The organism is Cupriavidus necator (assembly GCF_013141915.1).
Lineage (GTDB): Bacteria > Pseudomonadota > Gammaproteobacteria > Burkholderiales > Burkholderiaceae > Cupriavidus > Cupriavidus necator_B.
Window position 1 is genome coordinate 1 of record NZ_SROX01000011.1, and the last position, 55785, is coordinate 55785.

Below are 55785 nucleotides of genomic sequence, written 5' to 3' on the forward strand. Positions count from 1 at the left end.
TTGAGATAATGCTGGCTCACCGGTCAAATCCACGGTGAGCCTTTATCTGCCCTGAACACAAAAACGCTGACAGGCCCGGCTTTGAAGCGCGTGGTTCCGCCCCCCCACACCACGTCACCACCAGCGCCAACCCAAAAAAAACGGGACACATAGGCCCCGTTCAAACCCTCGCCGGTCCAGTACCAACGGTTGCCAACCACTCAACCCTCCGGACCGTCGATCACCGATGCTCGGATCTCGCGGGCCGACCCACCAAGAGCCGGCCCCAATGCTTTTCAACTCAAACCACGATCAATTCGTCGTCTTGGCCCCGCCTTCGAACCACTGCCCCAGCAGCGCGCGTTCGTCGTCGGTGATCTGCGTCACATTGCCCAGCGGCATCGCCTTCTGCTGCACGGCCTGCTGATAGATCAGTTGCGCGTGGGACTTGATGTCCTCGGCGGTATCGAGCTTGATGCCCTTGGCCGCGGTCGGCATCATCTTCGGCTGCTCGGCGTGGCATTGCACGCAGCGTGCGTTCATCACTTCCTGCACCTTGGCAAAGCTCACGCTGGTCGCGGCAGCGGCGTCGGCGCCTTCTGCCTTGGCCACCGCCGGGCGCGGCTGCGGGGCGATCATCACCGCCACCACGGCCAGCGCGGCAACGCCGGCGGCCGGCCACAGCACGTTGATCTTGCCCTTGTGCTTCAGGATGAAGAACTGGCGGATCAGCACGCCCGACAGCATGATCAGGATCAGCACTACCCAGTTGTACTTGTGGGCGTACGTCATGCTGTAGTGGTTCGACAGCATCGCGAACAGCACCGGCAGCGTGAAGTAGGTGTTGTGCACGCTGCGCTGCTTGCCGCGCTTGCCGTGGATCGGGTCCACCGGCTGGCCGGCCTTCAGTGCCGCGACCACCTTGCGCTGCCCGGGGATGATCCATGCCAGCACGTTGGCGCTCATGATCGTCGCGATCATCGCGCCGGTCAGCAGGAACGCCGCGCGGCCCGAGAAGATATGGCAGGCAACGTAGGCCGCCGCGGCGATGTAGATCGCCACCAGGATGCCGACCAGGCGGTCGTTCTTATTGAACAGGCGGCAGATGCTGTCATAGACGATCCAGCCGATCAGCAGGTACGACACCGCGAAGCCGACCGCCGCGCCAGGCGACATGTCGAACACGTTCTTGTCGATCAGGAACGTGCTGGCGTTGAACAGGTACAGCACCACCAGCAGCGCGAAGCCGCTCATCCAGGTCGAATACGACTCCCAGTAGAACCAGTGCAGGTTTTCCGGCAGCGACTTGGGCGCGGTCAGGTACTTCTGCGGGTTGTAGAAGCCGCCGCCGTGCACCGCCCACAATTCGCCGTCGACACCCTTGTCCTTCAGGTCGGGCGCGCTGGGCTTGGTCAGGCTGTTGTCCAGCCACACGAAATAGAACGAAGAGCCGATCCATGCGATGGCGGTGATGACGTGCACCCACCGCAGCAGCATATTGGCCCAGTCGAGGATATAGCCTTCCATGTCTTGTCTCCTGTTTCCCTATGCCACCGCTTCAGCTGCCGCGGTAGGTCGAGTACGACCAGGGCGAAACCAGGAGGGGCACGTGATAGTGCGCGTTGACATCGGCAATGCCGAAGCGCAGCGGCACCACGTCCAGGAAGGCCGGCTCGGGCAGCTTCACGCCCTGCGCGCGGAAGTAATCGCCGGCGGCGAACTCCAGCTCGTACACGCCCGCGGCAAGGTCGGCGCCTTCCAGCAGCGGCTGGTCGCAGCGGCCGTCGTGGTTGGTAACCACGGTCTTGAGGGTTTCGCGACGATTGTCGACAATTTTATGGAGAGTAATCGACATGCCCTGCCCGGGCGTGCCGGCGGCGGTGTCGAGAACATGGGTGGTCAAGCGTCCCATCGTATTGGTCCTTTTGCGATTGGGTTGTGAGGGGCGCCGCTGCCTTCACTAGCACCATGTGTGGGATGGTGCCCGCTCGGTACGTCTGGTAACGCATCCCGGCGCTGGGTGGGTGCGTGGCGACAATGCGCCTGCACTTCCCCGTTGGCAATTCAGGGATTTCCCTGAGTTGTCGAAAACCTGAGTCGGTTTTGTTGACAATATTGAGGCCGTAACCAAATAATTGTCAACAATTTTTGGATCACCGTACCCTGATACCCAGGATTCACGGTGCCCTGCCTGACCTGCTGGTGCCACGATGTCCAAGAGCCTGAAGCTGATTGCCGCCAACGCCGAGACCAAGGCCGACGCGGAACCGACCGAGATCCCGGGCAAGCCCGCCAAGCCCGCGCGCAAGGGCTCGGTCGAAGAGCGCATGTACCACGAGATCTACGACGCGATCATGGAGCACCGGCTGCCGCCGCGCACCAAGCTGACCGAGCATTCGCTTTGCGAGATCTATGCCACCGCGCGTCACACCGTGCGCAAGGTGCTGTCGCACCTGGCCGCGGACGGCATGGTCGACCTCGAGCCGAACCGTGGCGCCTTTATCGCCAGCCCGTCCACCGACGAAGCGCACGACATGTTCGAGCTGCGCCAGATGCTGGAGCGCGCGGTGCTGGAAAAGCTGGCCGGCATGCCTGACGTCAAGGCTGTGATCGCGCCGCTGCGCCAGATGGTGGCGAGCGAGCGCCAGGCCTTCCTGACGCACGATCGCCCCAAATGGATCCGCCTGTCCGCCGAATTCCACACCGCGCTGGCGGAACTGTCGGGCAATGCGCTGCTGGTCAACATGATGCGCCGGCTGGTGTCGCGCACCACGCTGATGATCGCCAGCGTGGAAGCGCCGGGCAACAACGCCTGCTCGTTCGACGAGCATGAAGAGATCCTCGATGCCCTGGAACAGGGCAATGCCGCGCTGGCCCAGTCGCGCATGGCGCACCACCTCGGCGCCTGCGCCGACCGCGTGCAGCCGGACGAACCGGGCAACTTCGATCTTCGCAGCGTACTAGGCCGCTCCACCTAGCACGGTGTTCCCGCCCTGCCCCCCATGCAAGGCCAGACCTGGCGGCAAAACAGCACCCGGCAGACAAACGAGAGTGCTGAGACCACAGGCGGATAACGGTCCGGAGCCCCACCGGGATCCAGGACCGCGGCCAGGACAGCGGCGTTCCCATCAAACCAAAGGAGAGGAGACGCACCAATGAATTCCGCAAGCACCACGGTCCCGACGGACCTCACCAACGAGCGGTTGCCTTCCGGGCGCCTGCTCGCGCTCGGGTTGCAGCACGTTCTGGTGATGTACGCCGGCACGGTCGCCGTGCCCCTGATCGTGGGTGGAGCGCTCAAGCTGCCCAAGGACCAGCTGGCATTCCTGATCAACGCCGACCTGTTCGCCGCCGGCCTGGCCACGCTGATCCAGGCCATCGGCTTCTGGAAGTTCGGCATCCGCCTGCCGGTGATGATGGGCGTGACGTTCGCCTCGGTGGCGCCAATGATCGCCATCGGCACCGATCCCAATGTCGGCCTGCTCGGTATCTACGGCGCGGTGATTGCGTCAGGGATCTTCGGCATCCTGATCTCGCCGATGATGGGCCGCATGCTCGGCTTGTTCCCGCCGGTGGTGACCGGCACCGTGATCACGCTGATCGGTGTGTCGCTGATGCGCGTGGCCATCAACTGGTCGGCCGGCGGCCAGCCCACCACGCGCGCTGTCATCGACGGCGTCGCCAAGGAAGTGCCCAACCTCGCCTATGGCGACCTGGCCAACCTTGGCATCGCGGGCCTGACGCTGGTCATCATCCTGCTGCTGACCAAGTACGGCCGCGGCCTGGTGGCCAACTGCGCGGTGCTGCTGGGCATTATCGCCGGCACGCTGGTGGCGATGGCAATGGGCAAGGTCTCGTTCGAAGGCCTCGATGAAGCCAGCTTCGTCGCGGTCATCACGCCGCTGCACTTCGGCATGCCGACCTTCGAAGTGACCGCGATCCTGTCGATGTGCATCGTCATGCTGATCACGCTGGTGGAGTCGACCGGCATGTTCCTGGCGCTCTCGGACATCACCGGCAAGAAGCTGAGCAACGAGGACCTGACCCGCGGCCTGCGTGCCGACGGGCTGGGCACGGTGATCGGCGGCATCTTCAACACCTTCCCCTACACCTCCTTCTCGCAGAACGTGGGCCTGGTGACGGTGACCGGCGTGCGTTCGCGCTATGTGGCGGCGGCCGGCGGCATCATCCTGATCGCCTTCGGCCTGTTCCCAAAGATGGCCCACGTGGTGGCCTCGGTGCCGCAGTTCGTGCTGGGCGGCGCCGGCATCGTGATGTTCGGCATGGTGGCCGCCACCGGCATCCGCATCCTGGGCTCGTGCGATTTCAACCGCAACCGCCACAACCTGTTCATCGTCGCCATCTCGATCGGCTTCGGCATGATCCCGACGCTGGCGCCGACGTTCTTCCAGTACCTGCCCAAGTGGACCAGCCCGTTCACCCACAGCGGCATCGTGCTCGGCACGATCGTGGCCGTGGCGCTGAACCTGTTCTACAACGGCATCCAGTCGCGCGAAGAGGCCATGCGCACCGCCGCGGCCAACTCGCACGGCACCGAGTAATCGAAGTACCGGCAATGCAGGGCCGGCCTGGAAGGATCCGGCCCTGAAGCAGACCGGCGCTGCCGCCGGCACGACTGGCATGCTCATTGCATGACGTTCGGCGCCTGCGGCGGGACGGCGGTGCCGGGTGGTTTTCCTGAAGCAAGCAACGACACATGACCAACGATAACTATCCACGCGATCTGATCGGTTACGGCGCCCGCCCGCCGCACGCCCGCTGGCCGGGCGGTGCGCGCGTGGCGCTGCAGTTCGTCCTCAACTATGAGGAAGGCGGCGAGAACTGCGTGCTGCACGGCGACGCTGCCTCCGAGCAGTTCCTCTCCGAGATCGTCGGCGCCGCGGCCTACCCCGACCGCCACATGAGCATGGAGGGCATCTACGAATACGGCTCGCGCGCCGGCGTCTGGCGCCTCCTGCGCGAGTTCGAGAAGCGCGGCCTGCCGCTGACCATCTTCGGCGTGTCGATGGCGCTGCAGCGCCATCCGGAACTGACGCGCGCCTTCGTCGAGCTCGGCCACGAGATCGCCTGCCACGGCTGGCGCTGGATCCACTACCAGAACATCGACGAAGCCACCGAGCGCGAGCACATGCGCATCGGCATGCAGATCATCCAGGAGCTCACCGGCGAGCTGCCGCTGGGCTGGTACACCGGCCGCGACAGCCCCAACACGCGCCGCCTGGTGGTCGAGCACGGCGGCTTGCTGTATGACTCCGACTACTACGGCGACGACCTGCCGTTCTGGACCGAGGTCGAAGTCACCGGCGGCGAGAAGAAGCCGCACCTGGTGGTGCCGTACACGCTCGACTCCAACGACATGCGCTTTGCCACGCCGCAGGGCTTCAATACCGGCGAACAGTTCTTCCAGTACCTGAAGGATGCGTTCGACGTCTTGTACGACGAAGGCGACCCGGCCGGCCAGGACAGCCCCAAGATGCTGTCGGTCGGCATGCACTGCCGCCTGCTGGGCCGGCCCGGCCGCTTCCGCGCGCTGCAGCGCTTTCTCGACTACGTGCAGGGCCACGACAAGGTGTGGATCTGCCGCCGTGTCGACATCGCCCGGCACTGGGCCGCCACCCACCCCTACACTCCCCGGAAGCAAGCATGAGCCAGACCTACACCCTTGCCCAACTCAACACCATGCCGGTCGCGGAATTCGTGCAGGTGCTGGGCGGCATCTACGAACATTCGCCGTGGTTTGCCGAGACCGCCGCCACGCAACGGCCCTTTGCCGACGCCGCCGCGCTGGCACAGGCGCTGCGCCAGGCCGTCGACGAAGCCGGCGAAGCGGCCCAGCTCAAGCTGGTGCGCGCCCACCCGGAGCTGGCCGGCAAGGCCGCGGTGCGCGGCGAGCTGACCGCCGAATCCACGCGCGAACAGAGCGGTGCGGGCCTGAACCTGTGCACACCCGAGGAATTCGACCGCCTGCAGTCGCTCAACGCGGCGTACAACCAGAAGTTCGGCTTTCCGTTCATCCTGGCGGTGCGTGGCTACGACCGCCACGGCATCATCGCGGAGTTCGCGCGCCGCCTGGAAAACACGCCGCAGCAAGAGTTGCAAACTTGCATCAGCCAGATCCACCGCATTGCGCAGTTCCGTCTTGACGACTTAGTATCCGCCTGAGAAAAAAAAGCGCCACCTGTATAACAAAAAACGCTGTACCCCGATGCCGCCGGTCCCCCTGCATCACCACACCGAGCCCAGGCCAGGCGGCACGAATAAAAGCACAAAGACATTAAAAGAACCCGACAGGGACCCAGTACACAACGTTCCAAGCAGGATCAAAACCACGGAGGTCTAACAATGCAGAAGCAGTACAAGCCGGCCCTGAAGCTGGCGGCGGTAGCAGCTACCCTTTTTTCCGGCGTGGCCATGGCCCAGTCCAGCGTCACGCTGTACGGCCAGGCTGACATGTTCGTCGGCGGCGTGAAGGCCCCGGGCTCGGGCGAGCGCGCATGGGGGGCCAATTCGGGCGGCATGCAGACGTCTTACTGGGGCATCAAGGGCACTGAAGACCTGGGCGGCGGCACCAAGGCCATCTTCGACCTGAACGGCTTCTTCCGCACCGACAGCGGCAGCAGCGGCCGCTTCAACGGCGACTCGATGTTCAGCCGCAACGCCTATGTCGGACTGCAGAACGACAAGGCCGGCACCATCAAGCTGGGCCGCAACACCACGCCGTACTTTATCTCGACCATCCTGTTCAACCCGCTGGTCGACTCGTACGTGTTCTCGCCGACCATCTTCCACACCTATTTCGGCGCGAGCAGCGGTGCCGTCGTCGATCCGGGCATCATCGGCGATTCGGGCTGGAACAACTCCGTGGTGTACAGCACGCCGAACTTCGGCGGCCTGACCGCCAACTTCATCTACGGCTTCGGCGAACAGCCGGGTGCCGCGGGCAAGCAGAAGTTCGGCGGCAACGTCCTGTACTTCAACGGTCCGTTCGCCGCGACCGTGGCCTACCAGCAGGTCCGCTTCAACAACGTCCCGACCGACCTGTCGGCAATCGGCCTGTCGCGACAGGACGCGGCCCAGATCGGCCTGTCCTATGACCTGAAGGTGGTCAAGCTGTTCGCGCAGGGCCAGTACATCAAGACCCGCGCCACCACCGCACCGTCCGGCGACATCAAGCACGTCGACGGGCAGTTCGGCGCATCGGTGCCGATCGGCGCGGGCAACCTGCTGGCGTCGTATGCCTACGGCAAGGTCGACAACTCGCTGGGCGACTTCAAGCGCAATACCTTTGCCGTCGCCTACGACTACAACCTGTCCAAGCGCACCGACGTGTACGCCGCCTACTACTACGACAAGATCACCGGCATCGAGCACGGCGACACCTTCGGCGTGGGCGTGCGCCACAAGTTCTGATGCGCTGAGCGCGTCACGGTAGTCCTGCAGCCCGCCATTCCGGCGGGCTTTTTTGTTGCCCGCCAGGCGCGCGGTGCGGCCCCGAGCCGCCCGCGCGATGCTGCGCTGCGCCACGCCAGCGGCCGGCCCCGGACGGATTGAAAATTGGCGCTCCATAGGTGGATTCAATTGGAATGGCCCCGGCGCGCTTCCTAGATTGGTTTTCCAGGCCTCAAAAACCAATGACAGCGAGGTGATCCATGCGGCGATACGCGAAGACCCGGTCTGAACTGATGGCCATCCTGAACCAGTGCCTCGACAACAACCCCGAGTGCGGCGAATGCGAGTTGCACGCGGTGCGAATGCACCAGCCTGACCATACCGGATGCAACTGGAGCGCCGAGGTCGATTTCCCGCAAGAGTCCGTCGATAACCTGGGCCACCAGCTGGCCGCGGCCAAATCGATCATCGTGGTCATGCGCGAGCAGTACAACGTGCTGCAATAGGCACCAGGCCAAACCGCCCTGGCCGCGTCGATGCGGCAGAGCAGCAAGCCAACAAAAAGCCGGGTCATCGACCCGGCTTTTTGCATGGCGCACGGCTGGCAGCGGTTCAACGCACCGCGTTGCTCTCGGCCACGGCGACCGCCGTCATATTGACGATGCGGCGCGTGGTGGCCTGCGGGTTCAGGATGTGCACCGGCTTGGCCGCGCCCAGCAGGATCGGGCCCACCGTCACGCCCTGACCGCCGGTGATCTTGAGCAGGTTGAAGGCAATGTTGGCGGCGTCAAGCGTCGGCATCACGAGCAGGTTGGCGCTGCCGGCCAGCTTGGTCGACGGCAGGAAGTGGCGGCGCACGTCCTCGACCAGCGCGGCGTCGCCCTGCATTTCGCCCTCGACTTCCAGGTGCGGCGCCTCGCGCGCGAGGATCTGCGCGGCCTCGCGCATCTTGCGCGCCGACGGTCGCGTCGACGAGCCGAACATCGAGTGCGACATCAGTGCCACCTTCGGCTGCAGGCCAAAGCGCGCGATCTCTTCCGCGGCCAGCTGGGCAATGGCCGCCAGCTGCTCCGCGCTCGGGTCGTCGTTGACGAAGGTGTCGGTGATAAACAGCGTGTACTTTTCCAGCATCAGCGCGTTCATCGCCGCAAACACATGCGCGCCCGGCGCCAGCCCGATCACGTCGCGCACGTGCTCCAGGTGCGCCTCGAAGCGGCCCACCGTGCCGCACAGCAGCGCGTCGGCATCGCCCATATGCATCAGCATGGTGCCGATCAGCGTATTGGAGCGGCGCAGCGCCACCTTGGCCATGTCCGGGGTCACCCCGTCGCGGCCACGCAGCGCGTGGTAGGCCTCGTGGTAGGCGCGGTAGCGCGGATCGTCCTCGGGGTTGATCAGCTCGAAGTCCACGCCCGGCTTCAGGCGCAGGCCGGCCTTGTCGATGCGCATCTGGATCACGTGCGGGCGGCCGATCAGGATCGGACGGGCCAGGCCTTCGTCGACCACCGACTGCACCGCGCGCAGCACGCGCTCTTCCTCGCCCTCGGCATAGGCCACGCGCTTGGGCGCGGCCTTGGCGGCCGAGAACACCGGCTTCATGATCAGGCCGGTGTGGTAGACGTAGGTCGAGAGCTGCTGGCGATACGCTTCCAGGTCCTGGATCGGGCGCGTGGCCACGCCGGACTCTTCGGCGGCCTTGGCCACCGCCGGCGCGATCTTCTCGATCAGGCGCTGGTCGAACGGCGTCGGGATGATGTAGTCCGGGCCGAACTTCAGCTCGCGGCCACCGTAGGCGGCGGCGACGGCATCGTTGAGCTCGGCCTCAGCCAGCTCGGCGATCGCCTTCACGCAAGCCAGCTTCATCGCTTCCGTGATCTTGGTCGCGCCGCAATCGAGCGCGCCGCGGAAAATATACGGGAAGCACAGCACGTTGTTGACCTGGTTCGGGTAGTCCGAACGGCCGGTGGCGATGATGCAGTCCGGGCGCGCGGCCTTGGCCACTTCCGGGCGGATTTCCGGCTCGGGGTTGGCCAGTGCCAGGATGATCGGCTTGTCGGCCATGGTCTTGACCATCTCGGCGGTCAGCACGCCGGCGGTCGAGCAACCCAGGAACACGTCGGCGCCGTTGACGATGTCGGCCAGCGTGCGCGCCGAGGTGTCCTGCGCGTAGCGCGCCTTGTTGGCTTCCATGTTGGCGTCGCGGCCGACATAGATCACGCCCTTGGAATCGACCACCGAGATGTTCTCGCGCTTGACGCCGAGGCTGACCATGGTGTCGAGGCAGGCAATCGCCGCCGCACCGGCGCCGGACACGGCCAGCTTCACCTTGGCGACGTCCTTGCCAACGACCTTCAGGCCATTGAGCAGCGCCGCGGTCGAAATGATGGCGGTGCCGTGCTGGTCGTCATGGAAGACGGGGATGTTCATGCGCTCGCGCAGCTTCTGCTCGATGTAGAAGCACTCGGGCGCCTTGATGTCTTCCAGGTTGACGCCGCCCAGCGTGGGCTCCAGCGCGGCAACAATCTCGACGATCTGGTCGGGGTCGCGCGCGTCGAGCTCGATGTCGAACACGTCAATGCCGGCGAACTTCTTGAACAGGCAGCCCTTGCCCTCCATTACCGGCTTGCCGGCCAGCGGGCCGATGTCGCCCAGGCCCAGCACGGCGGTGCCGTTGGTGATCACGGCCACCAGGTTGGCGCGCGAGGTGTATTCGGCGGCGGTGGCGGGATCCTTGGCGATTTCCTCGCAGGCGTAGGCTACGCCCGGCGAATAGGCCAGCGACAGGTCACGCTGGTTGGACAGCGCCTTGGTCGCGGTGACCTGGATCTTGCCCTTGGTCGGGCTGCGGTGGTATTCCAGCGCGGCGAGGCGCAGCTGCGCTTCAGGACTGTTCGGGGCATGTTGCGGTGCATCACCGCTGTGCTTGCTGCTCATTGGCTCGTCCGGAAAATGGCCCGGACCGGAAGCGCCCCTCTCACGCCATGGTTCGGCCCGGCCCGCGCGACAAGCCGGCAGCGAAGGACACCTTCTGGCAGCGAAACTGACGACTCCGGCAGACTGGGCCGGAAAAATCGAGCAGTTATTCTAGCCCACGCGCCCGCGCAAAGTACCACCACAGCGCGGCCGGAGGCCGCATTTTGCGCCGATTGTTCGCGTTAAACAGCTTTTACCATTGGGTATGCAATGGTGGCGCAGAAGCATGCTCCTGCATGCGTCTGCACGCATTGCGCCGGCCGGCCCCGGGACCGCCGGTCATGGCCGCCTACTTGCCGTTCTTTTCCACCTCCAGCGTCACGCGGCGCGGACGGCCGCTGTCGGACGGGAAGTCGGTGAAGGCGCTGCGGATCAGGTAGGGCATCATGGCCGGCAGGCTGCCGTTCTCGGTCTGGTTATGCGCCGTGACCTGGTAGACCCGCTTGCCGCTGGCCGCGTCCTTGAAATACACCCGCAGGCTGGAGAATGTCACCGGCACGTCGTACACCACCGTCTGCGGCGGCCAGTAGCCCGGACCCCACGGGCCCCAGGGGCCCCACGGACGGTAGTAGCCGGGTCCCCAGTACGGGCCCCAGGGGCCGTACCACGGGTCCGGGTAGACGGTCTCGGCCACGCGCACCAGCCCCGGCGCGGCGTCATAGTCCATGCTGACCAGGTAGCGCGCCTGCCTGGCCGGCACCTGCTCGAAGCCGGCGCCAGCCAGCGCCGCCGCCAGCCACTGTTCATAAGTCTGCCGGTCCAGCTGGGCCGCCTGCTCAGCGCTGCGCTCGAAACTGTAGGTGCGCGGTGCGTCGTTTTGCCAGCCCGGCTGGCGGAACGCCGTGACATCGGTGGTCACGGTGCTGGCGCATCCCGTCAGCAGCAGCGCCGCCAGCAGCGCCAGCGCGCCCCACCTCCTGCGCAGCCCCGGCCACCCGCCCGCTGCCCCTGCATCGCCGACACCGCCTGCGCGCTGCCACATAGTGCTACCTCGCTCTTCTGTCCACGGAAACCCTGCGTGTCTCTGAGACCACGCCAGCGGTGCGAAATTCCCTGCGGCGGCTTGGTGCGGCGCCCGCCAGACCGCGCCCCGACCCCTTGGCTACAATGAGGACTTCAGCGCCATGCTTTGCTTCACGCAACTGGCCGCCCCCTTTCCTAACGGTCTTCCGAAGACAGGATCCCTCCATGCTGCGCACCGACACGCCCGTTACCGTCTATCGCAAGGACTATACCCCGCCACCCTTCGCCATCGACCACGCCGAGCTGGTGCTTGAGCTCGATCCGCAGCGCACCGTGGTCACCAGCACGCTGCGCTTCGCGCGGGTGGCCGGCGCCCCCGACGCGCCGCTGGTGCTGGCCGGCGAAGAACTCGAACTGATCGGCGTCAGCCTGGATGGCAAGCCCTTCGCCAATGGCACCGTGGATGGCGGTACGCTGACCCTCCCCGGCCTGCCGGCGCAGGGCACGCTGGAGATCACCACCGCGTGCCAGCCCGCGGCAAATACCACGTTGTCGGGCCTCTATGTGTCCAACGGCAACTTCTTCACCCAGTGCGAGGCCGAGGGCTTTCGCCGCATCACCTACTTCCTGGACCGCCCCGACGTGATGGCGACCTACCGCGTCACGCTGCGCGCCGACCGCGCCGCCTATCCGGTGCTGCTGTCCAACGGCAACCTGGTGAGCCAGCGCGAACTGCCCGATGGCCGCCACGAAGCCGTGTGGGAAGACCCCTTCCCCAAGCCGTCCTACCTGTTCGCGCTGGTCGCGGGCAAGCTGGAATGCATCGAGGAACGGATCCAGTCGGCCTCCGGCCAGGACAAGCTGCTGCAAGTATGGGTCGAGCCGCGCGACCTCGACAAGACCCGCCACGCGATGGATTCGCTGATCCATTCGATCCGCTGGGACGAGCGCCGCTTCGGGCTGGAGCTGGACCTCGAGCGCTTCATGATCGTTGCCGTGGGCGACTTCAACATGGGCGCGATGGAGAACAAGGGCCTGAACATCTTCAACACCAAGTATGTGCTGGCCAACGCGCAGACCGCCACCGATACCGACTTCGCCAATATCGAAGCGGTGGTCGGCCACGAGTACTTCCACAACTGGACCGGCAACCGCGTGACCTGCCGCGACTGGTTCCAGCTGTCGCTGAAGGAAGGCCTGACGGTGTTTCGCGACCAGGAGTTTTCGGCCGACATGATGGGCTCGGAATCGGGCCGCGCGGTCAAGCGCATCGAGGATGTGCGCGTGCTGCGCCAGGTGCAGTTCCCCGAGGACGCCGGGCCGATGGCGCATCCGGTGCGCCCCGACAGCTACGAAGAGATCAACAACTTCTACACGGTCACCGTGTACGAGAAAGGCGCCGAGGTAGTGCGCATGTACCAGACCCTGCTCGGCCGCGACGGCTTCCGCAAGGGCATGGACCTGTACTTCCAGCGCCACGACGGGCAGGCCGTGACCTGCGACGACTTCCGCGCGGCCATGGCCGATGCCAACGGCCGCGACCTGAGCCAGTTCGGCCTCTGGTACAGCCAGGCCGGCACGCCGGTGGTCACGGCCCGCACCGCGTGGAACGGCGACGACGGCAGCCTGACGCTGACGCTGTCGCAGCGCTGCCCCAAGGTCGGCATCGAGACCCGCGCCGGCACGCCCGAGAAACAGCCCTTCCATATCCCGTTCGCGCTGGGCCTGCTGGGCGCCGACGGCAAGGACCTGCCGCTGCAGCTCGAAGGCGAAAGCGCGCCCGGCGCGACCACGCGCGTGCTCGACTTCACCCAGGCCGAGCAGAGCTTCCGCTTCATCAACCTGCCGCGTGGCGCCGATGCGCCGCTGCCCTCGCTGCTGCGCAATTTCTCCGCGCCGGTGATTGTCGATGCCGAGTACACCGACGCGCAGCTGACCTTCCAGCTGGCCCACGACAGCGACGCCTTCAACCGCTGGGAAGCCGGCCAGCGCCTGGCCACGCGCGCGCTGCTGCAACTGGTGGCCGACGTACAGGCCGGGCGCGAGCTCCAGCTCGATGCGGCGCTGGTGCGCGCCATGCGCGCGGTGCTGACCGACGCCACGCTCAACCCCGCCTTCCGCGAGCAGGCGCTGGTGCTGCCCGCCGAGGCCTACCTGGCCGAGCGCATGGGGGTGGCCGATCCCGCCGCCATCCACCGCGCCCGCCAGTTCATGCGCGAAAACCTGGCGCGCGCGCTGCGGGCCGACTGGCTCGCCGCCTACGAAGCCAACGCCACGCCGGGCCCGTACTCGCCCGATGCCGCCTCGGCGGCGCAGCGCGCGCTGCGCAACCTCGCGCTCGGCTACCTCGCCGACAGCGGCGATGCCGACATGCAGGCGCTGGCGGACCAGCAATACCAGAACGCCGACAACATGACCGACCGCTTCGCCGCGCTGTCGGCGCTGGTCAACAGCTTCGCCCCCGGCCGCGAGCACGCGCTGGCGGACTTCTACGAACGCTTCGAAGACGACGCGCTGGTGATCGACAAGTGGTTCTCGCTGCAGGGCATGCAGCGTGGCAGCGTCGGCCCGCAGCCAGGCGGCCCGCACGCCGGCAAGCGCACCATCGATACCGTGCGCGCGCTGATGGAGCATCCCGCCTTCAACCTGCGCAACCCCAACCGCGCGCGCTCGCTGATCTTCAGCTTCTGCTCCGGCAATCCGGCGCAGTTCCATGCCGAGGACGGCTCGGGCTACCGCTTCTGGGCTGACCAGGTGCTGGCGCTGGACGCCATCAACCCGCAGGTGGCCGCACGCCTGGCGCGCGTGATGGACCGCTGGCAGAAGTACGAACTGGCGTTGCGCGACCGCATGCGCGCCGAGCTGGAACGCGTGGCCGCCAGCAGCACGCTGTCGCGCGACGTACGCGAGATCGTCGGCAAGGCGCTGGCCGGCTGAGCGACACCTGCGGCACACGCCGCGCCCCCGCTGCCCGGCCCGGCGTGGCCGGGCATGTAGAATTGCGGCCATCCAAGGAGAACCCACCATGACTCGCATCAGCCTGACCCGCTACCTGGTCGAGGAGCAGCGCCAGCACAACACCATCCAGCCCGAACTGCGGCTCTTGATCGAAGTGGTTGCGCGTGCCTGCAAGGCCATTTCCAACGCCGTCAGCAAGGGCGCCCTCGCCGGCGTGCTGGGCTCGGCCGGCACCGGCAACGTCCAGGGCGAAACCCAGCAGAAGCTGGACGTGATCGCCAACGAAGTGCTGCTCGACGCCAATGAATGGGGCGGCCACCTGGCCGCGATGGCATCGGAAGAAATGGAATCGTTCTACGAGATTCCCAACCGTTACCCGAAGGGCGAGTACCTGCTGATGTTCGACCCGCTCGATGGCTCGTCGAACATTGACGTCAACGTCTCCATCGGCACCATCTTCTCGGTGCTGCACATGCCCAAGCCCGGCCAGACCGTGACCGAGGCCGACTTCCTGCAGCCCGGCACGCACCAGGTCGCCGCCGGCTACGCCGTGTACGGCCCGCAGACCACGCTGGTGCTGACGGTCGGCAACGGCGTGCACATGTTCACGCTGGACCGCGAGGCCGGCAGCTTCGTGCTGACCCAGTCCAACGTCACGATTCCCGAAGACACCAAGGAATTCGCCATCAACATGTCGAACATGCGCCACTGGGCCCCGCCGGTGCGCCGCTACATCGACGAATGCCTGGCCGGCGACGAAGGCCCGCGCGGCAAGAACTTCAATATGCGCTGGGTCGCTTCGATGGTCGCCGACGTACACCGCATCCTGACCCGCGGCGGCATCTTCATGTACCCGTGGGACAAGCGCGAGCCGGAAAAACCCGGCAAGCTGCGCCTGATGTATGAAGCCAACCCGATGGCGATGCTGGTCGAGCAGGCCGGCGGCGCCGCCACCAACGGCGACCAGCGCATCCTCGACGTGCAGCCGGAAAAGCTGCACCAGCGGGTCTCGGTGATCCTGGGATCGAAGAACGAAGTGGAGCGCGTCACGCGCTACCACCAGGAAGCGCAGGCCAAGGCCTGATTCCCGGCCAGGCTTCACTCGCACGGGGCGCACTGCGCTCCGTTTTCCATGCCGGTGCCGGATGGCATGCGCGACACAAAAGGGGTTCACAAGGCCGGAAAACGCTGCTACTATTGCGGGCTGTTCCAGTTCACCGGAACATGTTGCCGAAGTAGCTCAGTCGGTAGAGCAGCTCATTCGTAATGAGAAGGTCGGGGGTTCGATTCCTCTCTTCGGCACCACCAGAATTCAGGGCCCAGCCCCGCAAACCCGGACAGCGTCACGCTCTCCGGGTTTTTTGTTGCGCGCGTTCTGGCGGCGGTGGTGGTGCAGGCGGCAATGCCACCGGCTGGCGCCCCAGCCGGTGTGCCCACCAGTAGCGGAAGGGGTGTTCGGGATCGGGATAGAGCACCGGCTGGCTGAAGCAGCCGGCACGCTTCATCAGGAGATAGGCGGCAAGCATGGCCGCCCAGAAAGCTAGCAGTTCCACGATCACGGCCCCCGCTTGTTCCGGGTGGCCGCTTTCATTATAGGTAGCCGCCTTGGGCATGGGGCCGATGACGCACCCGGGGATACCCTAGGCGCGCTGCACCCCTCAATAGACCTCCGGCACGATCATTTCCTTCGGCACCGGCTGGCGCACATAGTCCTCATGGCGTTCGCGGCCGGGCAGCACCACCGTGGGCGCCTCCACTTCGGCATACGGCACCTGGCTCAGCAAGTGATGGATGCAGTTCAGCCGCGCGCGCTTCTTGTCGTCGGCCTGCACCACCCACCAAGGCGCCTCGGCGATGTGGGTGCGCTCGAGCATGATTTCCTTGGCGCGGGTGTAGTCCTCCCAGCGGCGCTGCGATTCCAGGTCCATCGGGCTGAGCTTCCACTGCTTGAGCGGATCGTGGATGCGGCTGAGAAAGCGCAGGCGCTGCTCGTCGTGCGTGATCGAGAACCAGTACTTGATCAACTGGATGCCGGAGCGCACCAGCATCTTTTCGAATTCTGGCACCGAGCGGAAGAACTCTTCGTACTGGTCGTCGGAACAGAAGCCCATCACGCGCTCGACGCCGGCGCGGTTGTACCAGCTGCGGTCGAACAGCACGATCTCGCCGGCGGCGGGCAGTTGCGCGACGTAGCGCTGGAAATACCACTGGGTGCGTTCGCGGTCATTGGGGGCGGGCAGCGCGGCGACGCGGCAGACCCGCGGGTTCAGGCGCTGGGTGATGCGCTTGATCACGCCGCCCTTGCCGGCAGCGTCGCGCCCCTCGAACAGGATCACGACCTTGTGCCCGGTGGCCGCGACCCAGCTCTGCAGCCGCACCAGTTCGCCCTGCAGCCGGAACAGTTCGCGGAAATAGCGCCGGCGGCTGTCCTGCGCCGCCTGGTCGTCGAGTTGCACCGGATCGCCAAAGGCCTCGCTGGCCTCGCGGTCGTCCAGTTCCAGTTCGATCTCTTCGTCGTAGTAGTCGGCCACCTCGTTATGGATGCGCCGCACCAGCTCTGCTTCGCCTGGTCTCATCTGATCTGCTCTCCCTGTGGATACAACGCGGTCGCGGCGATGCTGGCATGCCTGTATTGCAGCCGCATGAAGGCGGGGCAGGCTGCCTGCCCCGCCCCGCTCCGGTTGTAGTGAGTGCGTCCAGAATACGCCGGTTACGCCGCAGGATTGATGTTGTGGTTATGGCGGAACAGGTTATCCGGGTCATAGCGCCGCTTTACCGCCACCAGCCGGTCGTAGTTGGGTCCATAGGCCGCGCCGACGCGATCGCTCTCTTCCTGCGTCAGGAAGTTGACGTAGACGCTGCCCAGCGCGTATGGCGCCGCCGCGCGAAACACCTCGCGCGCCCAGCCGATGCACCGGTCGTCGTCGGCGGGGCTGTCCCAGCGCCCATGCAGGTTCATGATGAACTTGGCATCGCGGTTGGCGTAGGCGGTGGCGTCGGGCGCGACGCGGTTGGTCTGCCCGCCCATGGCGCCGATAAAGACCTCGCATTGCGGCGACGGCAGCTTGCCAATCTGCTCGATCAGCATCGCGATCAGCCCGTCGTCCAGCCCGGCGAAGTTGTGCGACTTCCAGTAGTTGCGCGCGCCCGGCGTCAGCAACGGATCGAAGGCCTGCTGCCACGCGGCGAGCGGCATCGGCCCGATGTGCTCGCCATAGGGCGTGCCGAGCTTGCGCAAGGGCTCGACCAGTTCCGGCCCTTTGTCCGGCGGACCGATATAGCAGACCGCCAGCGCCGCAACCGGCTTGCCATGCACCTCGGGCGGAAGGAACGGCAGCGGCGGCGCCTGGCGCAGCACTACCCACACGGTCAGCTCGTCGGGCATCGATTCGAACAGTTCGCGATAGGCCGGCAGCACGGTCGCGGCCTGCTCCAGCGGATAGACGATCAAGCCGCCATAGACTTCGGGGCCGACCGGGTGCAAGCGGAACTCGAACATGGTCACCACGCCGAAGTTGCCGCCGCCCCCGCGCAGCGCCCAGAACAGGTCGGCGTTCTCGTCGCTGCTGGCGCGCACCAGCTTGCCGTCGGCGGTCACGACTTGCGCCGACACCAGGTTGTCGACGGTGGTGCCGAACTTGCGGCTGAGCCAGCCGAAACCGCCGCCGAGCGTCAGCCCGGCCACGCCGGTGGTGGAATTGATGCCGAGCGGCGTGGCCAGTCCCTGCGCCTGCGCTTCATGGTCGAAGTCGCGCAGCGTGGCGCCGGGCTCGACCCACGCGCGCTGCGCGTGGGGATCGACGCGCACCGAACGCATCGGCGACAGGTCCAGCACCATGCCGCCCTCGCAGATCGCCAGTCCGCCGATGTTGTGGCCGCCACCGCGTATCGACAGCATCACGCCGTGGTCACGCGCGAAGTTGACCGCCGCGACGACGTCGGCCGCTCCCGCGGCCTGCACGATCCACTGCGGGTGGCGGTCGATCATCGCGTTCCAGATGCGGCGGGCGTCGTCGTAGCCGCCGTCGCCCGGTTGCAGCAAGCGGCCGCGCAATTGCGCCTTGAGTGCCTCGATATGTTCCTGCGATGGCTGGGCCATGATCTGCCTCCCGATGCGGTTTGGAAAACATCGGATGGCGCGCGGCGTGAGGACGAACGAGGCTGGCCACGAGGACCGATGACTCCACCATTTAAGGCAGGCACCGGATCAATGTAAATGGGCCTCGGGGCGGGCGCGCACCACGGCCGCGGCAAGTGCCGCAAGGCGATCATGCCGCCTGCGCCACGGCGCGCCGCTATGATGAATAGACAGTCGGCACGAGGTCAGCACCCCGTGCGCGCGCGCGATGAACCCAGCCAGCCAACCTCCGCTGTTCCTGTGCGGCGACGTCATGACCGGTCGCGGCGTCGACCAGATCCTGGCGCATCCGAGCCAGCCATGGCTGCATGAATCGCATGTGCATTCCGCGATCGATTACGTGCGCCTGGCCGAACGCAAGAGCGGCCCGATCGCCCGCCCCGTCGCGCCGGCCTACCCGTGGGGCGAGGCGCTGGCGGAGCTGGATCGCCGTGCCGCGCAGCCGCGCATCGCCAACCTGGAAACCGCCATCACCACCAGCGACGATGCCTGGCCCGGCAAGGCCGTGCATTACCGCATGCACCCACGCAACATCGCTTGCCTGCAGGCCGCCGGCATCGACTGCGCGATCCTTGCCAACAACCATGTGCTGGACTGGGGTCGCGCCGGCCTGGCCGATACGCTGGACGCGCTCGACCGCGCGCATATCGCGCACGCCGGCGCCGGCGCGGACGACGCCAGCGCCGCATGCGCCGCGGTCCTGCCACGGCCGGGCGGCGGCCGGGTCGTGGTACTTGCGTTCGCCATGCCAAACGCCGGCACGCCCGCAGCGTGGCGCGCCACCGCGGGGCACCCGGGCGTGAACCTGCTGGACGACTGGTCCGCGGCGTCGCAGCGGCGCATTGCGGCGCAGGCCGGCCAGCTGCGGCGCCCCGGCGATGTCGTGGTGCTGTCGATCCACTGGGGCCCGAACTGGGGCTACGACATCGACCCCGCGCAGCGCGCCTTTGCGCACGCCCTGATCGATCACGCCGGCATCGACATCGTGCACGGGCATTCCTCGCATCATCCGCTCGGCATCGAAGTGCACGCCGGCAAGCCGATCCTGTATGGCTGCGGCGACTTCATCAACGACTATGAGGGCATTGGCGGATACGAGAGCTACCGCCCCGAGCTGGGGCTGATGGTTTTCGTCAGCTTCGACGGCGGCGGCAGCGCCGACCTGCGGCTGGTGCCCATGCGGCGCTGCCGCTTCCGGCTGGCGCACGCGCGTGAAGCGGAGATGTCATGGCTGCAGGCCATGTTTGCAACACAAGGGCGCGCGCTCGGCACCCGCGTGGCACGTACTGCAGCGCACGAATTGCGGCTATGGGCTGCATAAAAACAGGAAGGCCAGCGCGATGGCTGGCCTTCCCGGTTATTCAAGTGCCACGTGTGTCGGTTCGGTGTAATGCTTCCACAGAGTGCTGATCCGCTTCTGCATTCATTGCCCGACGCTAGCTCGGTCGCCCATCCTGCGGCACCCCAGGACATATCTGCAGCATAGTACAAATCCCCGCGGATCAAAGCGCGCGTTTCAGCTGACCGTGATGCGGTCGTCGAACAGACGGACCTGGCCGCCGGGCTTGTCTTCCATCACTTTGAGCACGCGGCTGCCCACCTGCAGCGTGACCCCGCCGTGGATGCGCCGCGCAGCGTCGATGACGGCATCCGCGGCGGGCTGCATTTGCTGCCCCAGCTCGGCCAGGCGCGCCTCCAGCTCGAACAGGTCGCGCGACAGCTTGAACAGGGTTGCGCGCGCCTTCTCGCGCAGGTCGCCCACGGCCCGCTCCGGGTTCTTGGCGAAGAAGTCCACCAGTTGCCTGACCTTGTTCTGCTCCGCCAGCATGCGCCGGCGCTCGGCTTCGAGCGCGGCGCGCTGCGCGTCGGCATAGGGGTTGAGGCCCACCTGGATGCTGGTGGCGGTTCCGGCCGGCGCGCCCAGCACCGCGGCGCGCACCGCCAGCAAGGCGCGGCTGCGGCCGCCACTGATGCTGCCCTGCACGCCGGTGCCGCCCACCACGATGCGCTGGCCCGCGGCGACATCGCTCTGGCGGATGCCGCTGTCGACAGTGACCTCGGTGCCGGCCTCGACCACCGCATTCTCGATAAAGCGCGCCTTCACCGCGCCCTGGCAGCGCACGCTGGCGCGGCTGATGCCGCCTTCGGCATGGGCGCTTTCCGACTTGCCGATAATGCCGCCCTTGACGATGACGTTGCCGCCGGCCTCGACGCTGGCGGCTTCGATGGTGCCTTCGACCACCACGTCACCACTGACCTTGACCGACATGCCGGTGCGGATGTCGCCCGCCACGCGCAGCGTGCCGTCGAAGGCCACGTTGCCGGAGTGCAGGTCCACCGATTCCACCTGCACCACGGGACTGACCGAGATGCCGTAGACGCCGACCACCGGCGAGCCGGCAATCACCGCGCGCAGCAGTCCGGGGTCGTCCGCATCCGTCGCCGCGCCGGCCAGGCCCTCGGCAAACGGGGGATCGTCGACCGGATCGGCGGCAACCGGCTTGCCGAACACATCCACCCCGGCATGGCCCGGCACCGCCGGAACGCGCCGCATCAGCGGCGTGCCCGGGCTCACCAGGAGCAGGTTGCCCAGCTCGCGCAGGTCGATCTTGCCGGCCTCGTCGTCGGCCTGTGCCGGCTTGCGGGGCTCGAGCAGGTTGACAAAGCGCGCCGCCTCGCCCTGCCTCGGCGCCACGCCCGCGGCAATGGTGCGCAGCTCGCAGCGGCCTTCGGCCAGTGCCGCGTCCAGTGCGAGCGATTGAATCGGCGCCACCACGCCGCGCTGCGCCGCCGCGCCGCGGATGTCCTCCGCGGTGACCGGCCGCCCGCCTTCGGGCGGCATCAGCGTCAGTCGCACGGCGAGACCGTCGCCGGTGATGTCGAGTTCGAAGGCGCCGTCGATCAGCGTGCCGAGGGTGGCATCGATTTCGTGTTCGGCCCGCTGGCATTGCGCCAGGAACTGTGCCACCGCGCGCGCATCCAGCCGCGCGCCGGCCCAGCCCAGCTCCTCCAGGCCCTGGCGCAGGCTGGCCTGGTCCGGCGGCAGCCGGCCTGGCTGCGGCGTGTAGCGTGCATGCACCTGCTCGCCCGGCTCGGCAAGCTCCAGGCGCAGTCCCGATTCATGCGTCATGCGTCCCCTGAATCGTCTGCGGCGACGGCTGTGGCCGGCGCTCTGCTTGTTATCGATTCATCACCAACGGCACACGCGGCGGGAACTTTAGCGCACAACAGCCGGGCCATGACGGCCCTTGGGGACTTTTCGGTAAACTGTCGCCATTCCGGGGCGCGCCGCGTCCCGCAGCCTGTGCAGTCCCCCACATGTCAAATACCCACGAAATCCGCCCCGGCCAGTCCATCGAACTGCTTAAGGAACTCCATATCCTGACGCGCGACGGCAAGATGAACCAGGACAGCCGGCGCAAGCTCAAGCAGGTCTATCACCTGTTCCAGTTCATCGAACCGCTGCTGCAGGACGTCAAGGCCGAGCGCGGCCGCGTCACGCTGGTGGACCACGGCGCCGGCAAGTCGTACCTCGGCTTCATCCTGTATGACCTGTTCTTCAAGGCCTTGAAGGACGATTCCCATATCTATGGCATCGAGACGCGCGAGGAACTGGTGAAGACCTCGCAGGCGCTGGCAGCGCGGCTGGACTTTCCCGGGATGTCGTTCCTGAACCTGTCGGTAGCGGACTCGATCACCTCGCCGCAGCTGCCGCCGACCGTCGATGTGGTCACCGCGCTGCATGCGTGCAATACCGCGACCGACGACGCCATCCGCTTCGCGCTGGCCAAGCACGCGCAGCATATCGTGCTGGTGCCCTGCTGCCAGGCCGAGGTGGCCAGCGTGCTGCGCAAGCACAAGGGGCAGTTGCTGGCGGGCAATCCGCTGACCGAGATCTGGCGCCATCCGCTGCATACGCGCGAGTTCGGCAGCCAGGTCACCAATGTGCTGCGCTGCCTGCAGCTGGAGGCGCACGGCTACCAGGTCAGCGTGACCGAGCTGGTCGGCTGGGAACACTCGATGAAGAACGAACTGATCATCGCCCAGTACAAGGACCTGCCGCGCCGCCGCCCGGCCGAGCGGCTGGAAGAGGTGCTGGCGCGGCTGGGACTGGAAGAAATGCGCGAGCGTTTCTTCACCGAGCAGGTAGCGGCCGCGTAGTTACCCGTTGCCGGGCGCATCGTCGCCCGCCATCCAGCGTCGCCAGCCGTCGTGGCCGAGGCGGCGCATGACCGCCTGGTTGCGCTCGTAGATGTCTGCCGCGTCGGGAAATGCGGCCACCGCGCGGGCGATGGAATCCTCGCGCAGCAGGTGCAGGATCGGGTAAGGCGCGCGATTGGTGTAGTTCTCGATATCGTCCGGCTCGGTCCCGGCAAACTGGTACCGCGGATGGAAGCTGGCGATCTGCAGCGTGCCCTCCAGCCGCAGGCTGGCGAGCAGGCGCTCGGCAAAGTACAGCAGGTCGTTGAAGTCGAGAAAATCGGCCACCGCGTGCGGCAGGATCAGCAGCGTGGTGTCGATCTGCGCCGGGTCGGCGTCGGCCAGCAGCCGCAGCTCGCGCTCCAGGTCGTCCATCACCTCGGGCGCCTCGGTCACGGGGCTGACCACGTAGCGGACCTGCTCCTTCACGTAAACGCTCTTGGCGAACGGGCACAGGTTGAGCCCGATCACGGCGCGCTCCAGCCACTGGCGGGTGGCGGCGATGATCGCGGCGTCGGCGGGCTGAGTTACGGAGTACGTGGCGGAAGACATGATGGCAAGGCGCGGCAAACCGTCATTCTAGCGCTGCCGCAGGCTCTATAATCCGCGGCGGAAACACCTCCGCCCTGCCGAGCCCGCCGATGCCCTCTTCCGCCACGCCTGAACCTTCCCATGCCAGCCTCGACGTTGCCGTCATCGGCGGCGGCCCGGCCGGGCTGATGGCGGCCGAAGTGCTGGCGGCGCAGGGTGCCAGCGTGGCGGTCTATGACGCGATGCCGTCGGTCGGGCGCAAGTTCCTGATGGCCGGCAAGGGCGGCATGAACCTGACCCATGCCGAGCCGGAGGCGGCCTTCCTGGGCCGCTATGGCGCACGCACCGCGCAGATCGCGCCGATGCTGGCGGATTTCGGCCCGCAGGCCCTGCGCGACTGGGTGCACGGGCTGGGCATCGAGACCTTTGTCGGCAGCTCCGGCCGCGTCTTCCCGACCGACATGAAGGCCGCGCCGATGCTGCGCGCGTGGCTGCACCGGCTGCGCGATTCCGGCGTGCAATTCCATATGCGCCATCGCTGGCTGGGCTGGGACGATGGCGCACCGCAGGCGCTGCGCTTTGCCACACCGCACGGCGACACCGTGGTGCGGGCGCGTGCCGTGGTGCTCGCACTGGGCGGCGCCAGTTGGGCGCGGCTCGGTTCGGATGGCGCCTGGGTGCCGCGGCTGGCCGGGCGCGGCGTCGAGATCGCGCCGCTGCGGCCCGCCAATTGCGGTTTCGACGTGGCATGGAGCGAAGCCTTCGCGGCGCGCTTTGCCGGCACGCCGGTCAAGCCCGTGGCGATCGCGCTGAGCGACTGCGCGGGACACGCGCACTACCGCCAGGGGGAATTCATCATCAGCGCCAGCGGCATCGAAGGCAGCCTGGTCTACGCGCTATCCGCACCGATCCGTGACCGCATCGAGGCCGACGGCGGCGCGGTGATCCACCTCGACCTGCTGCCCTCGCACAGCGCGGAACAGGTCCGCGCGCAGGTGGAGCACCCGCGCGGCTCGCGTTCGCTGTCGAGCCATCTGCAAAGCCGCCTCGGCATCACCGGCGTCAAGGCCGGGCTGCTGCGCGAATGCCTGGAGAAAGATGCAATGCAGGACCCGGGCACGCTGGCCGTGTCGCTGAAGGCGCTGCCACTACGGCTGCTGCGGCCGCGGCCGATCGACGAGGTCATCAGCAGCGCCGGGGGCGTGCGTTTCGAGGCGATGGATCAACGCTTGATGCTGCGCGCCCTGCCCGGCGTGTTCTGCGCGGGCGAGATGCTGGACTGGGAAGCGCCCACCGGCGGCTACCTGCTGACGGCATGCTTCGCCAGCGGGCGCACCGCGGCGCTGGGCGCCGCGGCGTACCTGAAGAATCAGGCTTAGGCAGTCCTGCCGCCGACGAGGCTGAGTGCCACGGCTTCGGCCACTTCGATGCCGTCGATCGCCGCGGAGTAGATGCCGCCGGCATAGCCCGCGCCTTCGCCCGCCGGGTACAGTCCCTTCACGTTGATGCTCTGGTAGTCGTCGTGGTTGCGGCGGATGCGCAGCGGCGACGAGGTGCGCGTCTCCACCCCGGTCAGCACGGCGTCATGCAGCGCGAAGCCCGGCAGCTTCTTGTCGATCTCGGGAATGCCTTCGCGGATCGCCTCGATCACGTAGTCGGGCAGCGACGTGCTCAGGTCGGTCGGCGTCACGCCCGGCTTGTAGGAGGGCTCGACCGACCCCAGCGAGGTCGACGCACGGCCGGCGATAAAGTCGCCCACCAGCTGGCCAGGGGCGTTGTAGTTGCGCCCGCCCAGCTCGAACGCGCGTTCTTCCCACCTGCGCTGGAACGCGATACCGGCCAGCGGGCCGCCGGGATAATCTTCCGGCGTAATGCCGACCACGATGCCGGCGTTGGCATTACGCTCGGCGCGCTTGTACTGGCTCATGCCGTTGGTCACCACGCGGCCCGGCTCGGATGCGGCCGCCACCACCGTGCCGCCCGGGCACATGCAGAAGCTGTACACCGAACGGCCGTTGCTGCAGTGATGCACCACCTTGTAGTCGGCCGCGCCCAGCAGCTTGTTGCCGGCGAACTTGCCGAAGCGGCTGCGGTTGATCAGCCCCTGAGGATGCTCGATGCGGAAGCCCAGCGAGAACGGCTTGGCCTCCATGAACACGCCGCGCTCGTGCAGCATCTCGAAGGTGTCGCGCGCGCTGTGGCCCACCGCCATGATGACGTGGTCGGCCTCCAGGTATTCGCCGCTGGACAGCTTCAGGCCACGCACCTTGCCGCCATCGATGTCGATATCGTCGACGCGGGTCTCGAAGCGGATCTCGCCGCCCAGATCGATGATCTCGGCGCGCATCTTCTCGACCATGCTCACCAGCCGGAAAGTGCCGATATGCGGGCGCGCCTTATACAGGATGTCTTCCGGCGCGCCGGCGCGCACGAATTCGTTCAGCACCTTGCGGCCATAGTGCTTGGGGTCCTTGATCTGGCTGTACAGCTTGCCGTCCGAGAACGTGCCCGCGCCGCCTTCGCCGAACTGCACGTTCGACTCGGGATTGAGCACGCTCTTGCGCCACAGGCCGAAGGTGTCCCGGGTGCGCTCGCGCACGGCCTTGCCGCGCTCGAGGATGATGGGGCGGAAGCCCGACTGCGCCAGGATCAGGCCGGCCAGCAGGCCGCACGGCCCCATGCCGATCACCACCGGGCGCGAATGCGCCCCGCCCTGCGGCGCGCGCGCGACGAAGTGGTACGCCATGTCGGGCGTCACGCTCCAGTTCGGCTTGCCGCCCATGCGCTGGATCGCCGCGGCCTCGTCGCGCACTTCGATATCGATGATGTAGGTCAGCTTGATATCCGAGCGCTTGCGCGCATCGTGGGCACGACGAAACACGGTATAGCCGATCAGGCCGTCTCCCTTGACGCCGATCTGCGCGGCACCGGCGCGCACGGCGGCGTCGAGGTCGCTTTCGGTATGGTCGAGCGGGAGTTTGACTTCACTTAGACGTAGCATGGGGAACCCGAGAACTGCGGCCGGGGGGTTGGGCACACCAATGTGCCAGGCCGGCCGGAGCGCAATTTTATCGTTTTTGCGGCGCGCGGTCGGGAATCGGCAGCGAGACCGGCTGGCCGGCAGCGAGCGGACCACATTGGGGCGACGCCAGCCGCGCCCGCAGACGAGCCAGCCACCCCGGCGGCACCGTGACCGATAAGGCCCCGCTCCGGCTCGCCGACACCGTCAGCCAGCCGCGCGCCGGCACAATCCAGGTGTCGCCCGCGCGCAGGCGCCGCTGCGGTAAGTAGCACTGGCCGGCTAACCATTGCATTGGCCCGGCCAGCGCCATCTCGCCCGCCGCGGCGTGCAGCACGGTTCCCGCCGCCACATGCAGCCGCAAGGCCTGGCCGGCCGCTAATGGCATCACGGTAGGGGTGTCGTTGAGATCGCTTGGCATGGCAGGACTCCGGTAGCAGACACAGGACTCCAGCCTATCGACCGGCTGCGGCGCGCGGCAGGCACACGGCCGCGCCGCCTCGACCGGAACAGCGACGACGATTCTTCGCCTGTTACGATACAGAGCCCCCGCCTCTGTATCTGTACCGATGCGGCCTGCCGCGCCACGATGCCGCCATGGATACCACCGCCCCGCTCTATCGCCAGCTTGCCGGCCATTACCGCCGTGCCATCGACGCCGGCACGCTCGCCGCCGGCGACCGCATGCCGTCGGTGCGCGCGCTGATGGCGCTGCACGGCGTAAGCCTGTCGACGGCGCTGCAGGCCTGCCGGCAACTGGAAAGCGACGGCCTGCTCGAAGCGCGGCCGCGTTCGGGCTATTTCGTTGCCGCGCCGCGGCGCACACCGCTTGCAGCGCTGTCGGAGCCCACCGCCGCGCTGCCTGATCCGGCCCAGTACGTCGGCATCCACCAGCGCATTTCCGGGCTGCTCGCGCGCAGCCAGCACGAGCAGGTGCACACCAACCTGGGCGGCGCCTACTGCGCGCCATCGCTCTATCCCACCGAGGCCCTGCGCGGCGCCGCGACACGCGCGCTGCGCCGGCATCCGCAACTGTTCGGCGAAGGCGTCGACCCCGATGGCTATCAGCCGCTGCGTGCCGCAATCGCCCGGCAGGCGCTGCACAACCGCGTGCAGCTGGCCCCGGAAGAGATCGTCATCACCAACGGCTGCACCGAGGCGCTGAACCTGGCGCTGCGCGCGGTGGCCGGGCCGGGCGATGTGATCGCGGTGGAGTCTCCCACCTACTACGGCCTGCTGCAGATCCTGGAAAGCCTGGGCATGCGCGCGCTGGAGATTCCGTGCAGTCCGCAGACCGGCATCTCGCTCGAGGCGCTGGAACTGGCCGCGCAGCACTACGACAACATCCGCGCGGTCGCGGTGGTGCCGAACCTGCAAAACCCGCTCGGCTGCATCATGCCCGATGCGCACAAGGCGCGGCTGGTGCAATGGTGCGAGGCGCGCGGCATCGCGCTGATCGAGGACGACTGCTTCTCGGCGACCGCCGACAGCGATGCGCCGCCGGCCGCGGCCAAGGCCTGGGATGGCAGCGGCAACGTGATCCACTGCGCCTCGTTGCACAAGGTGCTGGCACCCGGCATGCGGCTGGGATGGATCGCCGCGGGCAAATGGCAGGCGCGCGTCGAGATGCTCAAGTTCGGCCTGTCGCGGCCCAACGAGATGCTGTCGCAGATGGCCGCCGCCGAGTTCCTGGCATCGGGTGCGCATGACCGCCACCTGCGCCGGCTGCGCACCCGGCTGCGCGCGCAGCGCGAATGGTTCTCGCAGGCCATCGCCGCCAGCTTTCCCGCCGGCACGCGGCTGGGCGCGCCGCGCGGCGGCATGCACCTGTGGGTGGAACTGCCGGCGCAGGTCTCGTCCGAGGTGGTGTTCGACCAGGCGCTGCAGGCCGGCATCCGCGTGATGCCGGGCGTGATGTTCTCCAACGCCGGGCGCTTCGACCACTGCCTGCGCATCAACTGCGGCAACCCGCGCTCCGCGCAGATCGAGCATGCGCTCGGCACGCTCGCCGCGATCGTGCAGCGGCTGGCGGGATAGTCGCCGCGATGGCCAGCGCCAGGCCCGGCGCCGATTTGCAACAGCCCTCCCTTTTTGCCGGCGCCTCGCCTATCCTAGTGCGCTGGTTGTGCAGGCGGCTGCCCGGCTGGTCCCCGGGGGCTTGGATCGATCACGGGCGCCATGCACCACGAAAACAAGAATAAGGAGAATGGCCTTGAGCAGTGCATCCGCGGCACCGTCCGTCGGCAAGGGTACCGGCGGCCCTGCCGGCAATAGCCACGACGACTACCAAACCCTGTTCCAGCTGGCGCCGGTCTCGCTATGGCTGGAAGACTTCAGCGCCGTGCGCGAGTATTTCTTGCAGCTGCGCCAGCAAGGCATCACCGATTTGCGCGCCTTCCTGCGCGCCGACCCGCAGCAGGTGGCACAGTGTTCCGCGCTCATCCGCGTGATTGCGGTGAACCGGCGCACGCTGGAACTGTTCCGCGCCGCCGACCTCGATGACCTGGTGGCCAACCTCGACACCGTCTTTCGCGACGACATGTTCGAGCAGCATGTCGAAGAACTCGGCCAGTTGTGGGATGGCGCCAACGGTTTTTCCAGCCAGACCGTCAACTACGCGCTCGACGGCGCGCGGCTCGACATCCAGCTCGAGGCCACGGTGATGCCAGGCCACGAACAGACCTGGGAGCGCGTGCTGCTGTCGATCAAGGACATCACCCCGCGCCTGCGCACCGAGCGCGAGCTGCGCCGCAGCGAGCAGTACGCGCTGGGCTTGTTCGAGCATTCGCCGGTGTCGCTGTGGGTCGAGGACTTCAGCGCGGTCAAGGTGCTGATCGACGAGGTCCGCGCCGCCGGCATCACCGACTTCCGCACTTTCCTCAACGTCCATCCTGACTTTGTCTCGCGGTGCATGCAGGAGATCCGCGTGCTCGACGTCAACCAGCAGACTCTGCTGATGTTCGGCGCGGACAGCAAGGCCGCGTTGCTGTCCCGGCTCGGCGATGTGTTTCGCGACGACATGCGCATCCACTTTGCCGAGCAGCTGATCGACCTGTGGCATGGCAGGCTGTGGCAGCAGCGCGAAGTCATCAACTACGCGCTCGAAGGCCGCGCCGTCGACGTGTTCATGCAGTGGTCGGTGTTTCCCGGGCGGGAAGCCGACTGGGACCAGGTGCTGGTGTCGCTGACCGATATCACGGCGCGCAAGAAGGCCGAGGCCTATGTCGAATTCCTCGGCAAGCATGACGTGCTGACCAAGCTCTACAATCGCGCCTACTATGAGGACGAACTGGCGCGGCTGGGCCGCAAGGGGCCGTGGCCGGTCAGCGTGGTGGCGGTCGACCTGAACGGGCTCAAGATCGTCAACGACCAGTTCGGCCACGCCGACGGCGACGGCCTGCTGCGCCGCACCGGCGAGGTGCTGAAGAAAGCCGTGGGCGAGCAGGCCTGCGTGGCGCGCACCGGCGGGGACGAGTTCATGGTGCTGCTGCCGGGGCGCGACGAGCGCGGCGCCGCCACCGTGGTCGAGCAGATCGGCAAGGTGGTCGAACTGAACAACCAGTTCTACCCCGGCACGCGGCTAAGCTTCTCCATCGGCCACGCCACCTGCCAGCAGGGCGAGCGCCTGGGCGACATCGTCAAGCTGGCCGACAGCCGCATGTACCAGGCCAAGCGCGACCACTACGCCGCGCTCGCCAACGAACGCCGACGCGACTGAGCCGGGCGCTTCAGGACAACGCCTCAGCCTGGCGCGCACTCGCCGCGCATCAGCGCCCATTCTTCGCACTGCTTGCCTGACGGGAAGGTGCAGATGCCGGTCTGGCCCGCCGGCGTCGACACGATCTGCAGCTTGCCGCCGCGCTGGGCGCAGTTGACCGAGGCGGGATTAGCCATGCCGATCGCGGCGCCCGAGCTTGCGGGGCGGTCGGCAGGCGTGGTGGTGCAGGCGGCAGCCGCAAGGCTGCAGGCCAGCCCCAGTGCGATGGTGCAAAAGCGCATCGGTATCTCCGGCACGACGCAGGTCCGTAAAACAACAGAGCCGGCTGGCGCCGGCTCTGTTGCTGCTTAAAGATAGACGATCAATCCCACGCCCAGCACGATCAGGCCGAACTTCGCCACGTAATAGAGCTGGCGGTTCCAGGCCTTGAAACGGCGGCGATACTGCCCCCCCAGCCAGACAAAGCGGAACAGGCGGTTGATCATGCCGGTCTGGTCATGCTCGTCGTTGGGCGAGCTGGCCGCGGTCATGACCTTGCGGCCCATCCAGTGGTTGAATTTCGCGGCCCAGCCGTAGCGCATCGGACGCTCGATATCGCAGAACAGGATCAGCCGGTTGGCGTCGCTGCGGTTCTCGGCCCAGTGCAGGTAGGTTTCGTCGAACACCACGCCCTCGCCGTCGCGCCAGCTGTGGCGCTCGCCGTCGACTTCGATAAAGCAGCGGTCGTCGTTCGGCGTGGCCAGGCCCAGGTGATAGCGCAGCGAGCCGGCAAACGGGTCGCGGTGCGGATTGAGCTTGCCGCCCGGCGGCAGCTCGGCGAACATCGCCGCCTTGACCGTGGGCAGCTCGCGCAGCAGCGCCACGGTCTTGGGGCACAGCTGCTCGGCCGACGGGTGTTGGGCCTCGTACCACTTCAGGTAGAAGCGCTTCCAGCCGTACTTGAAAAAGGAATTGAAGCCCGCGTCGTCGTTCTTGTCGGCGGCCTTGATCTTGCGCATCGCCGCCAGTGCCAGCCCTTCATCGCGGATCTCCGGCCACGCGGCGCGCAGCTTTTCCAGGTCAGGGAAGCTGTCGACCGGGATGTACGGGGTGCGCGGCACGCCCGAGAACGCGTACATGAAGCAATTGATCGGGGCCACCAGGGCCGAGTGGTCCAGCAGCTGGCGCCACAGGCGCAGGCGCACCTTGCCGCGGAAGTGCACATACAGGATGGCACCGAGGTAGCCCGCGACGATTATCCACTTGATCACCGAAAATCCTCCTGGTCAGCCGCCTCGGCAGCATGGCGCACCGCGGCCCGGCTGGGCGAAAACCGATATTTTAGCGAAACGGCCGGGGCACCGCAGCTTGTGCCAGATACGGCACATGGCGGCCCTACCCGTCCTGCCGGGCAGACACGCTTCAGGCGCCGCCGCGCGACTGGCGGGCGATGCGCTCGATCAGTGCGCGGGCATCGTCGGGCTGGCCCTGCAGCGTCAGCAGGCGCGCGTTGAGAACCAGGTTCTCCAGCACCAGCTTGGCAGTCGAGGCCCACATCGTGGCCAGCAGCGCCTCGACCGGCAGGCCGGACGCTTCCAGCTCGCTGGAGCGCTCCGCGATAAGGCGGCAGGCCAGCCGGCGCAGCGCGGCGTCGTCGAACGGCAGGTCGGCGTAGTCGATCGGATCTTCCTTCTCGACTTCGGTCATCAGTTGCAGCAGGGTGTCTTCGGTCATGGGCAGACTCCTGGCGAGCCAAGTCAACTACACGCGGAAATCCGCGGCCATGTCGGCATCGGTGCGCGCGTCCACCCGCCCCGCGCGGCAGGCCGCGACAAACTGGTCGTAGTCGCGTTCCACCTGGTCGGCATAGCCGTTGGCATAGCCTACCATCACCTCGGCCATGCGGTCGCTGCGGCCCAGGTACCCGCTGACTTCGGCGGCCAGGCCGCTGGCCTTGGCGTGGGCCCGTGCCAGGACCCAGCCGCACAGCGCGGCGTAGCGGCCGAGCAGGTCGGCGTCCATCAGTTCAATCTGTGCCGACAGCTTCATGTCGCGCAACTGGCGCAGATAAAAGTGCCGCCCGCGCGGGCCCTGGGTCCAGCCCAGGAACAGGTCGCTCGCCGCCTGCATCAGGCGCTGGCCCTCGACCACGCGGCGGCCCTCATGCGCGCTCGGCGCGCTCTTGCAGTAGCGCGCCACCACCGAGCGGGTCGCCTCTTTCACCTGCAAGAACAGCGGCTTGTCATGCTGGTCCACCAGCAGCTGGATCAGGCAGCGGGTGCCGACGCTACCGACCCCAACCACCTTGAAGGCCTGGTCATGGCGGGTGAAGTGCTCCAGCAGCCGGCGCCGGTCCGGCGCCAGCGTCGACAGGTAAGCCTTGAAGGCCTGCGCCATCGCCTGTTCCGGATCGGCCACGGTCATCCAGTCATCCCCCGGCTCGAACAGGGTCTGCTTGCCGTGCACGTGGAACACCGCAGGCGGCGCATCCAGGATCCGCCAGCGCCCGTCGACGCGCTCGGCAAGCTTGGGCAGCAGCGACTCATGGGTGCGGTCGGCGGCGCGCTCCATGCCGCGCCGGATCCGTTTCCGGACCTCGGGCGAGGTTTCTTCCTCGATCAGCCGTTCAAACGTGATGCGGTCATACCAGGTGTCGAGCATGCCCATCCCGGCGTAGCCGGCCATGCGCCGCTGATAGCTGCCGACGGCAGCGTGCACCACGTCTTCCGCCACGCCGGCGCCATGCCGCAGATGGCGCACCGCGACCACGAAGCTGGCGCACAGGCGCTTGAGATCCCATTCCCACGGGCCGGGGCTGGTTTCGTCGAAATCGTTGAGATCGAACAGCAGCGCGCGCTCCGGCGTGGCGAAGCCGCCGAAGTTGGCCAGGTGGCAGTCGCCGCAGATCTGCAAGGTGAGCCCGGAATCAGGCGTGCCGGCCAGGTCGTGCGCCTGGAGGATGGCGCTGCCGCGGAAGAAGGCAAAGGGGGATTGAATCATCCTGCCGTAGCGCAGCGGTACCAGCCGCGGCACCCGGCCCTCGCTGCTGGCTTGCAGCAGCGCGACCGGATCGCGGTCGACCTTGCCGATGGCCTCGTGCGCGCCGCGCGGCACCTGCTGGCGCCGCGCCTTGCCACGCTCGCGCCGGGCCTCGACCGGCATGGCATCGACCATCACGGCCGCTGCCGAGGGACTTTCCTGACGTATCGCCACAACGCCTCCCATGCCGGCGCCGCCGGCCGTTGCCCGATGTGCTGTCGCTGCAACAGAACCTAATGCAGCGCGCGGCGGCTTGTCAATCGACAAGCCGCCGCGCGGCAGGCTGGCGTGTGCGGGACCTTAAAGCGCCGGAGGCTGGCGGCGGAAGCCGACCCCGAAGCGGTTCCACGCGTTGATGGCCGAGATCAGCAGCGTCAGATCAACCATTTCCTTTTCCGAGAACTGCTCGCGCAGGGCCTGGTAGTCCGCGTCCGGTGCCTGGCTTTGCGGCAGCAGCGTCAGCGCCTCGGTCCACGCCAGCGCGGCGCGCTCGCGCGGGGTGAACCAGCTCACTTCGCGCCACGCCGGCAGCAGGTTCAGCCGGCGCTCGCTTTCGCCATGCTTGCGCGCGTCGGTCACGTGCATGTCCAGGCAGAAGGCACAGCCGTTGAGCTGCGAGGCGCGGATCTTGACCAGTTCCTTCAGCGTGGTCTCCAGCGAGCAGCGCGCCAGGTAGATCTCGACGCCGACCAGCGCCTTGTAGGCGTCAGGGGCTACGTCTTGCCAGTTCATCCGTTCTTCCATGATCGATCTCCGTAGACAGGTTGGGTTCAGGCTGGATTCAGCGGGCGCCGGTGCGGGCCCGACGGAATGAAAGATAGACGGCCGGATTGGCCCCGTACACTGCCAATTTCCGGCAAACTTAGTAGACCAATCGCAATCGACGCCACCCCCCATGGAACTGCACCTGGCCCTGGACCACGCCGGCGACCTGACCGCGCAGATCGTCCACCACATCCGCGACGCCATCCAGGGCGGCCGGCTCGAGGCCGGCGCGCGCATGCCGCCGTCGCGCCTGCTCGGCGCACAACTGGGCGTGGCGCGCAAGACCGTGACCACGGCCTATGAGCGGCTGGTGGCGGAAGGCTGGCTTCACGCACGCGTCGGCGACGGCACCTATGTCGCACCAGGCCTGGCGCGGCCGGCGGTGCGTATCGCGGCGGCGCCGGTGCTGCCCCCGGCGGTGCAGCGCTGGCTGGCCGTGCCGACACCGTTCCTGGGCCCGCCGGGCGGCGCACGCTATGCCTTCCAGCCGGGCCAGGCCGATACCACCCGCTTTCCGCATGAAGCCTGGTCGCGCTGCGTGCGCGCGGCGCTCGCGGCCGAGCGCGAGCGCGCCCCCGGTCCGGCCGATCCGGCCGGCGAGATGCCGCTGCGCCAGGCGATTGCCCGCCATATCGCCTTTACCCGCGGCGTGCAGAGCGCGCCTACCGACATCCTTGTCACCAGCGGCGCACAGCAAGGCATCGACCTGCTTGCGCGCCTGCTGCTTGGACCGGGCGCGGTGGTGGCAATGGAAGATCCCGGCTATCCGATGGCGCGCGCCTTGTTCCAGGGAATGGGTGCCCGGGTGATCCCGGTGCCCGTCGATGAGGAAGGACTGGTGGTGGCCGCGCTGCCCAACGACGCCACGCTGGTCTATGTCACGCCCTCGCACCAGTCGCCGCTGGGCGTGCCGATGAGCCTGGCGCGGCGCCAGGCCTTGCTGGACTGGGCCGCGCGCCGTCATGCGGTGATCCTGGAAGACGATTACGACAGCGAGTTCCGCTACGGCGGCCAGGCGCTGGACGCGCTGCAGACGCTGGACCGGCACGGCCGGGTGGTCTACCTGGGCACGTTCTCCAAGACCCTGGCGGCCAATCTGCGCGGCGGCTATGTGGTGGTGCCGCCTTGGCTGATGCCGGCGGCGCGCAAGGTCAAGCACCTGATGGACTGGCACACGCCGACGCTGCTGCAGCAGGCGCTGGCGCGCTTCCTGTCCGAAGGCCACCTGCTGCGCCATATCCGGCGCTCGCATGCGCGCCATGCCCGGCGCCGCGCACGCTTGCTGGCGCGGTTGCAGGGCGACCTGTCGCCGTGGCTGGAACCGCTGCCGGCCATAGCGGGCTTCCACCTGGCAGCGCGGCTGCGCATGCCGGTGGCCACCGAGGCGCTGGTTTCCATGGCGCGGCTGGCGGACCTGGATCTGGCCACCCTAGACCCTTGCTACGCCACACCGCCACAGACCTGCGCGGGCCTGCTGCTAGGCTTCGGCGCCATCGACCTGCTTGACATCGATCCGGCCCTCGACCGGCTGGCAATGGTACTCTCGGCGTTAGTCCCCGAACCGGCGCGCGTGGCGTGACGCCGCCGCCACGCTGGCGGGGCTTGCACGTCTCAGGGTACATACCGAATGCCCGGCAGCGATCGTGCAGTCATACTTGCGTCCGAAAATTCCCGTTGAACGAAGCGGACGGACGCCAGTCTCATTGGCACTTCCACACACCAGAGTCGCGTTCATGACCAAGCGTTTGTTGTCCGCCATGCGTCAGTACGCATGGTTTGCAGGGGTGAAGCACCATGTGGTGCAGGGCGTCGAGGCCCTGGCCGAGCTGCTCAAGTCCCCTTCCGCCGCGGCGCGCGCCGTCGCGGCCATCGTTGCTGAAACCGAGCAAGGCGTGCAGGTCTGGGTCTCGTACTTCGGCAAGCCGCTGGACCCGCACACCAACTATGTGCTGTGGCCGAACCGGGCACTGCGTCCGGCGCGACGGCGCATCCAGCCGTCTCCCATCGAGTTGCTGCAAAGCCAGCGGCGGCGCAACGAATAGTCGCGCCTGCATCGTGGCTGACGCAATGCCGCGCGCCCCGGTGAGTGCCGGCAGCGCTCAGGCGTCGGCCCAGCGCCGCAGCAGGTTGTGATAGACGCCGGTCAGGCCGATCACCGATTCGTGCGCCTGGCCGAGTTCCTGCCCCACCTGGCGGATGCGGCCATCCAGCTCGAACAGCATGGCACGCTGGCCGTCGTCACGGACCATGCTCTGGATCCAGAAAAACGACGACACCCGCGCCCCGCGCGTGACCGGTGTCACGTGGTGGATGCTGGTGGCCGGGTATAGCACCATGTGCCCGGCAGGCAGTTTCACGCGCTGCTGCCCGTAGGTGTCCTCGACCACCAGTTCGCCGCCGTCGTAGTCCTCCGGTTCGGTCAGGAACAGCGTTGCCGACAGGTCGCTGCGGATGCGGAAGCTGGTGCCGCGCAGATAGCGGATCGCGTTGTCGACATGGTTCGCAAAGGTATGCCCACCCTCATAGCGGTTGAACAGCGGCGGATAGACCTTCAGCGGCAGCGCCGCCGAAAAAAACAGGGCATGGTTTCCCAATGCGTCCTGGATCAGGTCGCCCACCTGCCGTGCCGCGGGCGAGCCTTCGGGCAGTTGCAGGTTGCGCTTGGCCAGCGCCGACTGGTAGCCCGAGGTTTCGTTGCCGTCAGCCCAAGGCGCCGCGTCGATGAGTTCGCGCGCTTGCGCGACCTGGGCCTTGGTCAGTACGTCGGGGATCTGCAGCATCATGATGGCTTCTACGTCGGGGATAAATCAGCAGGCGCTCATTGTATGAGAAGCCGGCGGAGATCCAGAACAAGAATCATTATTGTTTGATCCCGAGCAGGCGGCGGCTTCACTACAATGGTTGGTGTATGCCGCCATCGACAAGGAGAAGACATGTCCGAACCGCTACACGACGAAGCGCTGGTCAATCTCTACCTGGAACGCATCTCGGCCCTTTCGGTCAGCGCCTTCGACGGCGCCGACGTCAGCGGCGAACTCGATGCGGTGATGCGCGAAGCCGTGACCAAATGCCAGGCCGCCGGCGGACCGCAGGCACAGGGAACGCTGACGGTGCTGGCCGCGCGGCTGCGCGATCGCGCCGAGGCGGCCGAACGCGAAGACCAGCCGCTGGTGCGCGACACCTTCAGGCTTGCGGCGCAACGCTTGCCGGCCTGACGTTCAGAGCCGCAGGTCCAAGCGCAAACCGGCCGCATTGGCAGCGAAGCACTGCAGTCGAAATACTGAGGGGACTTGGCCGATTGGCCTTGAGAACAACGCCCTGAAGGATTACGTCGATGCCGCGAAGGGCTGGCGCGAGGCGTTGGTTGCGGGGGCAGGACTTGAACCTGCGACCTTCGGGTTATGAGCCCGACGAGCTGCCAACTGCTCCACCCCGCGTCTGAAGGAGATGGATTATGGGCGATTCAATGGCCCATGGCAAGCATTATTTATGCCGTTGCATGAAATCGTTCATCGCTGGCCGCAAACCAATACATCATGACGTGATATAAACCGCCGGGCGCGTCGGGCTGGATTGGCGCAATGAAGTGGCGCGATGAACTGGCGCGTTTACTCGGCAGGGCCTAGCAGGCGATCGACCAGCGCATAGCCGGCACCGAAGGCAGCCACTTCGGCGGCGTGGCGCGTGGCAAACTGCTGCGGACCGCTGGCGAGCAGTTCGGTGTCGCCCGCATCCGCGGGATCCGCGCCTTCCTGCGACACGCGGACCTCATAGCCCCAGCGGCCAATGCTGCCCGGCCCCTGCGGCGACACCAGGACGTAGACGTCCATGCCACGATATGCCTCGACACGCCAGTCTGCGTTGTCCATGCGCCCGCCTCCGGGATCAATGATGTGTCTTCGAGACTAGGAGGCGCCACGCACGACCGCAAGGTGCAACACGGCGAGACGGGCGCGGGCTGGAACGGAAATGAAAAAGGGCTTCCGTTTCCGGAAGCCCTTTTCTTACTGCATAGGTGGCGCGGCTGGCAGGATTCGAACCCACGACCCCTTGGTTCGTAGCCAAGTACTCTATCCAACTGAGCTACAGCCGCACGCGAGAAAAAGATTATAACCCAGTTTTTGTTTTTGTGAAGCCCTCTGGCAACTTTTTTGCGATCTTTATTGGGACGGGTCTCGCGCGGCCGTGCCGCACGGCAGCCTGGCAGTGGGCTTTTCCTATAATGGCAGACTGAAGAAGTGATCCCGACCATGAACAAGGCATTTGTGAAAGAGTCCTCGGGCGACGAGGACGACGATCTTCCCGAAGGCGCGGCGCCGCTGCCTCCCGGCACCAAGAACTACATCACGGCTGAAGGCTATGCGCGCCTGCGCGACGAGTTGATGCACCTGATCGACGTCGAACGGCCTGACATCGTGCAGATCGTCTCGTGGGCGGCGTCCAATGGCGACCGCTCGGAGAATGGCGACTATCTCTATGGCAAGAAGCGCCTGCGCGAGATCGACCGCCGCATCCGCTTCCTGACGCGCCGCCTGGACAAGGCCGAAGTGGTCGACCCATCGCTGCAGGGCGACAACGACCAGATCTTCTTCGGTGCCACCGTCACCTATGCGCATGCCTCGGGCGAAGAGACCACCATTACCATCGTCGGCATGGATGAAGTCGACCTGGACCAGAACCACGTCAGCTGGATCTCGCCGATCGCCAAGGCGCTGATCAAGGCGCGCGAAGGCGATACCGTGCCGTTGCGCACGCCGGCCGGCGTCGAGCAGATCGATATTCTCGAAGTCCGCTACCCGCCAAAAAAACCATGACCAGGCGGGCCTAACCGTCGTTGCGGTCGCGGAAGATGCGGATGACGTCGGGGTTGCGGCGCAGCCCGCGCATCACGTTGGCCAGGTGCAGGCGGTTCTGCACCTGGATGATGAACTGCATGTAGGTGGCTTCCTGGTGGCCGGCGTCCTGCTGCTCCATCGCCACGTGGGCGACGTTGGCATCGGCGGCGGTCAGATCCGCCGCCACGCGCGCGACGATACCCTTGACGTTGCGCACCATCACCTTGATCGACACATCGAAGGCGCGCGTGGTCTTCTTGGCCCACATCACGTCGATCCAGTGCTCCGGATCCTTGCTGTGCAGGCGCTTGGCCACCTTGCAATCCTGCACGTGAATCTGCAGCCCTTCACCCTTGCCGAGGTAACCGACGATCGAATCGCCCGGGATCGGGCGGCAGCACGCCGAGAAGATAATCGACATGCCCTCGTCGCCGGTGATCGGCACCGCGGGCGCTTCCTCGCCGGCAAAGGTCTGCACCGCTGCCAGCAGCGCGCTGTCGACATCGCCGGACAGCTCCTGCAGCAGGATCTCCATGCGCTTGGCCACCACCGCCGGCACGCGCCGGCCCAGCGCCAGGTCGGCGAAGATATCTTCGCGATGCTTGTTGCCGGTCCACTGGATCATGCGGTCCCACACCGACTGCGGCACCGCTTTCAGCTCGATGCCGAGCTGGCGCGCCGATTGTTCCAGCAGGCGCTCGCCGAGCTGGATGGCCTCGTCCAGCTTGGTGGTCTTCAGGTAGTGGCGGATCGCCGCGCGCGCCTTGCCGGTGCGCACAAACGACAGCCAGGCGGGGTTCGGCTTGGAATACGGCGCCGTCACCACTTCGACGATATCGCCGCTCTTGAGCTCGGTGCGCAGCGGCAGCATCTCGTTGTTGATCTTGACCGCGACGCACTGGTTGCCCAGGTCGCTGTGCACCGCGTAGGCGAAGTCCAGCGCGGTGGCGCCGCGCGGCAGCGCGCGGATATGGCCCTTGGGCGTGAACACGTAGACCGCATCCGGGAACAGGTCGATCTTGACGTGCTCGAGGAATTCCTGCGAATCGCCGGTCTGGCTCTGGATATCGAGCAGCGACTGCAGCCACTGGTGCGCCTGCTGCTGGATATCGTTGGCGTGGTCGGCCTGGTGCTTGTACATCCAGTGCGCGGCGACGCCCGCCTCGGCGATCTGGTGCATGTCCCGCGTGCGGATCTGGAACTCGACCGGCGTGCCGAACGGACCCACCAGCGTGGTGTGCAGCGACTGATAGCCGTTGATCTTGGGGATCGCGATGTAGTCCTTGAACTTGCCGGGCATCGGCTTGTACAGGCCGTGCAGGGCGCCCATCGCCATATAGCAGTGCATCTGCGTTTCCACCACCACGCGGAAACCGTACACGTCCAGCACCTGCGAGAACGACAGCTGCTTGTCGTGCATCTTGCGGTAGATGCTGTACAGGGTCTTCTCGCGGCCGGAAAGTTCAGCCACGATGCCAGCATCGGCCAGCCCCTTCTGCGCGGCTTCCAGGATGCGCTTGACCACTTCGCGCCGGTTGCCGCGCGCGGCCTTGACCGCTTTTTCCAGCGTGGCGTAGCGGAACGGCGAGCCCACCTTGAACGACAATTCCTGCAGCTCGCGGTAAATCGTGTTGAGACCGAGACGGTGCGCGATCGGCGCATAGATCTCCATGGTCTCGAGCGCGATGCGGCGGCGCTTTTCCGGCGGTACGAAGTCGAGCGTGCGCATGTTGTGCGTACGGTCGGCCAGCTTCACCAGGATCACGCGCACATCGCGCGCCATCGCCAGCAGCATCTTGCGGAAGCTTTCCGCTTGCGCCTGCTCGCGGCTCTGGAATTCGAGCTTGTCCAGTTTGGTCAGGCCATCGACCAGTTCGGCGACCTTGGGGCCGAATTTCTCGGCCAGCTCGCTCTTGGTAATGCCCTTGTCTTCCATCACGTCATGCAGCAGCGCCGCCATGATGGACTGCACGTCCAGCTTCCAGTCGGCGCACAGCTCGGCCACCGCCACCGGATGGGTGATGTAGGGCTCGCCGCTCTGGCGGTACTGGCCCAGGTGGGCCTCGTCGGAAAACTGGAAGGCCTCGCGCACGCGCGCCAGGTCGGGCGCCTTCAGGTACGCGAGCTTCTCCATCAGCCGGGTAATGGAGATGACCTGCTGGCGCGGCGGCACCGCCGGTTGCGAGGTCGGGCCGAAGAAGTGCCGGTATGACTGCGCCAGCACAGCATCGATAAACAGGCTGTCGGCTGCCGGCGGCGCCACTTGCTGCACCGCCGTCAGTTCATCGTGCAGGGCCGCGCCGCGGGCTTTCCCCGGCGCCAGCGCCGGCGCGACGGCGCGCTCGCCGACGACATCGTCGCCGAGCGGATCGGGAAGATTGGGAGCGCCGGTGCGCGCGTTCACGGAAGACTGGCCCGGAATGGTGCGCTTACGCGCCGCGGGCGGGGCCGCATCGCCAGGCGCCGGCACGACGGCAGTCGGCGACGGCTGGGACGGAGGCTTGGAGGGCGAGTGCGGCGATGGCATGGCGGCGGCCCGAGAAATCCGGCTGGAGAGCCTGGAACAGTGCTGGCACGATGCAAGGATGAGCCATGGGCCGCCTGGTCAATCAGGTCGGGACCTTTTTCAGCATCTCGATGCCGACCTGGCCCGACGCGATCTCGCGCAGTGCCACCACAGTCGGCTTGTCCTTCGCTTCGACCTTGGGCGTGTGGCCCTGCACCAGCTGGCGCGCACGGTACGTGGCCGCCAGCGCGAGCTCGAAACGATTCGGAATGTGTTTCAGACAATCTTCGACGGTAATACGCGCCATATCAAATCCACCTTGGGACAAAACCTTACGTTGGGTTGCCATTTTACAGCACGCGGCGGGAAACGCCGGCGGCGCCCCGCGCGGCTGCCATCGGCAGGCATCGTTTCAGTGGATGCCGAGCTCGATAAACAGCTCCGTATGCCGCGCCTTTTGCGAGGAAAAGCGCAGGCGCGTGGCGCTGATGACGTTGCGCAGCTGCTCCAGCGCATCGTCGAACACCTCGTTGATGATCACGTAATCCGACTCCGAGGCGTGGGCCATCTCGCTGCCCGCCGCCAGCAGTCGGCGCACGATCACGTTGGGCTCGTCCTGGCCGCGTTTTTTCAGGCGCTCTTCCAGCGCGGTCAGCGACGGCGGCAGGATGAAGATCTCCACCGCATTGGAAAAGCGCTGGTGCACCTGCTGCGCGCCCTGCCAGTCGATTTCCAGCAGCACGTCATTGCCTTGCGCCATCTGCTGCTCGATCCACACGCGCGAGGTCGCGTAGTAGTTGCCGTGCACCTCGGCCCATTCCAGGAAGTCGCCGCGGTCGCGCGCGGCGCGGAACCCGTCGACGGTGACGAAGTGGTACTCGCGGCCGTCCTCCTCGCCCGGACGCGGCGCACGCGTGGTATGCGAGATCGACAGGCGGATCGCCGGGTCCTGCGCCAGCAGCGCATTGACCAGGGTCGACTTGCCGGCGCCCGAGGGCGCCACCACCATGAAGAGGTTGCCGGGATAGACGGTGTCGATGGCCGTGTGGGGGGCCGACGGAGAAGTTTGGCTCATGATGATTCTGTGACAGTCTTACTCTAGATTCTGGACCTGCTCGCGCATCTGCTCGATCAGCAGCTTGAGCTCCATCGAGGCATCGGCCAGTTCCTTGGCGGCGGCCTTGGAGCCCAGCGTGTTGGCCTCGCGGTTGAGCTCCTGCATCATGAAGTCCAGGCGCTTGCCGACCTGGCCGCCCTTCTTCAGGATATGGCGCGTTTCGTTCAGGTGGGCCTGCAGCCGCGACAATTCTTCGGCGATATCGATGCGGATGCCGTAGACCGTAGCTTCCTGGCGGATGCGCTCGGCGATCTCGTCGCGGCTCATCGACGGCATGCCGTTGGGCGCGGCGAGGTTGAAGGCTTCCTGCAGGCGCTCGGTCAGCTTTTCCTGGTGATGCGCGATCAGTTGCGGGATGGTCGGGGTCAGGCGCTCGACGATCGCGAGCATGGCGTCGATGCGCTCCACCAGCGTCGCCTTGAGCGCGTCGCCCTCGCGGCGGCGCGCGTCCAGCAGATGATCCAGCGCCTCGCGCGCGGCGCCGAGCACGGCCTCGCGCAGGGCCTCCTGCGACAGCTCCGGCTCGACCAGCACGCCGGGCCAGCGCAGGATCTCGCCCATGCGCAGGGTGCCAGCGCCGCTGAAGGTGGCGGCCACGGTGGTTTCCAGCGCGCGGATCTGCGCCAGCAGTCCGTCGTTCAGCGCCAGCGTGGCGCCGCCCGCATCGGTGCGCTGCAGGTTGATGCGGCATTCCAGCTTGCCACGCGACAGCTCGGCCATCAGCATCTCGCGCAACGCCGGCTCGAACGCGCGGCACTCCTCGGGGGCCCGGAACAACAGGTCGAGGAAACGCGAATTGACAGTGCGGAATTCCACCGAAACGGACGCGGTGCGCCCGCTGGGCTCGCCCTGCGCGTTGGTCAATGGCGCCTGGCGCGTCGCCAGGCCATAGCCTGTCATGCTGTGGATCATTGGTTGTTCTCGTGATTGGCGCCGCGACACCCGCCCGCGGGCAGCGGCCTGCCGGCGGACGCCCGCCCCGCTGCCGCGCGGCGGAGCCGTGGGGGGCGCCCTCAAAACGTTGAAAGGCGGGCAAAAACGCCCGTATTTGTGTTCTTTACAAGTGACCGATTAGCCCGGACAATCCGGAGGCAAATCCGCGGGGGCAACTCCGGTCCTATTCCCATGACAGAGCCAAAGGGCACGCCCCAACCGAAGAGTGCACCGCTGCCCGTCGGCACGCTGCTGTCCAACTATCGTATTGTAAAGAAGTTGGCCAGCGGGGGGTTCAGTTTCGTCTACCTGGCCACCGACGAAACCGGTGCGCCGGTCGCCATCAAGGAGTACCTGCCATCGTCGCTGGCGCGCCGCAACCCGGGCGAACTGATCCCCGTGGTGCCCGAGGAAAACGCCGCCGCGTTCCGGCTGGGCCTGAAGTACTTCTTCGAAGAGGGCCGCTCGCTGGCGCGCATTTCCCATCCCAGCGTGGTGCGGGTGGTGAACTTCTTCCGCGAGAACGCCACCGTCTACATGGTGATGAACTACGAGCTGGGCAAGACGCTGCAGGAGCACGTGCTGGCGGCCCGGCAGCAGGGACGCGCCAAGGTGCTGCGCGAGCATTTCATCCGCAAGGTGTTCCACGACCTGATGAGCGGCCTGCGCGAAGTGCATATCCACAAGCTGCTGCACCTGGACATCAAGCCCGGCAACATCTACCTGCGCGAGGATGAGTCGCCGATCCTGCTGGATTTCGGCGCCGCGCGGCAGACCCTGACCATGGAAGCGGCACGCTTCCAGCCGATGTACACGCCCGGTTTTGCCGCGCCGGAACTGTACGGCAAGCACTCCGACCTGGGCCCATGGACCGACATCTACAGCCTGGGCGCGACGCTCTACGCCTGCATGGCCGGGCTGCCGCCGCAAGAGGCCAACCAGCGCGAGAAGGACGACCGCATGGGCGAGGCGCTGATGCGGCTGCGCAGCAGCTATACCCATGGCCTGGTCGACCTGGTCGAGTGGTGCCTGCGGCTGGCGCCTTCCGGCCGTCCGCAGAGCGTGTTCCGGCTGCAGAAGGAACTGCGCGAGCAGACCAACGCGCTCGGCGAACAGGCGCTGGCGCCGCCGACACAAGCGCCGGCTGCACCCGCCGCGCCGGCGGAAAAGACCGCGGCGACATCGCGCTTCCTGACGCTGCTGCGCCGGCGTGACGAGACCACCCCCGGCGCGGGCGCCGACTGAATCACAAACCTGGCCGCGATGTCGCGGCCAGGGCCACGAATTACCCGGAAGCCAATCAAGAGCCCACCTAGACAACATGCGATTCTCTGTCTACCAGGAAAGCAGGAAAGGCGGCCGCCGCATCAACCAGGACCGCATGGGCTATTGCTTCACGCGCGATGCGCTGCTGATGGTGCTGGCCGACGGCCTGGGCGGCCATGCCCACGGCGAAGTCGCCGCGCAGCAGGCGCTGCAGACGCTGGCGCGCCAGTTCCAGCTGCAGGCCCGGCCCGCGGTGCGCAACCCGGCCGAGTTCCTGCAGGACACCATCATGCTGGCGCACCGAGAAATCCATCGCTACGCCGAAGCCAACCAGATGGCCGACGTGCCGCGCACCACCGTGGTCTGCTGCCTGGTGCAGCAGGGCCAGATCCATTGGGCCCACGCCGGCGATTCGCGCTATTACCTGCTGCGCAAGGGCCAGCTGCTGACGCGCACGCGCGACCACTCCAAGATCGAGAACCTGCTGCAGCAAGAGCGCGTACTGCCGATGGACGTGGCCAACCACCCCGAGCGCAACAAGCTCTACAACTGCCTCGGTTCGCCCAACCTGCCCCTGATCGACCTCGGCGGGCCGGTGCGGCTGGAACCGGGCGACGTCGCCCTGCTCTGCTCCGATGGCCTGTGGGGCCCGCTGGAAGAGCCGATGCTGGTGGACAAGCTGACGCGCCTGTCGGTGGTGCAGGCGGTGCCGGCGCTGATCGACCAGGCGCTGCAGCAGGCCGGCGAAGGTGCCGACAACACCACCGGCATCGCCATGATGTGGGAGCTGGACACCAGTGCCACCGGCCAGGATGCGGTGATGACCGACACCCTACCGCTCAACGCCTTCACCACCTCGATCCTGGAGCGCAACGGTACGGAGAGCGACCTGCTGTCCGAAGAGGAAATCGAGCGCTCGATCGCCGAGATCCGCGCCGCCATCGACAAGACCAGCAACCTGATGCGGTGATGCGCGGCCCTCGCCGGGGCAGCCATGCAGCGCGCATGGGCTGGGGGCGGTAGAATCGCGATCTCTCCCGTTTCTACCCTTCCGGACTATCCATCCCATGCGACCCAGCGGCCGCGCAGCCGATGCGCTGCGTTCCATCAGCCTTACCCGCCACTACACCCGCCACGCCGAAGGCTCTGTCCTGTGCGCCTTTGGCGACACCAAGGTGCTTTGCACCGCCAGCGTGCTGGCCAAGGTGCCGCCGCACAAGAAAGGTAGCGGCGAAGGCTGGGTCACGGCCGAATACGGCATGCTGCCGCGCGCCACGCATACGCGTTCCGACCGCGAGGCCGCGCGCGGCAAGCAGACCGGCCGCACCCAGGAAATCCAGCGCCTGATCGGCCGCGCCATGCGCTCGGTGTTCGACCTCGCGGCGCTGGGCGAATACACGCTCCACCTCGATTGCGACGTGCTGCAGGCCGACGGCGGCACCCGCACCGCCGCCATCACCGGCGCCTTTGTCGCCGCCCACGACGCGATCTCGACCATGCTGCGCGACGGCCTGATCGCCGCCAGCCCGATCCGCGACCACGTCGCCGCGGTCTCGGTCGGCATGGTCGAAGGCGTGCCGGTGCTTGACCTGGACTACGCCGAAGACAGCACCTGCGATACCGACATGAACGTGGTGATGACCGGCAGCGGCGGCTTTGTCGAGGTGCAGGGCACCGCCGAGGGCGCGCCCTTCAGCCGCGCCGACCTCGACGCCATGACGCGCCTGGCCGAAGCCGGCATTGCCCGGCTGGTGCGGCACCAGCGCGAAGCGCTGGGCCTGGCCTGAGCCGCGGAGCGCGCGATGCAACGCCTGGTCCTGGCTTCCAACAATCCGGGCAAGCTGCGCGAGTTCGGCGCGCTGCTGGCCCCGCTCGGCTTTGACGTGGTGACGCAGGGGGAACTCGGTATTCCCGAGGCCGAAGAGCCCTTCGCCACCTTCGTCGAAAACGCGCTGGCCAAGGCGCGCCATGCCAGCCGGCTGGCCGGCCTGCCCGCGCTGGCCGACGACTCCGGCGTCTGCGTGCAGGCGCTGGACGGCGCCCCCGGGGTCTATTCCGCGCGCTATGCGCAGATGGCGGGACAGGCCAAGTCGGATACGGCCAACAACGCCTACCTGGTCTCGCAACTGTCCGGCAAGCTCAACCGCCACGCGTACTACTACTGCGTGCTGGTGTTCGTGCGCCACGCCGAAGACCCGTGCCCGATCATCGCCGAAGGCGTGTGGCACGGCGAGGTCGTCGACACGCCGCGCGGCGCGGGCGGCTTTGGCTATGATCCGCACTTCCTGCTGCCGGGGCTGGGCAAGACCGCCGCCGAGCTGTCGCCCGAAGAGAAGAACCGCGTCAGCCACCGCGCCCAGGCGCTGCGCGCACTGGCGGCCCGGCTGCAGGCCGAGGCCGCGGAGTCTGCCGTCCGATGATTCCGATCGTACCGGCCTCCGTGTCCGTACCCGTGGACAGCAAGCAGCTGTGGCTCAAGCCGGGGCAGATCAGCCTGCCCGGCTCGCCGCCGCTGTCGCTGTACGTGCATATCCCCTGGTGCGTGCGCAAGTGCCCCTATTGCGATTTCAACTCGCACGCCGCTCCCGGCGCCGACAACCACGAGATTCCGGAAGAGATCTACCTGGACGCGCTGCGCGCGGACCTGGAGCAGTCGCTGCCGCTGGTATGGGGCCGACCGGTCCATACCGTCTTCATCGGCGGCGGCACGCCCAGCCTGCTGTCGGCGGCGGGCATGGACCGGCTGCTGTCCGATATCCGCGCGCTGCTGCCGCTGGACGCCGATGCCGAGATCACGATGGAGGCCAATCCCGGCACCTTCGAGGCCGACAAGTTCGCCAGCTACCGCGCCAGCGGCATCAACCGGCTGTCGATCGGCATCCAGAGCTTCAACGACCGGCACCTGCAGGCGCTCGGGCGCATCCACGGCGGCACCGAAGCCCGCCGTGCCATCGACATCGCGCAGGCCAGCTTCGACAACATCAACCTGGACCTGATGTACGCGCTGCCGGGCCAGACGCTGCAGGAATGCCAGGCCGACGTGGAGGCCGCGCTGGCCTACGGCACCACGCACCTGTCGCTGTACCACCTGACGCTGGAGCCGAACACGCTGTTCGCCAGGTTCCCGCCGGCGCTGCCGGACGACGACAGCGCCTACGAGATGCAGGACTGGATCGAAGCGCGCACGGCCGCGGCGGGCTATCGGCACTACGAAACATCGGCGTATGCGAAACCGCATCGCGAGGCGCGCCACAACCTGAACTACTGGCGCTTCGGCGACTACCTCGGCATCGGTGCCGGCGCGCATGGCAAGCTGTCGTTCCCGCATCGGGTGCTGCGCCAGATGCGGCACAAGCATCCGGCCACGTATATGGCACAGGCGATGGCCGGCAACGCGGTGCAGGAAGCGCGCGATGTCGGCGCCGATGAACTGCCGTTCGAGTTCATGCTCAATGCGCTGCGGCTGACCGACGGCGTGCCCGCCGCGAGCTTTCATGACTACACCGGACTGCCGCTGCATACGATCAGCAAGCAACTCGCCGAGGCGGAAAAGAAGGGGCTGCTGGAAGCGGACCTGGCCACCATCCGCCCCACTGAACTGGGGCGGCGCTTCCTCAATGACCTGCAGGAGATGTTCCTGAAGGACTGAGCGCCGCGAGGCGGGCTACAAAAAAAAGGCCACGCGACAGCGTGGCCTTTGATTTTTCTGGCAAACGTCAGGCAGGCAGGTCAGTAAGGCGTCGCCATGTCGTTGGCCACGCGGGCGCGCATGCCCACCTGCAGGCTGCCCAGGTTCGACTGCGTGACCGTGGCCAGGCGGCCATCGTCGAGGCGCACGTTGACGCGATAGACCGTCTGCGTGTTGCTGCCCGCGCGCTTCTCGATCTGGTTGCCGGCCACGGCGCCGACCACGGCACCGCCGATGGTCGCCGCGGTCTGGCCGCGCCCGCCGCCAACCTGGTGGCCCAGCAGGCCGCCCGCGGCGCCGCCGATCACGGTGCCCAGCAGGCCCGAGCTGCCCTGCGTGGTGGTGACCGGTTCGATCGATTCGACGCGGCCGTAGTACACCGCGCCGGCCGGGGCCTGCGAGGTGTTCGGGGTCTGGTACCCCGGATTGGGCGTCTGGTACCCCGGAGGCGGCGCGTTGTAGCCGGTGTCATAGCCACTGTTGTACGGCGCGGCACAACCAGCCAGCGCAGCGGCCGCGGCCACCGGAACGATCAGCCAAGTCTTGCTAGGGATTCGCATTTTGAGTTCTCCTCTGTTGCCAGGCGAAAGCCGGGGATGCGGCACACAGCGCAGTGCCCCGGCACGACAATATGAGCGATGGCGCGATGTGAAGGTTCCGTCTTGTCAGACAGAGCCCGACAACGCGGCAACAGATGTGGCAGGATATTTACGCCCGCGCCCATGCCGTCGGCGCAAGTCCCCATCAGGACACGCGGGCCTTGTATAATGCGCGGCCAGACCGGAGCGTCTGCACGCGGCAATGCGCCGGAGGCCCTGTCCTTTCGCGCTACAATGCCCGCACTTTCCGGAAGCGTGGCCGAGTGGTTTAAGGCAGCAGTCTTGAAAACTGCCGATGGGGTGACCCATCCGTGAGTTCGAATCTCACCGCTTCCGCCAGACAAGAAAACGGCCCGCACCAGCGACTGGTGCGGGCCGTTTTTCATTCGGCATCGTCGTGCAGGCCCTGCCTCAGCAACCGGTAGGCCTCGCCCTCGGAAATCCCGAGCCGGTACTTGGTGGCCAGCACGCGCGCCAGGCCGTGGGCCGCGCCGGGCGGGCTGTGCCGCAGCTGCTCGCGGTAGGCCTCGACTTCATAGCGCAGGCGCCAGCGCCGGCTTGCCAGGTAGAGCACGCCCATCAGGCCCCAGCTGCGCCAGAACTGGCGCACGTGGACCTTCTCATGCTCGATCAGCGCCTGGCTGGCGCCGGGGCGCAGCAGGATCAGCGGACCGGGCGTGAAGCCATCAAACCCGCGCGGGATCAGCCAGCGGGTTTCGACGACCAGGCACAGCGGCGAGCGGCAATAGCGGAGCATGCCTCAAGCATAGCGCGCAGACGCTTGCCCTGCCGTGGCCGGCACTGCCGCGTCAGGCGGCCGCGCGCAGCGGCGTGGCGGCCGCCGCCGGCGCGCCGGCCTGGCCGCGCGAGCGGCCGGAGCTGAGATAGCCCGCGATCGATTCCTGCGTGACCTCGCCCAGGTAAGCGCCGTCCGCCCCCATCACCGGCAGCCAGCTGGTGTTGTGCTGGTACATGCGCGACAGCACGATGCGCAGGTGCTCGTCGAAGGCCGCGGTAACGGCGAACGGCCGCATCACGTCGCTGCACTGGCCCTGCCCGGAACGCGCATCGCGGCGCGTGACGTAGCCCAGCGCCACTTGCGCGTCGTCGACCACCGGCAGGTGGCGCACGTCGGCGTCGTCCATCACGGCCAGCGCCTCGGCCAGCGGCATGCCGGGGCGGCAGCTGGGCGGCATGGTGGCGGCATCGCCGGCGCGCACCAGCAGCAGCCGCTTGAGCGTGTTGTCGTGGCCGACGAAGGCCTGCACGAACTCGTCGGCCGGATGCGCCAGCAGCGCGTCGGGGTGGTCGAACTGCACCAGCTGGCCCCGGCGGAACACCGCGACCTTGTCGGCCAGCTTGATCGCTTCGTCGATATCGTGCGAGACCATGATCACGGTCTTGCCGAGCTGGCGCTGCATCTGCAGGAATTCGTTCTGGATGCTCTCGCGGTTGATCGGGTCGACCGCGCCGAAGGGCTCGTCCATCAGCAGCAGCGGCGCGTCGGCCGCCAGCGCGCGGATCACGCCGATGCGCTGCTGCTGGCCGCCGGACAGCTCGCGCGGATAGCGCGACAGCAGCCGGTTGGGATCGAGCTGCACCATCGCCATCAGTTCGCGCGCGCGCTCGCGGCATTGCTTCCTGTCCCAGCCCAGCAGGCGCGGCACCACCATGATGTTCTCTTCGATGGTCATGTTGGGGAACAGGCCGATCTGCTGGATCACGTAGCCTATCTTGCGGCGCAGCGTCACGCCGTCGAGGCCGCGCGTATCCTCGCCATCGATGCGGACCGTGCCCGAGGTCGGCTCGATCAGCCGGTTGATCATCTTCAGCGTGGTGGTCTTGCCGCAGCCCGACGGGCCCAGGAAGACGCAGATCTCGCCGCGCGGCACCGTCAGCGAGACGGCGTCGACGGCGCGCGTTTCAGTGCCGTCTTTCTGCGGGAAGGACTTGGTGAGTTGGTCGAGTTCGATCAAAGCCGGATTCCTTTCGGCGTCAGCGCCCGCTGCAGCCACTGCAGGAAGGCGTCCGCCACGATGGCGAGCAGGCTGACCAGGACCGCGCCCACGGCCAGCTTGCTCATGTTGCTCTGGCTGATCGCCTGCAGGATCAGCACCCCGAGGCCACCTGCGCCGATGATGGCGGCAATGGTGGCAACCCCAATATTCATCACTACGGCGGTACGCACGCCGCCGAGGATCACCGGCACCGCCAGCGGCAAGTCCACCAGCCGCATCCGTTGCCAGGTGGTCATGCCGATGCCGCGGCCGGCTTCCTGGATGCCGGGGTCGACATTGGCCAGTGCGGTGTAGGTGTTGCGCATGATCGGCAGCAGCGAGTACAGGAACACCGCCGTCACCGCGGGCACGTAGCCGAGTGCGTGGCCAAAGCGCGCGAAGACCGGGATCATCAGCCCGAACAACGCGATCGACGGCAGCGTCAGCACGATTGTCGCCAGCGCCAGCAGCGGCGTGGCGAGCGCGCGGAAGCGCGTGATCACGATGCCCAGCGGCACTCCGATCAGGATCGCCAGCCCCACCGCCGAGCCCACCAGCGCCAGGTGCTGGCCGGTCATCTTCAGCAGCGTGGGCCAGCTGTGCTGCAGGTAAGAGTACAAGTCCATGCGGCCCTCCTCAGATCAGCCCGTGGCCGTGCAGGAATTCCTCCGCGACCTTGTCCACCGGCTGCTGGCCGATGTCCACCTTGTAGTTCATGTCGGTCATGCTCTGGTTGTCGAGCGTGGCCGCGAGCGCGTTGAGCAGGCCCGCCAGTTCGGGGTGCTTGTCGAGCACCGGCTTGCGCACCACCGGCACCGCGTTGTACGGCGGGAAGAAGTGCTGGTCATCCTCCAGCAGCACCAGGTCGAAGCCCTTGACGCGGCCGTCGGTGGCGTACACCAGGCCCAGTTCCACCTGGTTGTTCTTCAGCGCGGTGTAGACCAGGCCCGGATCGAGCTGGATCACGTCGCGACGCGAAAACGGCAGCTGGTACTGCGCTTTTAGCGGCGCCAGCCCGTCGGGGCGCGCGGCGAATTCCATGTCGACGGCAAACGGATGGCTGGCGTCGGGGCCCGCCTTGCGCATCCGCTCGGCAAACGCCGACAGCGTGGTCGCGCCGCTGGCGGCGGCGCGCTCCTTCGGCATGGCCAACGCGTAGGTGTTGTTGATGCCGGAGGCATCGAGCCATACCAGCCCGCGCGCGCCGTCCATCTGCTTGACGCGCGCATAGCTTTGCTGCGCGTCCAGCTTCTCTTCGACCTTGTTGAACACGATCAGCGCGGTGCCGGTGTAGTCCCACACCACGTCGAGCTGGTCGCTCTCCATGGCCTGGCGCATCAGCGTGCTGCCCAGGCCGGCGGTCAGTTCGGCGTCAAAGCCCTTGGCGCGCAGGTATTTGGTGGTCATCGACGACAGCAGCAGCTGCTCGGTGAAGTTCTTGCCGCCCACGCGGAGGGGCGCACCGGCGGCATGGGCCTCGGGTGCGGTGGCCAGCGCCAGGCCGGCCGCGAAGGCGGTGACCGCCGCCACCACCAGGGCGACCCGGCGCGCGCGGCGGCGGATGAATTGCATCTGTTTTTCCATGTCGGTGTCCCCAGGTTCAGCGCGCCAGGCCGCGGCGGCGCAGGTACAGCTGGCCGGCGCCGGCAAACAGCGCATCGAGGGCCAGCGCCAGCAGCGCGGTGGCGGCGGCGCCCAGCAGCAGCAGCGGCTGGTTGTTCAGGTAGATGCCCGGGAAGATCAGCTCGCCCAGGCTGTTGGCGCCGATCAGGAACGACAGCGGCACGGTGCCGACGTTGATCACCAGCGCGATGCGGATGCCGGCCAGCATCACCGGCAGCGCATTGGGCAGTTCCACACGCAGCAGGCGCTGGGCCGGCGTCATGCCGATGCCGCGCGCGGCTTCCAGCAGCGTGGGCGAGACATTGCGCAGGCCCTCGTAGGTGTTGCGCACGATCGGCAGCAACGAGGCCAGCCACAGCGCCAGGATGGCGGGCCGCTCGCCAATGCCGAGCACGGCCAGCGCCAGCGCCAGCACCGCCAGCGACGGCACGGTATTGCCCACGTTGAAGACCTGCATCAGCCGGTCGGCCCAGCGGCGCATGCACGGGCGGCTCAGCGCGATGCCGGCCGGGATGCCGGTGGCCAGCGCCAGCGCCATCGACAGCACCACCAGCCGCAGGTGGTCGGCCACGTCGTAGAGCAGGCGTTCCTGGTACTGGCGGATCACGTCGACGCCGATGCACGCCACCAATGCGGCGAGCGCGGCAAGCGTCAGTCCTGCCCAGGCCAGCTCCCGTGCCGATTGCTTTGACATACTCTCCCATTTTCCAGCCTGAAAAGCGCGCAGAGCGCCACTTCCCAGCGACGGAAAACAATATGGGCTGGTGCGTGCGGAGATGGGGCGCCACCAAGCCCGGTTCAGATTGCATTGCCGCCATGACCGGCACGATTGCCGGCGGACGGTCTGTGGATTCGTCCGCCGTGGGCGGGGAATCTCGATTGACGGGATGCCGCGTGCGCAGCAGTCCCTGAAGCGGCGCAACCGGCGGTGCAAGCACATCGCGATCGGTTGGCCAGTGGCAGCGCAAGTATTGAAGTTTTCCGACGCGCCGCCGGTCCATCGGCCGTTGACTGGCAAGGGCTGGCGGGATTTTCCCACGCCGCTTCTCGCATCAACGGATGACAAAAAGAGCGCTATTATAGCGATCTTCATCGATCTTGTCACCTTCGGCGTTTTTAGAGCAGATCTGGCCCTGATCTTCGGCCTTTTGCAAGTCGCGAGGGCAGGCAGCGGGCACCGCACATGGCCGCACGTCTTCGTTCTGAATTCGCTACTCAACGCTCATTTACGCTACCGACAGAACAATCTGTTGCCTGCGCGCCCTCTACTCTTTCCCCGCCAAACCCCTAAATTGGCAAGGTAGCTGAAACGACGGACCGCCCGGCCATCGCCGCGCCAACCCGTCCCACAGGAGCAAGCCATGGACACCCGTACCCCCACCCCTACCATTCCGGCAGCCACCGCGGAAACCGTGCGGCGCTCGCGCACCGTCGACCGCGTGGTGCGCGGCATCGCCACCTCGGACGGCGCCGGCGTCAAGCTGACGCGCGTGCTGACGCAGAACCTGCAGCGCCGGCTGGATCCGTTCCTGATGCTGGATGCCTTCGGCACCGATAGCAAGGACGACTACATCGGCGGCTTCCCCGATCACCCGCACCGCGGCTTCGAGACCATCACCTACATGCTGGCTGGACGCATGCGCCATCGCGACAGCGCCGGCAACGAAGGCCTGCTGCAGAACGGCGGCGCGCAGTGGATGGTGGCGGGCGCCGGCGTGGTCCACTCGGAAATGCCGGAGCAGGAAGACGGCCGCATGGAAGGCTTCCAGCTGTGGCTGAACCTGCCGGCTGCCGACAAGATGACGGCGCCGTGGTACCGCGACCTGCCGGCCGCCGAGATCCCGACCGTTGCGCTCGGGCATGGCGCTACGGTGCGTGTGCTGGCCGGCGCCAGCCATGGCGTGACCGGCGCGATCACGCGGCCGGTGACCGAGCCGGTCTACCTGGACGTCGACCTGCCGGCCGGCCAGGCCTTTGCGCAGGCGCTGCCGGCCGGACACAACGCCTTTATCTACGTGTACCGGGGCGAAGTCTCGGTCGGCGCAGGCGACGATCGCGCCGTGATCGAAGCGCAGCGCATGGGCGTGCTGGACAACGCCGGCCAGTCCGACGGCGTCATCGTCACGGCTGAGGCCGACGCGCGCTTCCTGCTGATCGCCGGCCGCCCGCTGAACGAGCCGATCGCGCAGTACGGCCCGTTCGTGATGAACACGCAGGAGCAGATCTACCAGACCCTGGCGGATTTCCGCGACGGGCGCTTTGCGACGGCTGCCGGAGGGTAATCCAGATTTCCGGTTTGCTAGCCTGCATCCCAGGACCGCCGCCTCCGGCAAGGAGGCGGCGGTTTTTTTTCGTGCCTCAGCCGGCATGCGACTTGCAACCACCCCGCAACCGTTGCACAGACTGGACACTCGCCCGATTCGGGCCTTCCAGCCCCCGCGCACTTATATAATTCGTCACCAATACCAGGCATCACGAATTCATGATGAATGCTGCAATGCGTCGCGGCGATGCTGCGCCACGCACTGCCGCGCTTTTGACGCATCCCGTTGCTGCCACAACAACAATCCGAGCCGCCTCAGTGACATCACAACTCCCTCCCCGGCTGGCGCTGGCCCATATCAGCAAGCGCTACCCGGGCGTCGTCGCCAACGACGACGTCAGCCTCAGCGTTGCGCCTGGCGAGATCCATGCCGTGCTGGGCGAAAACGGCGCCGGCAAGTCCACCCTGATGAAGATCATTTTCGGCGCGGTCCGTCCCGATGCCGGCGAGATGCACTTCAACGGGGCCCCGGTCACCATCAACAGCCCGCACGACGCCCGCAACCTGGGCATCGCCATGGTGTTCCAGCATTTCTCGCTGTTCGACACGCTGACCGTGACCGAGAACATCGCGCTGGGCCTGCCGCCCGCGCAGCAAGGCAACATGAAGCAGCTGGCCGAGCGCATCCGCGCAACCGCCGGGCGCTACGGGCTGCCGCTGGAGCCGAATCGCCATGTGCACACGCTGTCGGTCGGCGAGCGCCAGCGCGTCGAGATCGTGCGCGCGCTGCTGGCCAGCCCGCAACTGCTGATCCTGGACGAGCCCACTTCGGTGCTGACGCCGCAGGCCGTGGAAACGCTGTTCGTCACGCTGCGCCAGCTGGCCGCCGAAGGCACCAGCATCCTCTACATCAGCCACAAGCTCGACGAAATCCGCGCGCTGTGCCATCACGCCACCGTGATGCGCATGGGCAAGGTCACCGGTGTGTGCGATCCGCGCCAGGAAACCGCGGCGTCGCTGTCGCGCCTGATGATCGGCGGCGAACCGCCGCGCGAGGCCCGCGTGGCCGCGCAGCGCGGGCCGGTGCGCTTGAGCGTGCAAGGCCTGTCGCTGCCGCGCGCGCACGCGTTCGCGACCGAGCTGAGCCAGGTTTCACTCGATGTCCACGCCGGCGAGATCGTCGGCATCGCCGGGGTCTCGGGCAACGGCCAGCAGGAGCTGCTGGCCGCGCTGTCCGGCGAAGACACGCGCGCCGACGCCATGTCGGTGCAGCTCGCCGGCAAGCC

The 55785-nt window shown here is 67.0% G+C and carries 53 protein-coding genes and 4 tRNA genes (1 of these 57 only partly in view); 27 read left to right on the top strand and 30 right to left on the bottom strand.

Going from position 1 to position 55785, the window contains the following annotated elements; genetic code table 11:
- Positions 1 to 291 precede the first annotated feature (291 nt).
- Together E5S69_RS19585 and uraH are read right to left on the bottom strand one after the other, a co-directional pair.
- Complete coding sequence (locus tag E5S69_RS19585; protein WP_171516302.1) at positions 292 to 1506, bottom strand: urate hydroxylase PuuD; 1215 nt, start codon at positions 1504 to 1506, stop codon at positions 292 to 294.
- Positions 1507 to 1537: 31 nt separating this feature from the next.
- On the bottom strand, positions 1538 to 1891 hold the full coding sequence (uraH, locus tag E5S69_RS19590; protein ID WP_012352291.1) for a hydroxyisourate hydrolase: 354 nt from the start codon (positions 1889 to 1891) through the stop codon (positions 1538 to 1540).
- Between the two features lie 298 nt (positions 1892 to 2189).
- Between uraH and E5S69_RS19595 the strand changes: the two genes are divergently transcribed.
- From E5S69_RS19595 to E5S69_RS19620, 6 genes are all read left to right on the top strand, one after another.
- A complete protein-coding gene (locus E5S69_RS19595; RefSeq protein WP_171516303.1) occupies positions 2190 to 2957 on the top strand; it encodes a GntR family transcriptional regulator in 768 nt (255 codons plus the stop codon).
- A 177-nt stretch (positions 2958 to 3134) separates the two neighbouring features.
- Positions 3135 to 4541, top strand: a complete 1407-nt coding sequence (locus E5S69_RS19600) for a nucleobase:cation symporter-2 family protein (RefSeq protein WP_171516304.1) — start codon at positions 3135 to 3137, stop codon at positions 4539 to 4541.
- Between the two features lie 155 nt (positions 4542 to 4696).
- A complete protein-coding gene (puuE, locus tag E5S69_RS19605) occupies positions 4697 to 5647 on the top strand; it encodes an allantoinase PuuE (protein WP_171516305.1) in 951 nt (316 codons plus the stop codon).
- On the top strand, positions 5644 to 6162 hold the full coding sequence (gene uraD, locus E5S69_RS19610) for a 2-oxo-4-hydroxy-4-carboxy-5-ureidoimidazoline decarboxylase (RefSeq protein WP_171516306.1): 519 nt from the start codon (positions 5644 to 5646) through the stop codon (positions 6160 to 6162). The genes puuE and uraD overlap by 4 nt, the downstream gene beginning before the upstream one ends.
- A gap of 180 nt (positions 6163 to 6342) precedes the next feature.
- A complete protein-coding gene (locus E5S69_RS19615) occupies positions 6343 to 7410 on the top strand; it encodes a porin (RefSeq protein ID WP_171516307.1) in 1068 nt (355 codons plus the stop codon).
- 239 nt (positions 7411 to 7649) lie between these two features.
- A complete protein-coding gene (locus tag E5S69_RS19620) occupies positions 7650 to 7895 on the top strand; it encodes a hypothetical protein (protein ID WP_012352285.1) in 246 nt (81 codons plus the stop codon).
- Between the two features lie 106 nt (positions 7896 to 8001).
- Here E5S69_RS19620 and E5S69_RS19625 read toward each other — a convergent pair whose 3' ends face one another.
- Together E5S69_RS19625 and E5S69_RS19630 are read right to left on the bottom strand one after the other, a co-directional pair.
- A complete protein-coding gene (locus E5S69_RS19625) occupies positions 8002 to 10323 on the bottom strand; it encodes an NADP-dependent malic enzyme (protein ID WP_171516308.1) in 2322 nt (773 codons plus the stop codon).
- Between the two features lie 328 nt (positions 10324 to 10651).
- Positions 10652 to 11266, bottom strand: a complete 615-nt coding sequence (locus tag E5S69_RS19630; RefSeq protein ID WP_171516481.1) for a DUF4136 domain-containing protein — start codon at positions 11264 to 11266, stop codon at positions 10652 to 10654.
- A gap of 284 nt (positions 11267 to 11550) precedes the next feature.
- On the opposite strand from E5S69_RS19630, the gene pepN reads away from it, so the two are divergent.
- The 3 genes from pepN (at position 11551) to E5S69_RS19645 (ending at position 15588) form a co-directional block, all read left to right on the top strand.
- Positions 11551 to 14262 carry an aminopeptidase N gene (gene pepN, locus E5S69_RS19635; protein ID WP_171516309.1) on the top strand — a complete coding sequence of 904 codons (2712 nt, stop codon included), beginning with the start codon at positions 11551 to 11553 and terminating at the stop codon, positions 14260 to 14262.
- 88 nt (positions 14263 to 14350) lie between these two features.
- A complete protein-coding gene (locus E5S69_RS19640; RefSeq protein ID WP_171516310.1) occupies positions 14351 to 15367 on the top strand; it encodes a class 1 fructose-bisphosphatase in 1017 nt (338 codons plus the stop codon).
- Positions 15368 to 15512: 145 nt separating this feature from the next.
- Positions 15513 to 15588: transfer RNA gene (locus tag E5S69_RS19645), tRNA-Thr, on the top strand.
- Between the two features lie 38 nt (positions 15589 to 15626).
- Here the strand turns inward: E5S69_RS19645 and E5S69_RS19650 are convergent.
- The 3 genes from E5S69_RS19650 to E5S69_RS19660 form a co-directional block, all read right to left on the bottom strand.
- Entirely contained in the window at positions 15627 to 15842 is a 216-nt protein-coding gene (locus tag E5S69_RS19650) for a hypothetical protein (RefSeq protein WP_336510604.1), read from the bottom strand.
- A 99-nt stretch (positions 15843 to 15941) separates the two neighbouring features.
- On the bottom strand, positions 15942 to 16859 hold the full coding sequence (ppk2, locus tag E5S69_RS19655; RefSeq protein ID WP_171516312.1) for a polyphosphate kinase 2: 918 nt from the start codon (positions 16857 to 16859) through the stop codon (positions 15942 to 15944).
- Between the two features lie 134 nt (positions 16860 to 16993).
- Complete coding sequence (locus tag E5S69_RS19660) at positions 16994 to 18382, bottom strand: FAD-binding oxidoreductase (RefSeq protein WP_171516313.1); 1389 nt, start codon at positions 18380 to 18382, stop codon at positions 16994 to 16996.
- Positions 18383 to 18629: 247 nt separating this feature from the next.
- On the opposite strand from E5S69_RS19660, the gene E5S69_RS19665 reads away from it, so the two are divergent.
- Positions 18630 to 19742, top strand: a complete 1113-nt coding sequence (locus tag E5S69_RS19665; RefSeq protein ID WP_171516314.1) for a CapA family protein — start codon at positions 18630 to 18632, stop codon at positions 19740 to 19742.
- A gap of 195 nt (positions 19743 to 19937) precedes the next feature.
- Here E5S69_RS19665 and E5S69_RS19670 read toward each other — a convergent pair whose 3' ends face one another.
- The gene (locus E5S69_RS19670) at positions 19938 to 21551 is read right to left on the bottom strand and encodes a DUF342 domain-containing protein (RefSeq protein ID WP_171516315.1); all 1614 of its coding nucleotides are present in this window, start codon (positions 21549 to 21551) and stop codon (positions 19938 to 19940) included.
- Between the two features lie 188 nt (positions 21552 to 21739).
- Between E5S69_RS19670 and E5S69_RS19675 the strand changes: the two genes are divergently transcribed.
- Positions 21740 to 22582 (top strand): class I SAM-dependent methyltransferase, encoded by an 843-nt coding sequence (locus E5S69_RS19675; RefSeq protein WP_171516316.1) that lies wholly within the window; start codon positions 21740 to 21742, stop codon positions 22580 to 22582.
- Here E5S69_RS19675 and E5S69_RS19680 read toward each other — a convergent pair whose 3' ends face one another.
- Positions 22583 to 23173, bottom strand: coding sequence for a DUF1415 domain-containing protein (locus E5S69_RS19680; RefSeq protein WP_171516317.1), 591 nt, complete (start codon positions 23171 to 23173; stop codon positions 22583 to 22585).
- Positions 23174 to 23262: 89 nt separating this feature from the next.
- On the opposite strand from E5S69_RS19680, the gene E5S69_RS19685 reads away from it, so the two are divergent.
- Positions 23263 to 24531 (top strand): TIGR03862 family flavoprotein, encoded by a 1269-nt coding sequence (locus E5S69_RS19685; RefSeq protein ID WP_171516318.1) that lies wholly within the window; start codon positions 23263 to 23265, stop codon positions 24529 to 24531.
- On the opposite strand, the gene E5S69_RS19690 is transcribed toward E5S69_RS19685, so the two are convergent.
- On the bottom strand, positions 24528 to 26153 hold the full coding sequence (locus E5S69_RS19690) for an NAD(P)/FAD-dependent oxidoreductase (protein WP_171516319.1): 1626 nt from the start codon (positions 26151 to 26153) through the stop codon (positions 24528 to 24530). The genes E5S69_RS19685 and E5S69_RS19690 overlap by 4 nt on opposite strands.
- A gap of 67 nt (positions 26154 to 26220) precedes the next feature.
- The gene (locus E5S69_RS19695; RefSeq protein WP_171516320.1) at positions 26221 to 26592 is read right to left on the bottom strand and encodes a hypothetical protein; all 372 of its coding nucleotides are present in this window, start codon (positions 26590 to 26592) and stop codon (positions 26221 to 26223) included.
- A gap of 176 nt (positions 26593 to 26768) precedes the next feature.
- On the opposite strand from E5S69_RS19695, the gene E5S69_RS19700 reads away from it, so the two are divergent.
- Together E5S69_RS19700 and E5S69_RS19705 are read left to right on the top strand one after the other, a co-directional pair.
- Entirely contained in the window at positions 26769 to 28208 is a 1440-nt protein-coding gene (locus tag E5S69_RS19700) for a PLP-dependent aminotransferase family protein (protein ID WP_171516321.1), read from the top strand.
- Between the two features lie 169 nt (positions 28209 to 28377).
- Positions 28378 to 29889 (top strand): sensor domain-containing diguanylate cyclase, encoded by a 1512-nt coding sequence (locus E5S69_RS19705; protein ID WP_236901385.1) that lies wholly within the window; start codon positions 28378 to 28380, stop codon positions 29887 to 29889.
- 23 nt (positions 29890 to 29912) lie between these two features.
- Here the strand turns inward: E5S69_RS19705 and E5S69_RS19710 are convergent, their stop codons facing one another.
- The 5 genes from E5S69_RS19710 to E5S69_RS19730 form a co-directional block, all read right to left on the bottom strand.
- Positions 29913 to 30170, bottom strand: a complete 258-nt coding sequence (locus E5S69_RS19710) for a putative hemolysin (RefSeq protein WP_171516323.1) — start codon at positions 30168 to 30170, stop codon at positions 29913 to 29915.
- Positions 30171 to 30236: 66 nt separating this feature from the next.
- Entirely contained in the window at positions 30237 to 31139 is a 903-nt protein-coding gene (gene lpxO / locus E5S69_RS19715; RefSeq protein ID WP_115706358.1) for a lipid A hydroxylase LpxO, read from the bottom strand.
- A 151-nt stretch (positions 31140 to 31290) separates the two neighbouring features.
- Positions 31291 to 31602 carry a hypothetical protein gene (locus E5S69_RS19720; RefSeq protein ID WP_116308830.1) on the bottom strand — a complete coding sequence of 104 codons (312 nt, stop codon included), beginning with the start codon at positions 31600 to 31602 and terminating at the stop codon, positions 31291 to 31293.
- Positions 31603 to 31629: 27 nt separating this feature from the next.
- Entirely contained in the window at positions 31630 to 33042 is a 1413-nt protein-coding gene (locus tag E5S69_RS19725; protein WP_423766656.1) for a DUF2252 domain-containing protein, read from the bottom strand.
- A 165-nt stretch (positions 33043 to 33207) separates the two neighbouring features.
- Positions 33208 to 33651, bottom strand: a complete 444-nt coding sequence (locus E5S69_RS19730) for a carboxymuconolactone decarboxylase family protein (protein WP_171516324.1) — start codon at positions 33649 to 33651, stop codon at positions 33208 to 33210.
- 151 nt (positions 33652 to 33802) lie between these two features.
- Here E5S69_RS19730 and E5S69_RS19735 point away from each other — a divergent pair, with 151 nt between their 5' ends.
- Both E5S69_RS19735 and E5S69_RS19740 read left to right on the top strand, forming a co-directional pair.
- Entirely contained in the window at positions 33803 to 35251 is a 1449-nt protein-coding gene (locus E5S69_RS19735) for a PLP-dependent aminotransferase family protein (RefSeq protein WP_171516325.1), read from the top strand.
- 154 nt (positions 35252 to 35405) lie between these two features.
- Positions 35406 to 35714, top strand: a complete 309-nt coding sequence (locus tag E5S69_RS19740) for a hypothetical protein (protein ID WP_116355978.1) — start codon at positions 35406 to 35408, stop codon at positions 35712 to 35714.
- Between the two features lie 57 nt (positions 35715 to 35771).
- Here the strand turns inward: E5S69_RS19740 and E5S69_RS19745 are convergent, their stop codons facing one another.
- Positions 35772 to 36455 (bottom strand): Fe2+-dependent dioxygenase, encoded by a 684-nt coding sequence (locus E5S69_RS19745; protein ID WP_171516326.1) that lies wholly within the window; start codon positions 36453 to 36455, stop codon positions 35772 to 35774.
- A gap of 150 nt (positions 36456 to 36605) precedes the next feature.
- Between E5S69_RS19745 and E5S69_RS19750 the strand changes: the two genes are divergently transcribed.
- Positions 36606 to 36887, top strand: coding sequence for a hypothetical protein (locus E5S69_RS19750; protein ID WP_171516327.1), 282 nt, complete (start codon positions 36606 to 36608; stop codon positions 36885 to 36887).
- A 146-nt stretch (positions 36888 to 37033) separates the two neighbouring features.
- On the opposite strand, the gene E5S69_RS19755 is transcribed toward E5S69_RS19750, so the two are convergent.
- The 3 genes from E5S69_RS19755 to E5S69_RS19765 form a co-directional block, all read right to left on the bottom strand.
- A tRNA-Met gene (locus E5S69_RS19755) sits at positions 37034 to 37109 on the bottom strand.
- Positions 37110 to 37280: 171 nt separating this feature from the next.
- On the bottom strand, positions 37281 to 37541 hold the full coding sequence (locus E5S69_RS19760) for a hypothetical protein (protein WP_115679772.1): 261 nt from the start codon (positions 37539 to 37541) through the stop codon (positions 37281 to 37283).
- A gap of 147 nt (positions 37542 to 37688) precedes the next feature.
- A tRNA-Arg gene (locus E5S69_RS19765) sits at positions 37689 to 37765 on the bottom strand.
- A 157-nt stretch (positions 37766 to 37922) separates the two neighbouring features.
- On the opposite strand from E5S69_RS19765, the gene greB reads away from it, so the two are divergent.
- Positions 37923 to 38486 carry a transcription elongation factor GreB gene (greB, locus tag E5S69_RS19770; RefSeq protein WP_171516328.1) on the top strand — a complete coding sequence of 188 codons (564 nt, stop codon included), beginning with the start codon at positions 37923 to 37925 and terminating at the stop codon, positions 38484 to 38486.
- 10 nt (positions 38487 to 38496) lie between these two features.
- On the opposite strand, the gene E5S69_RS19775 is transcribed toward greB, so the two are convergent.
- From E5S69_RS19775 to E5S69_RS19790, 4 genes are all read right to left on the bottom strand, one after another.
- Entirely contained in the window at positions 38497 to 40911 is a 2415-nt protein-coding gene (locus E5S69_RS19775) for a RelA/SpoT family protein (protein WP_171516329.1), read from the bottom strand.
- A gap of 205 nt (positions 40912 to 41116) precedes the next feature.
- On the bottom strand, positions 41117 to 41320 hold the full coding sequence (rpoZ, locus tag E5S69_RS19780; RefSeq protein ID WP_006578656.1) for a DNA-directed RNA polymerase subunit omega: 204 nt from the start codon (positions 41318 to 41320) through the stop codon (positions 41117 to 41119).
- 105 nt (positions 41321 to 41425) lie between these two features.
- Positions 41426 to 42088, bottom strand: a complete 663-nt coding sequence (gene gmk, locus E5S69_RS19785; RefSeq protein WP_171516330.1) for a guanylate kinase — start codon at positions 42086 to 42088, stop codon at positions 41426 to 41428.
- Positions 42089 to 42106: 18 nt separating this feature from the next.
- Positions 42107 to 43042, bottom strand: a complete 936-nt coding sequence (locus tag E5S69_RS19790) for a YicC/YloC family endoribonuclease (protein ID WP_171516331.1) — start codon at positions 43040 to 43042, stop codon at positions 42107 to 42109.
- Positions 43043 to 43255: 213 nt separating this feature from the next.
- Here E5S69_RS19790 and E5S69_RS19795 point away from each other — a divergent pair, with 213 nt between their 5' ends.
- From E5S69_RS19795 to hemW, 5 genes are all read left to right on the top strand, one after another.
- Positions 43256 to 44308, top strand: a complete 1053-nt coding sequence (locus E5S69_RS19795; protein WP_171516332.1) for a serine/threonine protein kinase — start codon at positions 43256 to 43258, stop codon at positions 44306 to 44308.
- A gap of 76 nt (positions 44309 to 44384) precedes the next feature.
- Positions 44385 to 45299: a PP2C family protein-serine/threonine phosphatase gene (locus tag E5S69_RS19800; RefSeq protein WP_171516333.1), complete on the top strand. Its 915-nt coding sequence runs from the start codon at positions 44385 to 44387 to the stop codon at positions 45297 to 45299.
- Between the two features lie 97 nt (positions 45300 to 45396).
- A complete protein-coding gene (rph, locus tag E5S69_RS19805) occupies positions 45397 to 46116 on the top strand; it encodes a ribonuclease PH (RefSeq protein WP_171516334.1) in 720 nt (239 codons plus the stop codon).
- A gap of 15 nt (positions 46117 to 46131) precedes the next feature.
- Positions 46132 to 46749, top strand: coding sequence for an RdgB/HAM1 family non-canonical purine NTP pyrophosphatase (rdgB, locus tag E5S69_RS19810; RefSeq protein ID WP_171516335.1), 618 nt, complete (start codon positions 46132 to 46134; stop codon positions 46747 to 46749).
- Entirely contained in the window at positions 46746 to 47978 is a 1233-nt protein-coding gene (gene hemW, locus E5S69_RS19815; RefSeq protein WP_171516336.1) for a radical SAM family heme chaperone HemW, read from the top strand. Before rdgB ends, hemW begins: the two co-directional genes overlap by 4 nt.
- A gap of 80 nt (positions 47979 to 48058) precedes the next feature.
- On the opposite strand, the gene E5S69_RS19820 is transcribed toward hemW, so the two are convergent.
- Positions 48059 to 48577, bottom strand: a complete 519-nt coding sequence (locus E5S69_RS19820; protein ID WP_171516337.1) for a glycine zipper 2TM domain-containing protein — start codon at positions 48575 to 48577, stop codon at positions 48059 to 48061.
- A gap of 288 nt (positions 48578 to 48865) precedes the next feature.
- Between E5S69_RS19820 and E5S69_RS19825 the strand changes: the two genes are divergently transcribed.
- A tRNA-Ser gene (locus E5S69_RS19825) sits at positions 48866 to 48955 on the top strand.
- Positions 48956 to 48998: 43 nt separating this feature from the next.
- On the opposite strand, the gene E5S69_RS19830 is transcribed toward E5S69_RS19825, so the two are convergent.
- From E5S69_RS19830 to E5S69_RS19850, 5 genes are read right to left on the bottom strand one after another with little or no spacing between them, the layout of a single operon-like run.
- A complete protein-coding gene (locus tag E5S69_RS19830) occupies positions 48999 to 49373 on the bottom strand; it encodes a hypothetical protein (RefSeq protein WP_171516338.1) in 375 nt (124 codons plus the stop codon).
- A 52-nt stretch (positions 49374 to 49425) separates the two neighbouring features.
- Entirely contained in the window at positions 49426 to 50592 is a 1167-nt protein-coding gene (locus E5S69_RS19835; RefSeq protein ID WP_171516339.1) for a betaine/proline/choline family ABC transporter ATP-binding protein, read from the bottom strand.
- Positions 50589 to 51239, bottom strand: coding sequence for an ABC transporter permease (locus E5S69_RS19840; protein WP_171516340.1), 651 nt, complete (start codon positions 51237 to 51239; stop codon positions 50589 to 50591). Before E5S69_RS19840 ends, E5S69_RS19835 begins: the two co-directional genes overlap by 4 nt.
- Positions 51240 to 51249: 10 nt before the next feature.
- Positions 51250 to 52185 (bottom strand): glycine betaine ABC transporter substrate-binding protein, encoded by a 936-nt coding sequence (locus E5S69_RS19845; RefSeq protein WP_171516341.1) that lies wholly within the window; start codon positions 52183 to 52185, stop codon positions 51250 to 51252.
- Between the two features lie 28 nt (positions 52186 to 52213).
- On the bottom strand, positions 52214 to 52930 hold the full coding sequence (locus tag E5S69_RS19850; protein ID WP_171516342.1) for an ABC transporter permease: 717 nt from the start codon (positions 52928 to 52930) through the stop codon (positions 52214 to 52216).
- 193 nt (positions 52931 to 53123) lie between these two features.
- On the opposite strand from E5S69_RS19850, the gene E5S69_RS19855 reads away from it, so the two are divergent.
- From E5S69_RS19855 to E5S69_RS19865, 3 genes are all read left to right on the top strand, one after another.
- On the top strand, positions 53124 to 53540 hold the full coding sequence (locus E5S69_RS19855) for a hypothetical protein (protein WP_171516343.1): 417 nt from the start codon (positions 53124 to 53126) through the stop codon (positions 53538 to 53540).
- A 57-nt stretch (positions 53541 to 53597) separates the two neighbouring features.
- Entirely contained in the window at positions 53598 to 54518 is a 921-nt protein-coding gene (locus E5S69_RS19860) for a pirin family protein (RefSeq protein ID WP_171516344.1), read from the top strand.
- Between the two features lie 299 nt (positions 54519 to 54817).
- Positions 54818 to 55785, top strand: the 5' portion of a protein-coding gene (locus E5S69_RS19865) for an ATP-binding cassette domain-containing protein (protein WP_171516345.1). 595 nt of this gene lie beyond the right edge of the window; only the first 968 of its 1563 coding nucleotides appear in the window; the start codon lies at positions 54818 to 54820; the stop codon falls past the right edge of the window.

Bases quoted from the DNA above. Each gene is read 5' to 3' on its own strand.
- E5S69_RS19585 (WP_171516302.1), bottom strand. From the start codon at position 1,506: ATGGAAGGCTATATCCTCGACTGGGCCAATATGCTGCTGCGGTGGGTG.
- uraH (WP_012352291.1), bottom strand. From the start codon at position 1,891: ATGGGACGCTTGACCACCCATGTTCTCGACACCGCCGCCGGCACGCCC.
- E5S69_RS19595 (WP_171516303.1), top strand. From the start codon at position 2,190: ATGTCCAAGAGCCTGAAGCTGATTGCCGCCAACGCCGAGACCAAGGCC.
- E5S69_RS19600 (WP_171516304.1), top strand. From the start codon at position 3,135: ATGAATTCCGCAAGCACCACGGTCCCGACGGACCTCACCAACGAGCGG.
- puuE (WP_171516305.1), top strand. From the start codon at position 4,697: ATGACCAACGATAACTATCCACGCGATCTGATCGGTTACGGCGCCCGC.
- uraD (WP_171516306.1), top strand. From the start codon at position 5,644: ATGAGCCAGACCTACACCCTTGCCCAACTCAACACCATGCCGGTCGCG.
- E5S69_RS19615 (WP_171516307.1), top strand. From the start codon at position 6,343: ATGCAGAAGCAGTACAAGCCGGCCCTGAAGCTGGCGGCGGTAGCAGCT.
- E5S69_RS19620 (WP_012352285.1), top strand. From the start codon at position 7,650: ATGCGGCGATACGCGAAGACCCGGTCTGAACTGATGGCCATCCTGAAC.
- E5S69_RS19625 (WP_171516308.1), bottom strand. From the start codon at position 10,323: ATGAGCAGCAAGCACAGCGGTGATGCACCGCAACATGCCCCGAACAGT.
- pepN (WP_171516309.1), top strand. From the start codon at position 11,551: ATGCTGCGCACCGACACGCCCGTTACCGTCTATCGCAAGGACTATACC.
- E5S69_RS19640 (WP_171516310.1), top strand. From the start codon at position 14,351: ATGACTCGCATCAGCCTGACCCGCTACCTGGTCGAGGAGCAGCGCCAG.
- ppk2 (WP_171516312.1), bottom strand. From the start codon at position 16,859: ATGAGACCAGGCGAAGCAGAGCTGGTGCGGCGCATCCATAACGAGGTG.
- E5S69_RS19660 (WP_171516313.1), bottom strand. From the start codon at position 18,382: ATGGCCCAGCCATCGCAGGAACATATCGAGGCACTCAAGGCGCAATTG.
- E5S69_RS19665 (WP_171516314.1), top strand. From the start codon at position 18,630: ATGAACCCAGCCAGCCAACCTCCGCTGTTCCTGTGCGGCGACGTCATG.
- E5S69_RS19670 (WP_171516315.1), bottom strand. From the start codon at position 21,551: ATGACGCATGAATCGGGACTGCGCCTGGAGCTTGCCGAGCCGGGCGAG.
- E5S69_RS19675 (WP_171516316.1), top strand. From the start codon at position 21,740: ATGTCAAATACCCACGAAATCCGCCCCGGCCAGTCCATCGAACTGCTT.
- E5S69_RS19680 (WP_171516317.1), bottom strand. From the start codon at position 23,173: ATGTCTTCCGCCACGTACTCCGTAACTCAGCCCGCCGACGCCGCGATC.
- E5S69_RS19685 (WP_171516318.1), top strand. From the start codon at position 23,263: ATGCCCTCTTCCGCCACGCCTGAACCTTCCCATGCCAGCCTCGACGTT.
- E5S69_RS19690 (WP_171516319.1), bottom strand. From the start codon at position 26,153: ATGCTACGTCTAAGTGAAGTCAAACTCCCGCTCGACCATACCGAAAGC.
- E5S69_RS19695 (WP_171516320.1), bottom strand. From the start codon at position 26,592: ATGCCAAGCGATCTCAACGACACCCCTACCGTGATGCCATTAGCGGCC.
- E5S69_RS19700 (WP_171516321.1), top strand. From the start codon at position 26,769: ATGGATACCACCGCCCCGCTCTATCGCCAGCTTGCCGGCCATTACCGC.
- E5S69_RS19705 (WP_236901385.1), top strand. From the start codon at position 28,378: ATGGCCTTGAGCAGTGCATCCGCGGCACCGTCCGTCGGCAAGGGTACC.
- E5S69_RS19710 (WP_171516323.1), bottom strand. From the start codon at position 30,170: ATGCGCTTTTGCACCATCGCACTGGGGCTGGCCTGCAGCCTTGCGGCT.
- E5S69_RS19720 (WP_116308830.1), bottom strand. From the start codon at position 31,602: ATGACCGAAGACACCCTGCTGCAACTGATGACCGAAGTCGAGAAGGAA.
- E5S69_RS19725 (WP_423766656.1), bottom strand. From the start codon at position 33,042: ATGGTCGATGCCATGCCGGTCGAGGCCCGGCGCGAGCGTGGCAAGGCG.
- E5S69_RS19730 (WP_171516324.1), bottom strand. From the start codon at position 33,651: ATGGAAGAACGGATGAACTGGCAAGACGTAGCCCCTGACGCCTACAAG.
- E5S69_RS19735 (WP_171516325.1), top strand. From the start codon at position 33,803: ATGGAACTGCACCTGGCCCTGGACCACGCCGGCGACCTGACCGCGCAG.
- E5S69_RS19740 (WP_116355978.1), top strand. From the start codon at position 35,406: ATGACCAAGCGTTTGTTGTCCGCCATGCGTCAGTACGCATGGTTTGCA.
- E5S69_RS19745 (WP_171516326.1), bottom strand. From the start codon at position 36,455: ATGATGCTGCAGATCCCCGACGTACTGACCAAGGCCCAGGTCGCGCAA.
- E5S69_RS19750 (WP_171516327.1), top strand. From the start codon at position 36,606: ATGTCCGAACCGCTACACGACGAAGCGCTGGTCAATCTCTACCTGGAA.
- E5S69_RS19760 (WP_115679772.1), bottom strand. From the start codon at position 37,541: ATGGACAACGCAGACTGGCGTGTCGAGGCATATCGTGGCATGGACGTC.
- greB (WP_171516328.1), top strand. From the start codon at position 37,923: ATGAACAAGGCATTTGTGAAAGAGTCCTCGGGCGACGAGGACGACGAT.
- rpoZ (WP_006578656.1), bottom strand. From the start codon at position 41,320: ATGGCGCGTATTACCGTCGAAGATTGTCTGAAACACATTCCGAATCGT.
- gmk (WP_171516330.1), bottom strand. From the start codon at position 42,088: ATGAGCCAAACTTCTCCGTCGGCCCCCCACACGGCCATCGACACCGTC.
- E5S69_RS19790 (WP_171516331.1), bottom strand. From the start codon at position 43,042: ATGATCCACAGCATGACAGGCTATGGCCTGGCGACGCGCCAGGCGCCA.
- E5S69_RS19795 (WP_171516332.1), top strand. From the start codon at position 43,256: ATGACAGAGCCAAAGGGCACGCCCCAACCGAAGAGTGCACCGCTGCCC.
- E5S69_RS19800 (WP_171516333.1), top strand. From the start codon at position 44,385: ATGCGATTCTCTGTCTACCAGGAAAGCAGGAAAGGCGGCCGCCGCATC.
- rph (WP_171516334.1), top strand. From the start codon at position 45,397: ATGCGACCCAGCGGCCGCGCAGCCGATGCGCTGCGTTCCATCAGCCTT.
- rdgB (WP_171516335.1), top strand. From the start codon at position 46,132: ATGCAACGCCTGGTCCTGGCTTCCAACAATCCGGGCAAGCTGCGCGAG.
- hemW (WP_171516336.1), top strand. From the start codon at position 46,746: ATGATTCCGATCGTACCGGCCTCCGTGTCCGTACCCGTGGACAGCAAG.
- E5S69_RS19820 (WP_171516337.1), bottom strand. From the start codon at position 48,577: ATGCGAATCCCTAGCAAGACTTGGCTGATCGTTCCGGTGGCCGCGGCC.
- E5S69_RS19830 (WP_171516338.1), bottom strand. From the start codon at position 49,373: ATGCTCCGCTATTGCCGCTCGCCGCTGTGCCTGGTCGTCGAAACCCGC.
- E5S69_RS19840 (WP_171516340.1), bottom strand. From the start codon at position 51,239: ATGGACTTGTACTCTTACCTGCAGCACAGCTGGCCCACGCTGCTGAAG.
- E5S69_RS19845 (WP_171516341.1), bottom strand. From the start codon at position 52,185: ATGCAATTCATCCGCCGCCGCGCGCGCCGGGTCGCCCTGGTGGTGGCG.
- E5S69_RS19850 (WP_171516342.1), bottom strand. From the start codon at position 52,930: ATGTCAAAGCAATCGGCACGGGAGCTGGCCTGGGCAGGACTGACGCTT.
- E5S69_RS19855 (WP_171516343.1), top strand. From the start codon at position 53,124: ATGCCGCGTGCGCAGCAGTCCCTGAAGCGGCGCAACCGGCGGTGCAAG.
- E5S69_RS19860 (WP_171516344.1), top strand. From the start codon at position 53,598: ATGGACACCCGTACCCCCACCCCTACCATTCCGGCAGCCACCGCGGAA.